At 60.6% G+C, this 57,671-nt stretch carries 54 protein-coding genes (2 of these 54 only partly in view); 15 read left to right on the top strand and 39 right to left on the bottom strand.

Annotated features, from left to right (window positions below):
• Window positions 1-243, bottom strand: partial view of a cobalamin-independent methionine synthase II family protein gene (locus tag QP941_RS00570; RefSeq protein ID WP_284867639.1) — the 5' end (the start) only. Its footprint begins 948 nt before the window's first position; only the first 243 of its 1,191 coding nucleotides appear in the window; the start codon lies at window positions 241-243; its stop codon lies beyond the left edge, outside the window.
• A gap of 72 nt (window positions 244-315) precedes the next feature.
• Window positions 316-3,888, bottom strand: a complete 3,573-nt coding sequence (dnaE, locus tag QP941_RS00565) for a DNA polymerase III subunit alpha (RefSeq protein ID WP_284867638.1) — start codon at window positions 3,886-3,888, stop codon at window positions 316-318.
• 45 nt (window positions 3,889-3,933) lie between these two features.
• On the opposite strand from dnaE, the gene rarD reads away from it, so the two are divergent.
• Complete coding sequence (gene rarD, locus QP941_RS00560) at window positions 3,934-4,785, top strand: EamA family transporter RarD (RefSeq protein WP_284867718.1); 852 nt, start codon at window positions 3,934-3,936, stop codon at window positions 4,783-4,785.
• Here the strand turns inward: rarD and QP941_RS00555 are convergent.
• From QP941_RS00555 to lspA, 5 genes are read right to left on the bottom strand one after another with little or no spacing between them, the layout of a single operon-like run.
• The gene (locus QP941_RS00555; protein WP_284765782.1) at window positions 4,772-5,041 is read right to left on the bottom strand and encodes a permease; all 270 of its coding nucleotides are present in this window, start codon (window positions 5,039-5,041) and stop codon (window positions 4,772-4,774) included. The genes rarD and QP941_RS00555 overlap by 14 nt on opposite strands.
• Before the next feature lie 9 nt (window positions 5,042-5,050).
• The gene (locus tag QP941_RS00550; RefSeq protein ID WP_284867637.1) at window positions 5,051-6,094 is read right to left on the bottom strand and encodes an HNH endonuclease signature motif containing protein; all 1,044 of its coding nucleotides are present in this window, start codon (window positions 6,092-6,094) and stop codon (window positions 5,051-5,053) included.
• 60 nt (window positions 6,095-6,154) lie between these two features.
• On the bottom strand, window positions 6,155-6,691 hold the full coding sequence (locus QP941_RS00545; RefSeq protein WP_284867636.1) for a hypothetical protein: 537 nt from the start codon (window positions 6,689-6,691) through the stop codon (window positions 6,155-6,157).
• Window positions 6,688-7,614, bottom strand: coding sequence for an RluA family pseudouridine synthase (locus tag QP941_RS00540; protein ID WP_284867635.1), 927 nt, complete (start codon window positions 7,612-7,614; stop codon window positions 6,688-6,690). Before QP941_RS00540 ends, QP941_RS00545 begins: the two co-directional genes overlap by 4 nt.
• On the bottom strand, window positions 7,607-8,098 hold the full coding sequence (gene lspA / locus QP941_RS00535; protein WP_502869184.1) for a signal peptidase II: 492 nt from the start codon (window positions 8,096-8,098) through the stop codon (window positions 7,607-7,609). The genes QP941_RS00540 and lspA overlap by 8 nt, the downstream gene beginning before the upstream one ends.
• Window positions 8,099-8,139: 41 nt before the next feature.
• Here lspA and QP941_RS00530 point away from each other — a divergent pair, with 41 nt between their 5' ends.
• On the top strand, window positions 8,140-9,081 hold the full coding sequence (locus QP941_RS00530; RefSeq protein ID WP_284867634.1) for a hypothetical protein: 942 nt from the start codon (window positions 8,140-8,142) through the stop codon (window positions 9,079-9,081).
• On the opposite strand, the gene QP941_RS00525 is transcribed toward QP941_RS00530, so the two are convergent.
• Window positions 9,082-9,732, bottom strand: a complete 651-nt coding sequence (locus QP941_RS00525; protein WP_225746737.1) for a WKL family lipoprotein — start codon at window positions 9,730-9,732, stop codon at window positions 9,082-9,084.
• 108 nt (window positions 9,733-9,840) lie between these two features.
• On the opposite strand from QP941_RS00525, the gene QP941_RS00520 reads away from it, so the two are divergent.
• Window positions 9,841-10,734, top strand: a complete 894-nt coding sequence (locus tag QP941_RS00520) for an asparaginase (RefSeq protein ID WP_284867633.1) — start codon at window positions 9,841-9,843, stop codon at window positions 10,732-10,734.
• Here QP941_RS00520 and QP941_RS00515 read toward each other — a convergent pair.
• Window positions 10,731-12,119: a DNA polymerase IV gene (locus tag QP941_RS00515; RefSeq protein ID WP_284867632.1), complete on the bottom strand. Its 1,389-nt coding sequence runs from the start codon at window positions 12,117-12,119 to the stop codon at window positions 10,731-10,733. The two genes, QP941_RS00520 and QP941_RS00515, sit on opposite strands and share 4 nt — an antisense overlap.
• 158 nt (window positions 12,120-12,277) lie before the next feature.
• Here QP941_RS00515 and QP941_RS00510 point away from each other — a divergent pair, with 158 nt between their 5' ends.
• The 6 genes from QP941_RS00510 (at window position 12,278) to QP941_RS00485 (ending at window position 18,549) form a co-directional block, all read left to right on the top strand.
• Entirely contained in the window at window positions 12,278-13,258 is a 981-nt protein-coding gene (locus QP941_RS00510) for an ABC transporter ATP-binding protein (RefSeq protein WP_204608385.1), read from the top strand.
• Window positions 13,259-13,267: 9 nt separating this feature from the next.
• Window positions 13,268-14,329: an ABC transporter substrate-binding protein gene (locus tag QP941_RS00505; RefSeq protein ID WP_150851776.1), complete on the top strand. Its 1,062-nt coding sequence runs from the start codon at window positions 13,268-13,270 to the stop codon at window positions 14,327-14,329.
• 3 nt (window positions 14,330-14,332) lie between these two features.
• A complete protein-coding gene (locus QP941_RS00500; protein WP_284765774.1) occupies window positions 14,333-15,997 on the top strand; it encodes an ABC transporter permease in 1,665 nt (554 codons plus the stop codon).
• Window positions 15,987-16,610, top strand: a complete 624-nt coding sequence (locus QP941_RS00495; protein WP_284867631.1) for a metallophosphoesterase — start codon at window positions 15,987-15,989, stop codon at window positions 16,608-16,610. The genes QP941_RS00500 and QP941_RS00495 overlap by 11 nt, the downstream gene beginning before the upstream one ends.
• Before the next feature lie 65 nt (window positions 16,611-16,675).
• A complete protein-coding gene (locus QP941_RS00490; protein WP_239278939.1) occupies window positions 16,676-17,320 on the top strand; it encodes a GntR family transcriptional regulator in 645 nt (214 codons plus the stop codon).
• Window positions 17,317-18,549 carry an MFS transporter gene (locus tag QP941_RS00485; RefSeq protein WP_239278940.1) on the top strand — a complete coding sequence of 411 codons (1,233 nt, stop codon included), beginning with the start codon at window positions 17,317-17,319 and terminating at the stop codon, window positions 18,547-18,549. Before QP941_RS00490 ends, QP941_RS00485 begins: the two co-directional genes overlap by 4 nt.
• 71 nt (window positions 18,550-18,620) lie before the next feature.
• On the opposite strand, the gene ileS is transcribed toward QP941_RS00485, so the two are convergent.
• Entirely contained in the window at window positions 18,621-21,791 is a 3,171-nt protein-coding gene (gene ileS, locus QP941_RS00480) for an isoleucine--tRNA ligase (RefSeq protein WP_284867630.1), read from the bottom strand.
• A gap of 288 nt (window positions 21,792-22,079) precedes the next feature.
• Between ileS and QP941_RS00475 the strand changes: the two genes are divergently transcribed.
• On the top strand, window positions 22,080-23,081 hold the full coding sequence (locus QP941_RS00475; protein WP_284867629.1) for an HNH endonuclease signature motif containing protein: 1,002 nt from the start codon (window positions 22,080-22,082) through the stop codon (window positions 23,079-23,081).
• Between the two features lie 75 nt (window positions 23,082-23,156).
• Here the strand turns inward: QP941_RS00475 and QP941_RS00470 are convergent, their stop codons facing one another.
• The 21 genes from QP941_RS00470 to QP941_RS00370 form a co-directional block, all read right to left on the bottom strand.
• Entirely contained in the window at window positions 23,157-23,378 is a 222-nt protein-coding gene (locus tag QP941_RS00470) for a zinc-binding dehydrogenase (RefSeq protein WP_284867628.1), read from the bottom strand.
• 99 nt (window positions 23,379-23,477) lie between these two features.
• Entirely contained in the window at window positions 23,478-24,653 is a 1,176-nt protein-coding gene (locus tag QP941_RS00465; protein WP_239278942.1) for a DivIVA domain-containing protein, read from the bottom strand.
• A 203-nt stretch (window positions 24,654-24,856) separates the two neighbouring features.
• Window positions 24,857-25,150, bottom strand: coding sequence for a YggT family protein (locus tag QP941_RS00460; RefSeq protein ID WP_150850916.1), 294 nt, complete (start codon window positions 25,148-25,150; stop codon window positions 24,857-24,859).
• A gap of 76 nt (window positions 25,151-25,226) precedes the next feature.
• Complete coding sequence (locus tag QP941_RS00455; RefSeq protein WP_005328906.1) at window positions 25,227-25,679, bottom strand: cell division protein SepF; 453 nt, start codon at window positions 25,677-25,679, stop codon at window positions 25,227-25,229.
• Between the two features lie 104 nt (window positions 25,680-25,783).
• A complete protein-coding gene (locus tag QP941_RS00450; protein ID WP_284867627.1) occupies window positions 25,784-26,482 on the bottom strand; it encodes a YggS family pyridoxal phosphate-dependent enzyme in 699 nt (232 codons plus the stop codon).
• Window positions 26,482-27,213, bottom strand: coding sequence for a peptidoglycan editing factor PgeF (gene pgeF, locus QP941_RS00445; protein ID WP_284867626.1), 732 nt, complete (start codon window positions 27,211-27,213; stop codon window positions 26,482-26,484). The genes QP941_RS00450 and pgeF overlap by 1 nt, the downstream gene beginning before the upstream one ends.
• A 24-nt stretch (window positions 27,214-27,237) precedes the next feature.
• The gene (gene ftsZ / locus QP941_RS00440) at window positions 27,238-28,548 is read right to left on the bottom strand and encodes a cell division protein FtsZ (protein ID WP_284867625.1); all 1,311 of its coding nucleotides are present in this window, start codon (window positions 28,546-28,548) and stop codon (window positions 27,238-27,240) included.
• 312 nt (window positions 28,549-28,860) lie between these two features.
• Window positions 28,861-29,532, bottom strand: a complete 672-nt coding sequence (locus QP941_RS00435; protein WP_284867624.1) for a cell division protein FtsQ/DivIB — start codon at window positions 29,530-29,532, stop codon at window positions 28,861-28,863.
• Window positions 29,532-30,995, bottom strand: a complete 1,464-nt coding sequence (gene murC / locus QP941_RS00430) for a UDP-N-acetylmuramate--L-alanine ligase (RefSeq protein WP_284867623.1) — start codon at window positions 30,993-30,995, stop codon at window positions 29,532-29,534. Before murC ends, QP941_RS00435 begins: the two co-directional genes overlap by 1 nt.
• Window positions 30,996-32,096 (bottom strand): undecaprenyldiphospho-muramoylpentapeptide beta-N-acetylglucosaminyltransferase, encoded by a 1,101-nt coding sequence (gene murG, locus QP941_RS00425; RefSeq protein WP_284867622.1) that lies wholly within the window; start codon window positions 32,094-32,096, stop codon window positions 30,996-30,998.
• Window positions 32,097-32,119: 23 nt separating this feature from the next.
• A complete protein-coding gene (locus tag QP941_RS00420) occupies window positions 32,120-33,514 on the bottom strand; it encodes an FtsW/RodA/SpoVE family cell cycle protein (RefSeq protein WP_284765762.1) in 1,395 nt (464 codons plus the stop codon).
• Between the two features lie 29 nt (window positions 33,515-33,543).
• Window positions 33,544-34,935 carry a UDP-N-acetylmuramoyl-L-alanine--D-glutamate ligase gene (gene murD, locus QP941_RS00415; RefSeq protein ID WP_284867621.1) on the bottom strand — a complete coding sequence of 464 codons (1,392 nt, stop codon included), beginning with the start codon at window positions 34,933-34,935 and terminating at the stop codon, window positions 33,544-33,546.
• 42 nt (window positions 34,936-34,977) lie between these two features.
• Window positions 34,978-36,084 (bottom strand): phospho-N-acetylmuramoyl-pentapeptide-transferase, encoded by a 1,107-nt coding sequence (mraY, locus tag QP941_RS00410; RefSeq protein WP_284867620.1) that lies wholly within the window; start codon window positions 36,082-36,084, stop codon window positions 34,978-34,980.
• Between the two features lie 30 nt (window positions 36,085-36,114).
• Complete coding sequence (locus QP941_RS00405) at window positions 36,115-37,644, bottom strand: UDP-N-acetylmuramoyl-tripeptide--D-alanyl-D-alanine ligase (protein ID WP_284867619.1); 1,530 nt, start codon at window positions 37,642-37,644, stop codon at window positions 36,115-36,117.
• Between the two features lie 2 nt (window positions 37,645-37,646).
• Window positions 37,647-39,182, bottom strand: a complete 1,536-nt coding sequence (locus tag QP941_RS00400) for a UDP-N-acetylmuramoyl-L-alanyl-D-glutamate--2,6-diaminopimelate ligase (RefSeq protein ID WP_284867618.1) — start codon at window positions 39,180-39,182, stop codon at window positions 37,647-37,649.
• A gap of 9 nt (window positions 39,183-39,191) precedes the next feature.
• Window positions 39,192-41,063, bottom strand: a complete 1,872-nt coding sequence (locus QP941_RS00395; protein ID WP_370658848.1) for a peptidoglycan D,D-transpeptidase FtsI family protein — start codon at window positions 41,061-41,063, stop codon at window positions 39,192-39,194.
• A 195-nt stretch (window positions 41,064-41,258) separates the two neighbouring features.
• A complete protein-coding gene (ftsL, locus tag QP941_RS00390; protein WP_284768531.1) occupies window positions 41,259-42,053 on the bottom strand; it encodes a cell division protein FtsL in 795 nt (264 codons plus the stop codon).
• Window positions 42,050-43,090: a 16S rRNA (cytosine(1402)-N(4))-methyltransferase RsmH gene (rsmH, locus tag QP941_RS00385; RefSeq protein ID WP_284768530.1), complete on the bottom strand. Its 1,041-nt coding sequence runs from the start codon at window positions 43,088-43,090 to the stop codon at window positions 42,050-42,052. Before rsmH ends, ftsL begins: the two co-directional genes overlap by 4 nt.
• Before the next feature lie 158 nt (window positions 43,091-43,248).
• Complete coding sequence (mraZ, locus tag QP941_RS00380) at window positions 43,249-43,683, bottom strand: division/cell wall cluster transcriptional repressor MraZ (RefSeq protein WP_005324499.1); 435 nt, start codon at window positions 43,681-43,683, stop codon at window positions 43,249-43,251.
• 450 nt (window positions 43,684-44,133) lie between these two features.
• The gene (locus QP941_RS00375) at window positions 44,134-44,532 is read right to left on the bottom strand and encodes a DUF3040 domain-containing protein (RefSeq protein WP_239278959.1); all 399 of its coding nucleotides are present in this window, start codon (window positions 44,530-44,532) and stop codon (window positions 44,134-44,136) included.
• A gap of 109 nt (window positions 44,533-44,641) precedes the next feature.
• Window positions 44,642-45,073, bottom strand: a complete 432-nt coding sequence (locus QP941_RS00370) for an SAV_6107 family HEPN domain-containing protein (RefSeq protein ID WP_239278961.1) — start codon at window positions 45,071-45,073, stop codon at window positions 44,642-44,644.
• Window positions 45,074-45,300: 227 nt separating this feature from the next.
• Between QP941_RS00370 and QP941_RS00365 the strand changes: the two genes are divergently transcribed.
• Genes QP941_RS00365 through QP941_RS00355 form a run of 3 tightly spaced genes read left to right on the top strand, consistent with a single transcriptional unit; the run spans window position 45,301 to window position 48,484 of the window.
• Window positions 45,301-45,855: a GNAT family N-acetyltransferase gene (locus QP941_RS00365; RefSeq protein ID WP_239278962.1), complete on the top strand. Its 555-nt coding sequence runs from the start codon at window positions 45,301-45,303 to the stop codon at window positions 45,853-45,855.
• Window positions 45,856-45,905: 50 nt separating this feature from the next.
• Complete coding sequence (locus QP941_RS00360; RefSeq protein ID WP_239278979.1) at window positions 45,906-46,985, top strand: polyprenyl synthetase family protein; 1,080 nt, start codon at window positions 45,906-45,908, stop codon at window positions 46,983-46,985.
• Between the two features lie 8 nt (window positions 46,986-46,993).
• Window positions 46,994-48,484 (top strand): alpha-(1->6)-mannopyranosyltransferase A, encoded by a 1,491-nt coding sequence (locus QP941_RS00355; RefSeq protein ID WP_284768527.1) that lies wholly within the window; start codon window positions 46,994-46,996, stop codon window positions 48,482-48,484.
• Here the strand turns inward: QP941_RS00355 and QP941_RS00350 are convergent.
• Window positions 48,453-48,857, bottom strand: coding sequence for an Rv2175c family DNA-binding protein (locus QP941_RS00350; RefSeq protein WP_080970387.1), 405 nt, complete (start codon window positions 48,855-48,857; stop codon window positions 48,453-48,455). The two genes, QP941_RS00355 and QP941_RS00350, sit on opposite strands and share 32 nt — an antisense overlap.
• 10 nt (window positions 48,858-48,867) lie before the next feature.
• Between QP941_RS00350 and QP941_RS00345 the strand changes: the two genes are divergently transcribed.
• Complete coding sequence (locus QP941_RS00345) at window positions 48,868-50,220, top strand: protein kinase domain-containing protein (RefSeq protein ID WP_239278965.1); 1,353 nt, start codon at window positions 48,868-48,870, stop codon at window positions 50,218-50,220.
• On the opposite strand, the gene QP941_RS00340 is transcribed toward QP941_RS00345, so the two are convergent.
• A complete protein-coding gene (locus QP941_RS00340) occupies window positions 50,217-51,605 on the bottom strand; it encodes a class II 3-deoxy-7-phosphoheptulonate synthase (protein ID WP_225746712.1) in 1,389 nt (462 codons plus the stop codon). The two genes, QP941_RS00345 and QP941_RS00340, sit on opposite strands and share 4 nt — an antisense overlap.
• Window positions 51,606-51,649: 44 nt before the next feature.
• The gene (locus tag QP941_RS00335) at window positions 51,650-52,159 is read right to left on the bottom strand and encodes a polyadenylate-specific 3'-exoribonuclease AS (protein WP_284867617.1); all 510 of its coding nucleotides are present in this window, start codon (window positions 52,157-52,159) and stop codon (window positions 51,650-51,652) included.
• Window positions 52,160-52,233: 74 nt separating this feature from the next.
• Here QP941_RS00335 and QP941_RS00330 point away from each other — a divergent pair, with 74 nt between their 5' ends.
• Window positions 52,234-53,415 carry a glycosyltransferase 87 family protein gene (locus QP941_RS00330; protein ID WP_284867616.1) on the top strand — a complete coding sequence of 394 codons (1,182 nt, stop codon included), beginning with the start codon at window positions 52,234-52,236 and terminating at the stop codon, window positions 53,413-53,415.
• Here QP941_RS00330 and QP941_RS00325 read toward each other — a convergent pair.
• From QP941_RS00325 to QP941_RS00305, 5 genes are all read right to left on the bottom strand, one after another.
• Window positions 53,321-54,415, bottom strand: coding sequence for an acyltransferase family protein (locus QP941_RS00325; RefSeq protein WP_284867615.1), 1,095 nt, complete (start codon window positions 54,413-54,415; stop codon window positions 53,321-53,323). The two genes, QP941_RS00330 and QP941_RS00325, sit on opposite strands and share 95 nt — an antisense overlap.
• A gap of 62 nt (window positions 54,416-54,477) precedes the next feature.
• Window positions 54,478-55,218 (bottom strand): lysophospholipid acyltransferase family protein, encoded by a 741-nt coding sequence (locus QP941_RS00320; RefSeq protein WP_284765750.1) that lies wholly within the window; start codon window positions 55,216-55,218, stop codon window positions 54,478-54,480.
• Between the two features lie 23 nt (window positions 55,219-55,241).
• Window positions 55,242-56,174, bottom strand: a complete 933-nt coding sequence (locus tag QP941_RS00315) for an ROK family protein (protein WP_284867614.1) — start codon at window positions 56,172-56,174, stop codon at window positions 55,242-55,244.
• 38 nt (window positions 56,175-56,212) lie between these two features.
• Window positions 56,213-57,316: a glycosyltransferase family 4 protein gene (locus QP941_RS00310; RefSeq protein ID WP_284867613.1), complete on the bottom strand. Its 1,104-nt coding sequence runs from the start codon at window positions 57,314-57,316 to the stop codon at window positions 56,213-56,215.
• On the bottom strand, window positions 57,317-57,671 hold the 3' portion of the coding sequence (locus QP941_RS00305; RefSeq protein WP_225746705.1) for a C40 family peptidase. The gene runs 689 nt beyond the window's last position; the window shows 355 of its 1,044 coding nt (coding positions 690-1,044); its start codon lies off the right edge, out of view; the stop codon is at window positions 57,317-57,319. It abuts the gene before it with no gap.

Here is a 57,671-nt window from a genome sequence, read left to right as displayed (position 1 = left end):
GCTAAACGAATAGTTCCACCACGCGCCATAATCCACCGCGCCAGAGGTGATATGGCCGTACTCGCCCTCGTTAATGATATCGAGGCCGAGATCGAGCTGCCGCTGGACGACGTCCGCTACCGCAGCCTCCAAAATCCCCTGAAACTCCGCGGCCGGCAGCTCCCCGCGCTGCAGGTTGGCTTCCAACAGCTCCGGGGTGCGCGGCAGCGAGCCGACGTGGGTGGTACGAATCTTGTTAACCATCAGGTTTCCTCCATCAATATAGACTGTGCTGTCTAGATTAGCGGAGGGCGCCTGCCGCCGCCGAGTTTAAATTCAGCCTAAAATGCCCGCGCCCATGGTGGCCTTAAGGTCGCCCATGAGGTTGCCGGATCGCTCCACGCGCAGGTGGTCGCCGAGGATCATGGTGGTGGACTCGGAGCCGTCGACAAGCTCGAGGTACACGTCTGACTCGCCCTGGTTTTTGAGCAGGACCTGCTTGAGACGGGCAATGTTTTCCATGGTGCACTGATCCGTGCGCAAAGTCAGGCGCAGCGGCAGGCCGGCGCCACCGCCAGGACCGAGGTCTGGGACGCGGATATCAGAGCAGAACAGGGAGCGACGCTCATCGCGCACCTTGACGTTCACGCGCGCGAGGATGATATTGTCCTCCACAATCTGCGGGGCGACGAGCGAGTACACCTTGTTGAAGACCAGGATTTCCACCTGCGCGCCGTTGTGGTCTTCCACCGTGACAATGGCCCACGGCGAACCATCGCGCTTAGAGAAGCGGCGGTCCACGCCCGAAATAATGCCACCGATAATGAGCTCTTGGCCGTTATGGACCTCGTCGTTGAGGATCTTGGTCAGTGGGGTATCCGTCTGCGCGGCCAGCGCCTCCTCGAAGCCATCGAGCGGGTGGCCGGAAACGTAAAGGCCCAGCATCTCGCGCTCGAGGGCAAGTTCGTGTTTGCGATCCCAGTTGTCTTCTGGAATATCCAAGGCAAAGGCGCTCGAGGCCGCATCGTCCTCTCCCCCGCCAATTCCAGCGAAGAGATCGAACTGTCCCTTATCCGCGGCCTTCTTGGTGGTCTGCACCGCGTCAACAGCGTCCTCGTGGATGAGCATGAGGCCCTTGCGCGGGTGGTTCAAGTCATCGAAGGCGCCGGCCTTAATGAGCGCTTCTGTCACGCGCTTGGTGCAGGCGGCGAGCTCGATCTTGTCCAGGTAGTCACTAAACGAGGTAAACGCGCCCTTGTCGTGGCGGGATTTGATGATGGATTCCACCACTTCCGAGCCAACGTTGCGGATAGCACCCATGCCGAAGCGGATATCCTCTCCCACCGCCTGGAAGTCCTCTTCGGACTCATTGACGGACGGCGGCAGCACCTTGATGCCCAGGTGGCGGCAGTCCGACAGGTAAATGGCGGACTTATCCTTTTTATCGCCCACCGAGGTCAACAGCGCGGCCATGTACTCCGGTGCATAGTAGGCCTTGAGGTAGGCCGTCCAGAAGGACACCAAGCCGTAGCCCGCGGCGTGGGACTTATTAAACGCGTAGGACGCGAAGGGCTCGATGGTGCCCCACAGCGCATCCATGGCGGACTTGGAGTAGCCGTTTTCTTGCATACCGCCCCAGAACTTGTCGTACTGCTGCGCCAGCACCTCCGGCTTCTTCTTACCCATCGCCTTACGGAAGCCATCTGCCTCGCCGGCCGTGTAGTTGGCGACCTTCTGCGAGATACGCATGATCTGCTCCTGGTAGACGATGAGGCCGTAGGTCTCATCCAGGATTTCCTTGAGCGGCTCTTCCAACTCCGGGTGAATTGGAGTGATTTCCTTACGGCCATTCTTGCGGTCCGCGTAGTCCCAGTGGGCGTTCACGCCCATCGGGCCCGGGCGGTAGAGCGCAAGGGAGGCCACAATATCCTTAAAGCCGGTCGGCTTCATGCGCTTGAGCAGCTCCTGCATTCCGCCGGAGTCGAGCTGGAAGACACCCAGCGTATCGCCGCGCGAGAGCAGGTCATAGACCTTGGAGACCTTGGGGTCGTCAGCATGCAGCTGCTCTAGGTAGATTTCTTCGCCGCGGTTGCGCTTGATGTTTTCAATCGCATCGCCGATAACGGTGAGGTTGCGCAGGCCCAAAAAGTCCATCTTCAGCAGGCCGATGGCCTCGCACGCCGGGTAATCCCAGCCGGTGATATAAGCGCCGTCGGCCGGGCGCTTCCACATAGGGATGTGGTCCATGAGGCGAACCGAAGCCATAATCACCGCACAGGCGTGCACGCCTGCCTGCCTGACGACGCCCTCCAAACCCCGCGCCGTGTCATAAATCTTTTTCACATCCGGGTCGGATTCCACCATCTGGCGGACCTCGGCAGCCTCGGAGTAGCGCTCGTGGTCCGGGTCCGTGATGCCCTTGAGTGGAATGTCCTTGGCCATGATGGCAGGCGGCAGCGCGCCGTTGATGCGGTCGGCCATCTGGAAGCCGGGCTGGCCAAAGTGCACCTTGGCCGAGTCCTTAATGGCCTGCTTGGTCTTCACCGTGCCGAAGGTAATCACCTGCGCCACCTTGTCCTCACCCCAGCGCTCGGCCGCATAGGTAATCATTTCGCCGCGACGGCGGTCATCGAAGTCGATATCGATATCGGGTGCGGACGGGCGCTCTGGGTTCAAGAATCGCTCGAAGAGGAGATCGTGTTCCAGCGGGTCGATATTGGTAATGGTCAGCGCGTAGGCGACGAGCGCGCCGGCCGCCGAGCCACGGCCCGGCCCCACACGAATGCCCACGGAGCGCGCGTGCTTAATGAGCTCGGCCACGATGAGGAAGTAGGACGGGTAGCCTTTCATCTCGATAACAGAGATCTCATACTTGGCGCGCTCGATATACTCCTCCGGAACATCACGGCCGGGGAAGCGCGCTTGCAGGCCCTCCATCACCTCATGGGTGAGCCAGGAAGTTGGGGTGTGGCCCTCAGGGACGTCGGCAATAGGCATGCGATCGTGGGTGTGTTCTTCCCAGATCTCGCCGTAGTCTTGCACGCGCTCGGCAATCCACAGGGTGTTATCGCAGCCGTCTGGAATCATATCATCCCAGGTCTCGCGCATCTGCGCGGCCGACTTAATGTAGTAGCCGGTGCCGCCGAACTTGAAGCGGTCCGGGTCCATGAAAGTTTTGCCAGTCTGCACGCACAGCATCGCCTCGTGCGCAGGCGCCTGGGACTCCAACACGTAATGGCAGTCATTGGTCACCAGCGGCGGCAAGTCCAGCTTGCGTCCGATTTCTAGCAGGCCATCGCGCGTGCGCTTTTCGATGTCCAGCCCATGGTCCATCAACTCCAAAAAGAAGTTGTCCTTGCCGTAGATGTCCTGCCACATGGCCGCGGCCTCCAGCGCCTCGTTGAACTGGCCGAGCCGCAGACGGGTCTGGACGTCGCCAGAGGGGCAACCGGTGGTGGCGATGATGCCGTCGGCATGTTCGGCGATGAGCTCGGCGTCCATGCGCGGCCACTTGCCCAACTGACCCTCATAGGAAGCAAGCGAGGACAAGGTAAAGAGATTGCGCAGGCCGGTGGCATTCTCCGCAATCATAGTTTGGTGGAGGTAGGCACCGGACGCGGAGACGTCATCGCGCTTTTGATCCGGCGTGCCCCACAGCACGCGCTTTTTGTTGAAGCGGGATTCGGGCGCCATATACGCCTCGATGCCGATGATGGGCTTGACACCGGCGCCGGTCATGCGGCGGTAGAAGGCATCAGAGCCATACATATTGCCGTGGTCGGTCATACCGACGGCCGGCATTTCTTGGCGGACCACCTCGTCTGCCAACATATCGACCTTGGCCATGCCGTCCAGCATGGAAAACTCGGTGTGGTTGTGCAGGTGGACGAAGGAGGAGTTTTTGGCCATGCGGCTCATCATAGCGGGGCGGTCAAAATGGGCTATTATTTTGTGATGCTCTACACGCTCGCCGCCTACATCATGTGGGGATTTTTCCCCGCGTTCTTCCCTCTGTTGCTGCCGGCATCGCCGCTGGAAATCTTGGCTCACCGCGTGTTGTGGACCGCGGTGCTAGTCACGGGATTTTTGCTGCTCGGCGGCCGGTGGCGCGAAATGGCGCGCATGGACAAGCGCACGTGGGGTTGGCTTGCGGCCGCAGGTGTATTCATCACGGTCAATTGGGGCACCTACGTGGTGGCGATTAATAGCAACCACGTGGCCGATGCGGCGCTGGGGTATTTCATCAATCCCTTGGTGTCGGTCGCCCTCGGCATGGTGTTTTTGAAAGAGCGGCTGCGGCCGTGGCAAGCCGGCGCGGTGGGCGTTGCGGCCATCGCGGTGCTGTATTTGACGTTCTTTACCGGCAAGGCGCCGTACATTTCGCTGCTATTGGCCTTCAGCTTCGGCTTTTATGGGCTGCTCAAAAAGCAGGTTCGGGTGTCCTCGGCCGTCTCGGTCGCAGCGGAGGCGCTCGTGATGTCACCGCTGGCGGTGGGATACATCCTGTGGCTAGAAACAAGCGGCCAAGGCACGTTCGCCAGCGAGGGCGTCGGCCACGCGCTGCTTTTGGTCAGCGCCGGCTTGATTACCGCGCTGCCGCTACTCTGCTTTGCGGAGGGCGCACGGACGCTGCGCTTATCGACGATCGGCATGCTCCAATACCTCACCCCCATCATGCAAATGCTGTGGGCGCTCTTTGTCACCCACGAGCACTTTTCGACGCACCGCTGGATCGGCTTCGGCATCATCGGCGTGGCGGTGGCGATTTACGTCGCCGACTTGGTGCGCATGGCTAGGAGCGCTTAAGTTCCTCGCGGGCAGCGCGGGCCCGGCGACGCGCCGCCTGTTCCTCTTCTGCCCGCAGCGCCCAGCGCGGCATCACCACGACGAGAAAGATGCCATAGGCACATACGATCCCGGAAAACACCAGCGTCATCGAGGTGCCGCCGGTGACAAGGCTGATAAGAAGCGCGATGCCGGAAACCACCACCGCGACCCACGCGGCGATATAGCCAAATTTGTAGTTGGGCATCCACTGCGAAAAGGGCTGATGTGAGGACATAGGTCTAGCCTACGCGGTAGTCGTATTCGCAGGCCCGGTATCGACGAGGTCCGGTGGGGGCGGATCCCAAGGGTTGACCCAGCGCACGCCGCGGGCGGTGCGCTCGAAGCGGCCGTTGCGCGGCGGGCCGGTGCGATGGTCATCATTGCGGCCATTGTGGTAAGCACAGGCGGTGGTGAGGTTCTTCGCATTGGTCCATCCCCCGCCGGCCCAACTGAAAATGTGGTGGATCTGGCACTCATCGGCAGGCTTATGGCAGCCCTTGACCGGGCAGGTGGGATTTTCCGCCGCGGCCATCATGAACTGCTTCCAGGTGGCCCCACGGCGCATGCGGTACAGGTTCACTGGGCCCTCTACGGGGTGGAGCAGGGTAACAAACCCCTCCTCGGCAAGCGCGCGCTGGGCCAATTCGGAGCCCGTAATCTGCGCGCCATTGGTCATGGTCAGCACCACATCGTCGCTGCCATGGGCCACGCCAACCAACTTATCCAGTGGCACCACAACGTTGGTGCGCACGGTGGAGGAGGCGGCACTGGTGCTGGTGCGGAAGAAGGAGGCGACGTCGGCAAGCGAGCCGGCATGCTGGTGAAGTTCTGCAATCAGCGCAGAAGGGCCAGTGATAGACAGAGTCCACGGCTTTCCGGCGGCGCGGCGCCGCAGCCGCACCCCCGGCTTAGGTTCGCGCGGCGCGCGCATCTCACGCAGCTTCTTGCGGGCGCGCCGGTCCATCTCCCGCGTATCGCACGCAATATGGGTGAGCTCGGCGCGCAGGGCCCAGGCGCGGGCTTGCGTGGGCGCGCGCCGGGCATGCTTTTCGATGACCTCCAGCGTCGGCAGCGAATGCCGGTTGCGGCGGGCCCCGTCCACCGCGCGGCGTTGGCGGCGGCGAAAGTTGGTGGTCCCGAAGTAGACCTGCGCGAGCTGCTCTACAGATTCCGCTACAGCATCGGGCATGCCGGCGGCGGTAAGGTCCGCGGCGGAGGCATCGGCAGCCTCGGCGAGGATGTCCATCGCCGAGTTGAGTGCCGCTATATAGGCCCGAATGTGTTCCATGCCCTAGATGCTAAAAGCGCTGGGCGGCCACCGCGCGCCATAGGGCCCAGGAGGGCGATATTAGCTGGGAGGGCGGATGGCGAAGCTGCCCCAGGCGGCGTCCGCGGGTGCGGGTTCGACGGCGGCGACGGAGGGGGTGGAGGCGACGTCGGCAAGCTGGGCGCCCGACCCCCACACCACTGCCGCGCTCACCGCGGTGGGACGCTGGCCATAGGAGGCATCGATGCGGTCGAAAGCGCGTTGGATGACCGCGGCCCGGTCCTCGCCGGCGGTGGGTTCGGGGACGTCGATGGGGGCGGTGGAGCCGATAAGGATGGCGTCCATGCGCGGGGCTGCGGCAACGGCGGCCGCGGCGGCTACGGGCGGCAGGTCCTCGTCAAAGGTGACTAGAGCGTAGGCAGGCGCGTCTGGAATGTCGCTGCCGGACACGCGCGCAATATACTCCGCGCGCGATTCGCCATCCGGGCCGAGCTGGTCTCCTTGTACCTGCGAAGAAGCCTGGGTCCCTAGGGCGCCCAAAAGCGCGAGCGCGGCCAGGAAAACCACCGCAAGCACCGCCAAGGCCGCTAGCCGACGCCGCCGGTAGACCTTCCTCATCCCCGCAGAACCTCCAAGGCGTGCTCGAGATCGGCCGGGTACGGCGCCTTAATCTCGAACCACTTGCCGGTGCCGGGGTGAGTAAAGCCGAGCTTTACCGCGTGCAGCCACTGGCGCTTAAGCCCAAGGCGCTTAGCCAGGTTGGGATCCGAGCCGTACATCGGATCGCCCACGCACGGGTGGCCGGTGGCGGACATGTGCACGCGGATCTGGTGGGTGCGGCCGGTCTCTAGGTGCACCTCGATGAGGCTGGCCTCGCGGAAGGCCTCGATGAGGCTGTAATGGGTGACGGCCGCTTTGCCGTCGTCAAGCACGGCGAATTTCCAGCCCGACTTGGGGTGACGGCCGATAGGCGCATCGACGGTACCCTCGATGGGATCCGGCAGGCCCTGCACCACGGCGTGGTAGGTCTTTTTTACGCTGCGGTACTTAAAAGCATGCTTGAGCGCGGAATAAGCGTGCTCCGAGGAAGCCACGACCATCACGCCAGACGTGCCCACATCGAGGCGGTGCACGATGCCCTGGCGCTCGGTGGGCCCGGACGAAGCCACGGTATAACCGGCCGCGCGCAGCCCGCCAATCACCGTCGGTCCGTCCCAGCCCACACTGGGGTGCGCGGCCACACCCACCGGCTTATGCACGCAGATGATATCGGCATCGCTGTAGAGCACGTCCATGCCCTCGACCAGCTCTTCGCGCGGCAGCAACGGCTTTTCTGGCTCCGGCAAAAGCACCGAGACCACGTTGCCGGAGGTCAACCGCTCGGACTTGCCCAGCTCCTGGGAATCGATGGTCACGTTGCCCTCGGCGCACAGCTGCGCGGTGGCGCTGCGGGAAAGGCCAAGGAGCTTGGCCAGGGCGGCGTCGGCACGCATGCCTTCTAGGCCTTCAGGAATGGGGAAGCTGCGCATCTGCCTATTCATGCTCGGCCTTCCTTTCCTCCAGCACCATGGCGATGATGAAGATCACCACGCCGCAGGTAATGGCCGCGTCCGCAATATTGAACACGGCGAAAGAGCCGACCGAAATATAGTCCACCACGTGCCCAAACCAGAAGCCGGGGGCACGGAAGATGCGGTCAGCGAAATTACCCAACGCGCCACCGGCGATAAGCGCAAGGCCCACCGCCTGGCCGGAGTGGGTAATGCGCGGGGCGGCAATGGCCACGCCGAGCACAAAGACCAGCTGGATAGTGGTAAAAAGCCACGTCGATCCCTCCCCGCCCATGGAAAAGGCGGCGCCAGGGTTAAAAAGCAGGGTAAACCGGAACCAATCCCCAATGACCGGCAGGGGCTCGCCCTCCGTAAGGATGGAGAGCATTAGTTGTTTCACGGCTTGGTCCACCAGCGCCACGGCAATGACCACCGCGGCGATAAGTCCTGTCTTGCTCCTTCGTTTTTGACTCACCCGCTCTATTCTAAACGGGAGCGTCCGGTATTTTGGTAAGCGTGTTTCGAGTCAAAGTTTTTGCAGCCCTGACCACAGCCGCCGTAGCGCTTACGGCGTGTTCCTATGAAAAGCCGGGACCCGCGGTAGAACAGCCCGTGGGCCTGACTATCGACGCCCCACGCATCACCGTGGACAATCCCGGCACCGGGGAGAAAAAGCTCCTGGAATACCGCGATATCGACTCCACGCAGGACGTGAACTACCGCGTTACCGAGGGTTTTTCGCAGGACCTGCTCAAAAAGTCCGCGGCCGAGAAGTTTCAGGCCTCCGACGTCGAATCCACCACCACTACCCTGCCGCTATCGGCCAAGGTAGATAAGGCCAGCGAGGATGTCGAAGATCAGCTGCCCGCCACCCGCAATGCCTTTGTCACGGCCGGTGCGCCGGAAACTTCTGGCGACACCGACGTCTCCTCGGCCGAGGGATTCCAATTTGGCTGGCGTGGCCAAGACAATGGCCAGATGAATTCGCTGCGCTTGGCCGCACCCCAAGACGCCACGGATGAAGCCCGTGGCTCCGTGGAACAGGCGATTATGAAGCTGACGGCCCTACCCGTGGTTTTCCCCACCGAGGAGGTAGGCAAGGGAGCGAGCTGGACGGTGGATTCGCGCGTTACCGGCGAGTCCACCCTGCTGCAGACCACGCGCTATACGGTCGCTTCCATCGAAGGCGACCAGGTCAAGCTCAACGTGGAGGTAGAGCAGCGGCCGTCGCTAGGCGCACTGTCCTTTGAGGGTCAGGCCCAGGGCACGGAGTTGGAGGACAAGGAGCTCAAGGTTGTGGACTCCAGCACCCAGTCCAAGGGCAACATCACGGTAGACCTGAGCAAGCCGCTGCCCGTGGGCGGTAACGTGTCTTTCGACACGAAGGTCATTTATGGCGCCGCCGGCTCGGAGCTGCACGTGGTGCAGTCGAGCCTGACGGAGCTGAACTTTTCCTAGTTACTCGGCCGGGGCTTCTACTGGGGCCTCAGCTGGGGCCTGCTCGGCGCCGGCCGCGGGGGCGTCGCCTTCAGCCGGGGCAGCGTCGCCCTCGGCCGGTGCCGGGGCAGGTGCGGAGGCACCGGCGCCGGTATCCGCGCACATCTCCGGAACCTGCTCCGGCGGCACGGTGTTTTGGATGAGCGTGCAAGCCCAGGCTTTGGAAAGCTTCCAGGTGCCGTCTTCGTAGACGAATTCCACCTGGTCAGCGGTCTGCTGCTGGCCGTCAGCGGTGGTGAAGTTCACGGTGGTCAGCACGGACTGCGGGTCATAGCCCGGAAGCACAGGATCAACGACCTCGAACTCGGCGCCGGATTCCTGCTTGGACTGTGCCATGGTGTCAAAGATTTCCGGTGCGGTCTCGCCGCCCTGCACGGTGGCGGTCTTTTCCTGCTCAGAAGCGTTCGGATCCGTGGCCTTGGCCAAGATGGCGTTGAGATCCGCCGGGGACGGCAGCGCTGGGGCAGCGGAATCGCCGTCAGAAGAGGCAGATTCCTGCGCCTCGGTGTTGGCGGCGGCGGTATCGTCCTGCTCGTCATCGGAAGAGCAGGCGGCCAGGGCGGTGGCCGCGGTCAGTGCGAGGCACGCGGCGCTAAACTTGCGGAATTTCACTTCTAACTCCTCACGTCTGGGTTCTAAACTCCCATCAGTTTACAGCTGCACCAGCTTTTTCCGGGCTGCGCCCGCCGCGTGGGCGGAGATTTCTTTAACCTTGAGTACATGACCCGACTTGCTTTGATAGCCACCGGCGGCACGATCGCGTGCACCACCGTGGCCGATGGTTCCCTGGTTCCCACCATCTCCGGCGCAGACCTTGCCGCTGAAATCGACGCCGAGGTAGTGGAGTTTCGCCAGCTCGACTCCTCCTCTATTACTTTGGCGGACCTCGATGAGCTCATTGCGGTGGTCAATGAGCACACCGCGCACGAGGACATCGGTGGCGTGATCATCACCCATGGCACCGACTCCATGGAGGAAACCGCGTTGGCGTTGGAGATTTTCTGTGGAGGGGCAAAACCCATCGTGCTTACGGGCGCGCAGCGCGCTTACGATCACCCCGCGGCCGACGGCCCCACCAATCTGCGCGCTGCCCGCGAGCTTGCGGCCAGCGGGCGCCCTGGGGTTTTCCTCTGCTTTGGCGGGGAGACCATCCCGGCGCGCGGTGCGCGCAAGCGACACACCAGTGACCTGCGCGGGTTTGAGTCGCTGCCCGTTCCTGGCACCACCCCGCGTTTGAATCCTGCCCCGCTGGCGCCGCAGCATATCGAGATCATCCCCGCCTATCCGGGAGCGGGGCGCCTGCTGGTCGACGCCGCCGTAAACTCCCCCACCTCTGGCCTCATTGTGGAGGCCATGGGCTCGGGCAATATGGGCGAGGAGATGGGCCGCGCGCTTGCCGACGCCCTCCACGCCGGCCTCCCCGTCATCATTTCTACCCGCACACCCTATGGCCCGACGGCGCTGGCTTACGGTGGCGACGGCGGTGGCGCGAGCCTGGGGAAGCGTGGCGCCATCAACGCCGGATGGTTCCGCCCGAGCCAAGCCCGAATCCTGCTCGCGGCGGCGCTAGCCACCGGCACCGATCCGGCAGAGCTTTTTGCTCAGGAGGGCTAGTCCTCGCTGGTCAGCCAGTCCTGCCAATCCAGTGAGTCGAGCGGGTCTGCTGGCACGAGCGCGGGATCATTAGCCGCGAAGGATTTGGTGCGCCCGGGACCCGTGGCGCGGGTTTCAAAGCGCACGCTCACCACCCCGTGGCCGGCGCCTTGAATCCAGCCGTGTCCGTAATCGGCGTGGAAAACATCCTGCGTGGCGTGCCACTGGTTATCGGTTTCTTCTTCCACCGTCACCGTAGGCGCTGGAATGGTCGGCGTTGCGTCGTCGCTCACCCCAGTCTCATAGTCCGTATCTGCCGGTGCAGGGCGCACGATCTCGCGGTCGAGCTCCGGAAAAAGCACGTCTTGGCGAGCGGCCTCTAGCCCGGAATAGCTCACCCCCACCAAGCGGATGGGCCCCAGCTCATCGGGGTAGCGGGCAAGCTTGAAGGCGGCAGCGGTGAGCACGGCGGCGTCGTCAGTCGCGTAGGGCAAGGTGGTCGAACGCGATTCGATATGAAAATCCGCCATGCGCAGCTTCACCGTTACGGTGCGCGCGCCGCGGCCATCCTTAAGCAGCCGGCGGTGAGCGCCCTCCGCCGCGCGAGTGATGGCTGCATCGACCTCAGGGGCGGTCTGCAGGTCTTTCGGGTAGGTGTGCTCGGTAGAAATCTGCTTAGAGATAGCACGCGGCGCCACCTCGCGGTCATCAATGCCGCGGGCCAGCTGCCACAGCTGCAGCCCCACCACACTGCCGATAGAAATCTCTACTTCCTTGCGCGTCATCGCCGCCAGCTGCCCAATGGTCTCGACGCCGATGGACTTGAGCTTCGCACCAGTCACCGGGCCGACTCCCCACAGCTTGTTCACCGCAAGGGGGTGCAGCATATCTAGCTGGCGCTCCGCCGGAATAACAAAGGTGCCATCAGGCTTCGCTTCGCCCGATCCAATCTTGGCAAATTGTTTGCCCGATCCCGCCCCAATGGAGCACGGCAGCCCCGTCTCCTCCCGAATGAGCGCGCGCAGCTCATTCGCCCAGCGCTTGACCTCCTCCGCGGTCGCTCCTTCGAGGGCGGCGGGTTCCATAAAAGCCTCATCGATGGAAAGCTGCTCGATAACCTCCACGTGTTGCGCGATGATGCCGAAGACGCGCCGCGAGGCCGCCGCATACACCGCCCGGCGCGGCTGCACTACCACCGCGCGAAGTCCAACAAGCTGCTGCGCGCGATACATCGGCATGGCCGAATGCGCGCCGTACTCGCGCGCCTCATAGGAGGCGCCGGCCACCACGCCGCGCCCACTGGTGCCTCCCACCAAAACGGGACGCCCCTGCAGCGTAGGCCGGGTCAGCTGCTCGACGGAGGCGAAAAACGCGTCCATGTCGATATGTAAAACCCAGCGTTGCATGCGGCCCAGTCTAATAGGCGCACCTCCACATGCACTCCTGGGTGTTTGCGTGCCGTTAATTAAAGCTTTTATTTCTTTCCATCTTCACGTCACCCACATGCAATATTGCGACCTTATCTTTTTCAAGGTTATTTCTTGAAGAAAGTATTTCGCTGATTATGAACTCACCCCACGTCATCTTGCGCGGCGTTAAGCGCGAATTCGCCGATAATACGGGCCTCCACGAGACCGATCTAAGCATCAACCGCGGTGAATTCATCTCTATTCTGGGCCCCTCCGGCTGCGGTAAGTCCACCCTGTTGCGCTGCATCGCCGGGTTGGAAACTCCTGATGCGGGCACCATTGCCATTGGTGAGAGAGAGGTTTATGGTCCGCGGACCAATGTGGCCGTCAACAAGCGCCGGCTGTCTATGGTCTTCCAAGACCTCGCACTGTGGCCGCACATGACGGTGGAAAAGAACATCGAGTTTCCGCTGACAACCCCAGGCAATAAGGTGGCGGCAGGCCAGCGGTCCGAGAAGGTGCGCGCCTGCATGGACATGGTGGGCATCACCAGCAAAGCGAAGGCGCGGCCAAACCAGCTCTCCGGCGGCCAACAGCAACGCGTCGCCATCGCCCGTGCGTTGGTTTCGAATCCGGACCTCCTGCTCATGGATGAGCCACTGTCCGCCCTCGACGCCGCGCTGCGCGTGCAAATCCGCGCCGAGCTCACCCAGCTGGCACAGGAGCTGGGGCTGACGGTCATCTACGTCACGCACGACCAAGCCGAGGCACTTGCCATGTCGGATCGCGTCGTGGTTATGAATCAAGGCCACATCGAACAATTCGCGGATCCGGTCACCCTTTATGAACAGCCGGCCACCGATTTCATCGCTGGCTTTGTAGGCACCATGAACCGCCACCCACGGCTGCCCAGCGTACGTCCAGAAAATCTCACCGTCACCACTGCGGAGGAGGACACCGGCGCCTCCCCGCGCCGGGTCGAGGCGCAGGTTCTTGGCGCTCACTACATCGGTGGGCGCTACGAGTTGCGCTGCGACGTCCCCGGGGCGGAGGAACCCTGGGTGACGTATTCACCGCATCGCTTCACTCGCGGCGAGACCGTCTACCTCAACTATCCATCTTCTCTTTCTGCATAGGAGCCACACATGTTTACCAAGAAGTTCACCGCCACCATCGCCACCACTGCTGCTGGTGCGCTCGCCTTGACCGGTTGCGGATCCGTCGAGGACAGCGCCGATACCGCCACCGACCAGTCCACCTCTTCTGCCGAAAAGTGGCAGGCACCTGAAGGCCTGTCCGGCGAGGTGGATTACTACTCGGCTAACCCGCAGGGGCTTACCGACGCCCTCGTGGAGGCCTTCGAAGAAAAGACCGACGTCCACGTCAACGTCTTTGCCGATACCACCGGCAAGATCACCGCCAAGCTCAAGGCCGAGGAAGCCAACCCGCAGGCTGACGTGGTCTACCTCGCCTCCTGGGCGGCAGCTAGCAAGCAGGAAAAGTCCGGCGCCCTTGAAAAGTACACGCCGGAGGGAGCGGACAAGATTGAGTCCAAGTGGGCGTCGGAAAGCGGGGCGTTTACCGGCCGCGATGGTTCGGCCCTAGCGCTGGTAACCAACACCAACGTCGTCGACGAGGCCCCGAAGGACTGGGAAGATCTCACCGATGAAAAGTACAAGGACCAAATCATCATGCCGGACCCGCGCGAATCCGGTACCGCTGCCGACCTCATCGCGGCCATGGTGGACCAATGGGGCGAGGAGAAGACCTGGGATCTCTTTGACAAGCTCTTTGACAACGGCATGATCGTCCAAGGCGCCAATGGCCCAGCGCTGGACCAGGTCACCTCCGGCTCGCGCGGCATTGTCCTCGGCGGCGTTGACTACTCCGCATACTCCGCGCAGAAGAAGGGCGAGCCGCTCGAGGTTGCTATCCCAACCTCCGGCACCACGGTTACCCCGCGCCCAGTCATGATCCTCAAGTCCTCCGATAACAAGGAAGCCGCAGAGGCATTCGTGGACTTCATGTTCTCCGATGAGGCACAGGAGATCTCGGCCTCCAAGAACATGATCCCGGCCAATAAGGACATCGCTCCAAAGAATGGCCCGAAGCTGGATGAGATTAAGACCCTCAACGATGACCTCGATGGCCTGGTTTCTCAGTCCAAGGACATCAAGGAAACCTTTGCCAAGCGCTACCTGAAGTAACCAATGAGCTCCACCACCACTCCCCAACGTCGCCTTGGGATCTACGGGGTCCTTCTCATCTTGCTCGCCCTCGTCGCCGCGCCGCTAGCCTCCGTGCTGGTCAACGCGGCCGTGGGCTACCACGATGAGCCCTCAGCCCTAGGCAGCATTGTCCAACCGGGCATGCTGCACATCCTTGGCAATACCGTCCTGCTCTCCGTGCTGGTCGTGGCTTTTGCCACGCTCATGGCCGCGCCGCTCGCCTTCCTCCGTTCGTGGACGCGGTTTAGCAGGGCCAATTGGATCGAGATCGTCATCATGATCCCGTTTATGACCCCACCCTTTGCGGCAGCGATGGCGTGGATGGATTTCACCCGCCGCGGTGGTGTGGCCGAGATGCTGCTCGGCCACGGCGCCGGCAAGCTCGCCCACGATGCCATCTACTCGGTGTGGGGAATGGCCTTCATCATGGCCGCGGAGCTCTTTCCATTCTTGTACCTCATCCTGCGCACCTGCCTGAATTCCATTCCGGCGTCCACGCTGGAGATGGCACAGATAGCCGGCGCGAGCCGCTGGCAACAAGCCGTGCGCATCATCGCTCCGAACATAATCGGCCCCTTTTCCCTCGGCGCGCTGATTATCTTCATTAAGGCCGCCGGCGAGTTTGGCACCCCAGTCACGCTTGGCAACGCCATTGGCTACAAGGTGCTCGTCTCCTCCATCTATGAAGACGTCACCATCGACCCCCTCGATTTTTCCAGCGCCGCTGCCTCCTCGTCGGTGCTCTTTGCCATCGGCGTGGCCGCCTGGGCTTTCCAACAATGGATTTCACGCCGCGACCTCTCCGGCGGTGGCCGAGTAAGCCGCCCCGTACGTATCCGCCTCGGCTCGGTCGGCACCATCTTCGGCGCTGTGGTGACCGCAACAATCTTCATGGCCGCGGTGGTCATCCCCTACCTTTCCATCACCTTGGCCGCGATGACCATTCTGCGCTCGGCCCCGCCTACGCCTAATAACCTGACCTTCGATTACTTTTCCATCGTTTTGCAGATGCCCACCGCTCAAGAGGCACTTGTTCGCTCCATCGGACTAGGCGCCCTTGGCGCGACCACCGCGGTTGCTCTCGGCGTCCTCGTCACGGTGCTCACCCGCCGCCAAAGCACCATTGCCGCAAAATTCAGCGATTTCTTGGCCATCGCCCCCGACACCGTTCCCGGAATTGTCCTGGCCATTGGATTTATTTTGCTGTGGAACTCTCCCTGGCTGCCATGGTCGCCCTACGGCACTATGGGCATGCTAGTTATGGCCTTCACCGTGCTCTTTTTGCCCATGGCCATCCAAAACATCAAGGCTTCAGCAGAGTCCGTCTCCCCTACCGTCTACGAGGCCGCTGCAATTTCCGGCTCCTCCACTCTGCATACCTTTGGGCGCATCACCCTGCCCCTGCTTGCCCCTGGCATCTTCGCTGGCTGGCTCCTCGCCTTCTTCGTAGGCATCCGCGAGCTGGTCATGTCCTCACTCATTCGCCCGAGCCAAGTCAACCTCTTGGCTCCGTGGATCATGAACCAATTCGATCAAGGCCACCGTGCCGAGGCCATGGCTATGACGCTCATCGGCGTCGGAACCTCCACCGTTGTCTTGGTAGCTATCACCTGGTGGCAAAACCGGAAGGCCGCACATGCCCGCTAGCATTTTTGTCTTTGCCGATCTGCACCTAGGCCGCCCGGGCGCCCCTGGGCTGGACTGGGCCCTGCAAGAACTCGAAGTTGCCGCCAATAGTGGAGCCACGGCGTGCGTGTGCTTGGGCGATATCATCGACCGCAACGCTGAGGCGTCCGAATTCGTGCCCCAGGCCCGCGCCGTAATGGCCCACGCTTCCACACTGTTCGGCGAGGTCCACTTCATTTCTGGCAACCACGATACCCACCACAACCTGGACTTCCCGCCCGAGGTCACGGTCCACGGCACGCAGGTGCATACCTTTCATATAGGAAACACCACGGTTCTAACCGCAGCGGTGGCCACCGATCCGGACCCGCGCCGCCTCCAGCTTCCTCCCCGCCGCTGCGACGGGCCCCTCCTCGGCCTCCTACACTCTTCCGTCACCGGTGAGTTTTCTAAAGGCACCTGCCTGCCGCTGTCCGTGGCTGAGCTACAGGCCTGCGAGGCCGATGCCTGGATCCTCGGGCACGTCCACACCCCGCACACGCTTGCCGACGCCCCCTTCATCGGCTGGGTCGGCATGGGCCACGGCTTACTCTTCGACCCCGATACGTGCCACGTCACACGTTTGCCTAGCTAGATCCGTTCCCCACAAATCCCCCTCATATTCTTGCTTGCATGCAAGCTTGTATGCAAGATGGATGCATGTCCAATGAACGAATGCAGCCCGCCGCGGAGCGCGCCTATGACTTCGTCAAAGAGAAGATCATTGACGGCTCCTTCGAGCCCTCGCAGATGCTTTCCGAGGCCTCCCTGGCTACCGAAATGGGAATTAGCCGCACCCCAATGCACGAGGCTTTCCTGCGCCTAGAGGTCGAAGGCTTTCTACAGCTCTACCCCAGGCGGGGTGCGCTCATCGTGCCGATCAGCCCGCAAGAAATCCGCGAGGTCTATGAGGCACGCTTGCTTGTAGATAGGCACTGCGCTGAAAAGATCTGCGCAATGTCTGATGCCGAGCGCGCGGACATCGCTGATCAGCTAGATGCGACCATCGCGGAGCAAGATACTGCGTTGGATAGCGCGGACCTGCATACCTATACACATCTTGATGCGCGTTTCCACCAGATCATCATGGATGGCGGTGCCAATACCCTGCTGGCCGGGCTGGGACACCAGCTGCGCGAACGCCAGCAGCGTTTTACCGCCACGGCCATTGGCCGCAACGTAGCCCGCGCCCGCACCTTCGTAGATCAGCACCGCACGCTTGCCGATGCCCTCCGCACCGGCGACCTCGACGCCTACCTTTCCGCATTGGACACCCACCTAACCAACTCGAGGAATCAACTATGACCGAAAAGTTTGCCAAACACTCATGGTTTCCCGTCGCTGGCAGCATGGTCGCTGTCGCGTGGGGCGGCAATGAGTTCACCCCTCTCCTAGTGATGTACCGCGAGGAGTCGCACTTCTCGCAGGTTACCGTCAATGGTCTCTTGGCCGCCTATGTGCTCGGCATCGTTCCGGCGTTGCTCATTTCTGGCCCGCTTTCGGACTACATTGGCCGCCGCCCCACTATGCTGCCTGCCGCACCGCTGTCACTGTTGGGTTCTTTCCTCTTATCCATCGCGCCGAACGAGCCGCTCGTCATCGCCGTGGGCCGCATCATGTGTGGCTTGGCATTGGGCATCGTCATGGCGGTCGGCTCCACGTGGGTGGCAGAGCTCATTACCCGCGCTGGCGGTGATCCTGCTGCCGGCCCACGCCACGCCTCCCTGTGCCTGACCTTAGGCTTCCTCATCGGTGCCGGCCTCGCATCGGTGCTGGCCCAATGGGGTCCGTGGCCGACCCACTTGGCGTATATCCTGCACATCCTCCTCACCGTCGCCACCGCTATCTGGCTGATGAAGACCCCGGAAACCCGCCCACCGCGGGGCGCTACGGTAAAGGACACCTTCCTTGACTTGAGCATCCGCGACATGCTGCGCATGCTGCACATTCCCTCCGCAGCGCACCGCCGCTTCGTGCGCATTGTCCTGCCGGTCGCACCGTGGGTCTTCGGCTGCGCTGGCGCCGCCTATGCCCTCCTGCCCCAGCTTTTGTCCAAGTCCGCCGGCGATGCCCCCATCGCTTTCTCGGGCCTCATGACCGTTATCACCTTGGGCTGCGGCGTTGGCATCCAGATGCTCGGCAAGGTCATCGATACCAGCCGCTCCGCCCGCGCTTCCGCAGTTGCCATGGGCGTTATCACTGTGGGCACCATCCTCGGCGCGGTTGCCTCCCATACTCGCTCCCTGCCGCTCGGAATCGCCGGCGCAGCGGTCATGGGCGCAGGCTACGGCCTCGCCCTTGTCGCCGGTCTCTCCGAAGTCCAGCGCATCGCCCGTGCTGAAGAACTCGCCGGCCTCACCGCCGTCTACTACTCAGTCTCCTATACCGGCTTCTTTATCCCCATGGCCTTCAGCGCACTCGCGCCGCTGCTCGGCTTTACCACCCTATTCCTCATTGGCGCCGTGCTCGCACTGTGCTGCCTCGTTAACGTGGTCCTTGGTTGGCGCTCTCACCTGCCCGGCCCGGTCCGTTAAGTCCTATCACTCATAAAAAATTGCCCAGCCGCACTGGCTGGGCAATTATTTTTTAGGTGGCAACGTACGCGCTACTGCTTAACGACAGTAGCGCTAACCCCCTTCACCACCTCGTGCACATCCGCACCATCGAGCGCCTCGGTGGTCACCTGGAAATCGGTGGCGAGCACTTCACCGGCGATGTGGTCGGCGTGACGCTCCGCCCAGGCCTTCTTCTCCTCGGGAACAGAGAGTACGGCCGCGATGCGGTCCGAGACCTCGAACCCAGAAGCCTTGCGGGCATCCTGAAGGCCGCGGATAACGTCCGCCGCCCAACCTTCGGCCTCGAGTTCTTCGGTCACCTCGGTATCGAGTACTACCAGGCCGTCAAGGCCTTCGATACGCGCGGTCGACTTCGGATTCGCTGCCTGCAGGCGCTCGGTGTACTCATCCGGGCCAAGCACAATATCGCCGTCCACTACAACCTCTTCCCCGCGGCGCTCATAGTTGCCAGCCTTGAGGTTCTTGATGGCGCGCTGCACGTCCTTGCCCAAGCGCGGGCCGGCGACCTTCGCGTTGCAGACCACCTGGAAGGTACCTACCGAATCGACGTCGTCAGTAAGCTCTACTTCCTTGACATTGACCTCGTCGCGGATGATATCGGCAAAGTCCGCCAGGCGCTGCGCCCCATCGAGGGCCACCGTCAGCTTCGGCAGCGGCAAGCGGTTGCGCAGCTTATTGGACTTGCGCACCGAAGACGCTGCCGAGGCCACCGCGCGAGTCGCATCCATCGCAGAGACGAGACCTGCATCAGACGGGTAATCCGCGGCCTGCGGGTAGTCTGCCAGGTGCACCGAACGCTCACCGGTAAGCCCGCGGTAGATTACCTCCGCCACGTGCGGTAGCAGCGGTGCCACCACGCGAGTCACGGTCTCCAGCACGGTGTACAAGGTATTAAACGCCTCAGGATGGGCGTCCTCGCCCTCCCAGAAACGATCGCGTGAGCGACGGACGTACCAGTTGGTCAGGACGTCGGCAAACAGGCGCACCTCTTCGGTTGCCGTGGCGATATCGGTATCGGCAAGCGCCGCGTTGACATTGGCCACCACATCGTGGGTCTTGGCCAAGATATAGCGGTCCAGAACATGCGTGGAGCTGGTGTCGAACGTTGCTTCCTTTTCTGCGTAGAGCTGCAGGAAGGTATAGGCATTCCAGATAGGCAGGATAGCCTGGCGCACGCCCTCGCGAATGCCCTGCTCGGTCACGATGAGGTTGCCTCCGCGCAGGATAGGCGAAGACATCAGGAACCAGCGCATGGCATCCGAACCATCGCGATCAAAGACCTCGTTGACGTTTGGATAGTTGCCCTTGGACTTAGACATCTTAAGGCCATCGTTGCCCAGCACGATGCCATGGGCCACGACCTTCTTATACGCCGGGCGATCAAAAAGCGCGGTGGACAGTGCGTGCATCACATAGAACCAACCACGCGTCTGACCGGAGTACTCCACAATGAAGTCGGACGGCGAATGGGTTTCAAACCATTCCTTATTCTCGAATGGGTAGTGCTTTTGCGCAAACGGCATCGAGCCGGACTCAAACCAGCAATCCAGCACGTCTGGCACGCGGCGCATCATCGACTTACCAGTCGGATCATCCGGGTTCGGGCGCACCAACTCGTCGATGTGCGGACGGTGCAGCGACTCCGGACGAACTCCGAAATCGCGCTCCAGCTCATCCAAGGAGCCGTAGACATCCATGCGCGGGTAATTGTCATCATCAGACATCCACACCGGGATAGGCGCACCCCAGTAGCGGGTACGAGAGATATTCCAATCGCGTGCACCCTCGAGCCACTTGCCAAACTGGCCATCCCGGATATGCTCCGGCAGCCACTCAATCTCCTTGTGGTTAAGCTCCACCATGCGATCGCGGAACTCGGTTACCTTCACAAACCAGGCCGGCAGTGCCATGTAGATAAGTGGCTCGCCCGAGCGCCATGAGTGCGGATAAGAGTGCTCGATGGTTACGTGGCGCACCACTCGCCCAGCAGACTTCAGGTCCTTGATGATGTCCTTATTCGCATCGAAGACCAGCTGGCCCTCATAAGGCGGAACCTGCGAGGTGAACTTGCCATCCTCATCCACCGGGATAACCAGCTCGATGTCGTACTGGTTGGTGGTATTCATATCGTCTTCACCAAACGCAGGAGCCTGGTGTACCACACCGGTGCCGTCCTCTGTGGTGACGTAATCAGCGATCAAGACCTGGTAGGCATTGCGCAGATCCGGGAAGAAGCCGAAGATAGGCTCATAGGTAAAGCCCTCGAGTTGCGCGCCGGTAAAGGACTCCAGTACCTCGGCCTCACCCAGTTCCTTCTCCAAGGTGGACAGCAGGTTTTCCGCCATGATGAAGGTACGGCCAGCGAAATCACCCTCCGTAGCTTTAAAGAGCACGTAAGAAACCTCGGGGTGAACCGCCAGAGCCTCGTTCGAAGGCAAGGTCCAGGGGGTGGTGGTCCAGGCGAGGAAGGAGGCGTCGGCAAGCGCAGGGTGCTCCGCCAACGTCTTTTCTGCCGCGCTTCCCTCGCGCGCGCCCTTCACGGGGAAGGTAACCGTCAGGGTCGGATCCTGGCGCATCTTATAAGAATCATCCAGGCGGGTCTCCTGGTTGGACAAAGAAGTGTGCTCCGCCCAGGAGTACGGAAGAACTCGGAAGCCCTTGTAGATGAGGCCCTTGTCATAAAGCTCCTTGAACGCCCACATGACCGATTCCATGTAGTTGATATCCATGGTCTTGTAGCCGTTTTCAAAGTCCACCCAGCGTGCCTGGCGGTTGACGTACTCTTCCCACTCGTCGGTGTACTCCAGCACGGATTTAGCGCAGTATTCATTGAACTTTTCCAAGCCCATGTCCTCGATCTGCGCCTTTTCAGTGATACCCAGCTGCTTTTCCGCCTCCAGCTCGGCGGGCAAGCCATGGGTATCCCAGCCGAAGACGCGAGGAACGAAATTGCCAGCCATCGTGCGGTAGCGCGGGACGATATCCTTCACATAACCGGTCAACAGGTGGCCATAGTGCGGCAAACCATTGGCAAATGGAGGACCATCATAGAAGATGTACTCTGGGCAGTCCTTGGTCTTTTCTAGCGAAGCCTGGAAGGTATCATCCTGCTTCCAGTACTTCTGGACTTCCTCTTCCATATCTGGGAAGCGGCTGGAGCCGCCCGTCATGTCGACCTTGGGGTAAATCTTTTTCGCCATAATTATCCTTCACTCTTAACACGGTGCAGGGACGCGCCAATAAGGCTCGCGGTACCACCCTGCTTGAGCCCGCAGGCTCCGCTTCGTTTCGGTGAAGGAGTTGACGGTCCCACCCGTTCAGTTCTACTGGGCCACACTGGCTGTTCTTCTGAATTGCTCCCCGGTGATGGCCGGATCACTGCGTGTAGGCCACAGTATAGCGCCCCAGAATCTTCGTGCACAAGAAGTTATCCACAGGCTAAAAATTTTCCCTTGTGGGGGCTTGCGCGGGGAAATAAATTGTGAGTCGTGAACGCGCTAGATACCTACCTCGCAGCCATGGCACCCGGGATGGACATCGTCCTCGGGTGCGCAGGCATGTCCGAGGAGGACCTCTGCGCGCGAGGTGCCGCTGAAAAGACGGCCCGCGAGTTGGCATTGCTAAAAGAGGCGTACTGCGGCACGACCAAGTTCACGAGGAAGCGTCGTCGTGCTATCGAAGGTGCTCAGCACAACGGGCATTCCATTGTTGCTCTATCCATCATTGAAAAGTATGCACGCAAGATGCCCACGCTTTTCGACGCCTGGGTACTCCGCGAACAACTGTGCACCACCAAGGCCACAGCAGCGGCACTGGAAAAGCTGGCCCAATCCAAGGTCCCGAAGAAAAAGCGCAAGGTGAAGCCTGGTGTACGCATCATCAGACGCAAGGATGCGCCGTGGACGCTAGCGATCGACGGCTCGTCTTCGTTAATTGCGGATCTCCACGCGGCGGTGGAAAACCAGGATAGGAAGCCGTTAGATGTAGTGGAAGATACGTTTTTCGGAGGAGATACGGCGCAACGAAGCACGGTGGTAACCAATGTCATCGTGCGGCTGGAAGATTACGTACGCATCGTCAACGGTGATGGTGAAGAAATCACTTTGCAGATGACCAACGGAGCGACGCTTACGGGTACGCAGTATGTGCGCCGCACCTTGAAGGAACATGGGCTCATTACCCTAGTAAGCCCCTATGAAGGTGCGGTAAACCTGTACCGCACGGAGCGCTTCGCCAATGCCAAGCAGCGGTTGATGGCGGGCGCGGAAAATCCGGTATGCCCATGGCCGCGGTGCGCTAAGCCTGCCGATGAATGCCAAATTCACCATCTGGAGCCGTGGTTGCACGGTGGATTGACCAATATCGCAAACTTATCCACAGCTTGCGCGTACCACAATGGCGCCAACGATGACGATCCCAACGCCCCTCCGCTGCGCGGGCGACTTGCCCGGACCAACGGGCAGATTCGGTGGCAACCGCCCGACTGCTAGAACCCGACCGCGGAATAAGGCGCCTCGTGCGCCTTATTGGCATGCCTGCAACCGAAAGCTTGGGGTCTCGCGGCGTTAGTCCTCGCGAAAGGCTGCGCGCACAGCCTCCTCCTCGGGGGATTCAGTTGCCTGGGCTTTGTCAGCGCGATGCTTATGCGCCCAGTCCAGGATGAAACACACAAGTCCGAGTCCAGCAGCGGCAAAAACGATATACAACGACCAATCGGCTCCCGAGATAACGAAGTTGACCAAGGCCACGAATGCCACGAGGGCGAGAACTAAAGCGGCAACGAGCACAATGGTTCCTTTCGGTAGGAGCGGGCTAAAACACGACGGTCTAAAACAACAATAGCGCCCCCGCCGCGGTGGCGGGGGCGCTAAGAAGAACGGGGTGGCTTAGTTGTTGCCAGCCTCGCCGTTCGGTGCGGCGGTGCCGCGGGTAGCCAGCTCTTCCAGCTGAGACTCCAGCAGGGTCTTCAGGCGGGTGCGGTACTCACGCTCGAAGGTGCGCAGCTCGGAGATGCGAGCCTCCAGTGCGGTCTGCTGCTGCTTGACGGTGTTCATAACCTCGGTGTGCTTGCGCTCGGCATCGGCCTGCAGCGAAGCAGCCTTCTCCTCGGCCTGACGGATTTGTGCTTCGGCACGGGAAGAAGCATCGGACTCGGTCTGCTTTGCCTTAGCCTCAGCGTCAGATACCAGCTTCTTGGAGCGGGAATCTGCATCCTGCAGCTGGGCGTCGTACTTCTTCTGGGCGTCGGCAAGCTGCGCCTTGGAGCGAGAATCAGCATCGGTCAGCTGCTTCTCGGCGGCAGTGCGTGCCTCGGACAGCATGGACTCGGACTCCGCACGAGCCTCAGAGGTCAGGCGATCTGCCATCTCCTGTGCCAGACCCAGAACGCGGGCAGCCTGCATGTGGGTTTCTGGGGTAGCCAGGCCATCGGCGGTCTGAGCAGCACCAGCGCCTGCGATACCCGCAGCCGCTGCACCAGCCTTGGAAGAACCAGCTGCAGAAGCGGACTTCTTCAGCTCGTCGTTTTCCTTCTTGGAGGCCTCGAGTTCCTTCTTAGCCTGTGCTGCCTCCGCGCGGGCTGCCTCTGCATCCTTCTTCGCCTGAGCAGCCTCCTCGCGGGCTGCCTTCAGGTCTGCAGAAGAGGAAGCAGCAGCGGAGCCAGACGCCTGCGCCTTAGAAGCCTCAGCCTGAGCAGCCTTAACCTGCTCCTGTGCCTTCTTGGTTTCTTCCTTGGCACGGGAAACCTCGGACTTGGAGTCCGCCAGCTTGGTTTCGTACTCGGCGCGCAGCTTGGCCTCAATCTCCTTGCGCAGCGCAGCCTCATCGGTACGGGTGGAAGCCGCAGTTGCGGTACCAGCAGCACCGGCGCCAGCACCCGCCTTGGCCTGGGAGTTCAGATCGCTAACCTGCGCCTGCAGGTCTTCGTTCTCATCCTGCAGCTGGGCAAGGGCGTCCTCTACGAGGTCGAGGAACTGATCCACCTCGTCTTCGTTGTAGCCGCGCTTGCCAATTGGCGGCTTGCTGAACGCGACGTTGTGAACATCAGCTGGTGACAGTGGCATGTCTTCTCTTCCCCTTCAGGTTGGTACAACCCCGGAGCTTCCAGGGCCTTAGGAGTGCGGTTCAGGTCTAACTAAACCTTCCCCACAAAGGTACATGTGGTTCATAATACGGGTTATCGCGATTTATCGTAACCAAACGCCCACAATAATCGACGCCCCGCCGAGTCTCAACGTTTACCACAGGTTTCGAGGCGACGGGGGTGCTAAGTCAGGAAAATTATCCGCAAAATCATTGTGAGTATCGAGAGTAAGACGAACAGCACAAGCACCGATACATCAAGCGCTACGCCACCCATTTGCAGTGGCGGGATCAGGCGGCGCAACGCCTTGACCGGCGGATCCGTAATTACAAACAGAGGCTCCGCTACAACCATGAACCAGCGTGGAGGGTTGAACTGCCGCGAGAAGGACTGGATCATCTCAATAATGATGCGGGCGATAAGCACCCACGTGTAGATCCGCACGAGCAGGATAAGAATAATTCCGAGTTGTGTCACAATAACCGAGCCTATCGAATAAACCCCCGCAGATGCCCAACCGGCACCCCACGGGGGCTAAGTGAGACCTGCTGCTTTAGCGCAGGCCTGCGGCGCGCTCGAGCTCGTGCTTTGCAATGTCCGCAGACTTAGGCACGATGGAAAAGACCTTGCGCTCGGTGTCCATACCCTTGGTGAGGTTGAGCATACGACCCTCCAGGCCGAAGCAGAGGCCGGCAGCGAAGTCGATGAAGCGCTTGGCGGTGGCCTTTTCTGCGTCAGTCAGCTCGAAGACAACGGCATCACCGTCACGGAAAGGTTCGCCCACCTTGGCTGCATCATTGAAAGACGTCAGCGAAATAGCCACGATGGTCGGAACGAATTCCTCCTGCGCCGGGGCCGGCTCATAGGACTGCGGGGCGCGGCGAGGCGCGTAGGCCGAGGAGCTATTTTCGGAGTAACGCGGCTCCTCGTTGTAGTAGGCATCGTCCTCTTCGATGTCCACCGGGCCCAGCCCGAAGAAATCCTTCGTCTTATCAATGAATGACATTTTTGGGTCTCCCTCTGACCTAAATTTGTACAAGTCTAAACGCGTAAAATGTGTCTGGTGTGACTCATGTGATTTACGCTGTGAAATGCGTTTTTGCGATATTTTTAACCTACTGGTCGCGGTCCCATGATACTGGTTCCGACACGCACGATATCGCTGCCCGCAACAATTGCCTCGGCCATGTCCGCGCTCATTCCAGCAGACATTTTCAGCGGTCGGTTAAGCTCAGACGATAGACGATCTACCTCTCCGCGGACTTTCCGGAATACCTCACCTGCATCGGCGTCGAGAGGCGGAACGACCATGAGTCCCGCAAGTTCTAGGTGCTGCGCGTCTTCTACGGCACGCACGAGCTCATCGAGCGCCTCAGGAGAAACACCGCCGCGAGCACCATCACCGTCGGCGGAGACTTGGATAAATACCGGCAAATTGCTTTCACGCTCGCCTCGTTCCTTGGCTAAGGAAAGTCCCCGCTCCAGCGCGTGGGCGAGCTTGAGGGAATCAAGCGAATGGACGCTGGCCGCCCATCGGGCTACATGGTTGGCTTTCTTGGTCTGGATTTGGCCAATCATGTGGAAACGCAGCTGCGGCAGCTCAGCGGCCTTGGCACGGGCCTCTTGTTCCCGGTTTTCGGCGACATCGGTAACCCCTAAATCTGCCAGCAGGGCAATATCCGCAGCTGGGTGAAATTTCGTCACCGGCAACAGCTGCGGTGGTTTTCGCCCTGACTGCGCTGCTAGCCGTTCAATCTCGGCACGGGTAGCCGCTAGGTTTTGGTCTAGCTGTGCCTTTCGGTCTGACATTACTTAGCCTCCAACCAAATTAGTCCAGCCTGGCGGCCGGTGACGCCTTCGCGTCGATAGGAAAAGAAGTCTTCGTCTTCGATGGTGCAGCGCGGGTCGGATTCAATCGCGGTGATACCTAGTCCCATAAGCTGGCGAATCAGCCCTGCGCGCACATCGATGCCCCACGTGCCCTTCGACGTCCGTGTCTTGGAGCCGGGCAAGCGACGCTCGACGTCAGTGGCCATTTCCTCGGGCACTTCATAGTTCTTTCCCGAAGCAGCCGGCCCCATAACCACCTGAATGCGCTCGGGCTGTGCGCCAAGCTTCTGCATTTCGCGCACGGTATTGACCACAATGCCGTTGCGGGCGCCAAGGCGGCCGGCGTGGGCGGCGGCGATGACGCCAGCGGCGACGTCGACAAGCAGTACCGGCGTGCAATCCGCAACAAGGACGCCCAAGCCCAAGCGGCGCTGGGTGGTGACAATTGCGTCTGTGGCTGGCACGGGCTCGTCCTGTGGACCATCGACGACGGTGACGGTATTGGTGTGAAGCTGTTCCATCCACACGATGTCGTCCAGACCGGTCACGCGCTTCAGGCGCTCGCGGTTAGCGGCAACCGCGGCGGGGTCATCGCCGACGTGGTGCCCCAAGTTAAAGGAATCGTATGGAATAGCAGACGCCCCGCCAGCACGGCTAGTAAAAACCATGCGGACGGGGCGGGTGGTGCGATGTTCCTCGTTTACTGGCATGCACACCAGCGTAGCGCTTTGCGCTTAGCGCATGAAGGAAGGCACGTCCAGATCGTCGTCACCGTCATCGTCACGACGCTGGGACGGGCGGGACAAACGGTAGTCATCGCGGCGCTCCTCGCGGGAGAAACGGTCAGAGTTGGTAAACAGACCGCTAGATTCTGGGCGACGCTCCTCCGCAGGACGCTGCGGGGTGTAGCGCTCTCGCTCCTGGCCGGCGCGCGGCTCGTAGGAGTGGCGCGGGGAGTAGTCATCCTGTACCGGCTGAGCGGCAGCAGGCTGCGCCGGTGCCGGGGTGACCGGCTCTGCGGTCTCACGCTGGCGATTGTCAAAAAGGGAACCCGGCTTGCGCTGTTCCTGCTGCTGCGCTGCAGCCTGGGTCATATTGGCCTCGGCATCGAAGCCGGTGGCGATGATGGTGATGCGGATTTCATCGCCCAGGGTGTCATCGATGATGGTACCGAAGATGAGGTTGACGTCTTCGTCAGCACGCTCTTCCACCATGGAGGCAGCGGCGTTTACTTCGTGCAGGCCAAGATCGGAGCCGCCGGCGATGGACAGCAGCACACCCTTGGCGCCTTCCATCGTGGATTCCAACAGCGGGGAGTTAATGGCTTGCTCAGCAGCGGTCATGGCGCGGTTATCACCGCGGGCGGAACCGATGCCCATCAGCGCGGAGCCAGCGTCAGACATAACGGAGCGGACGTCCGCAAAGTCGACGTTGATCATGCCCGGGATGGTGATCAGGTTGGTAATACCCTGCACACCATTGTGCAGCACCTCATCGGCAGCACGGAAAGCCTCAACGATGGAGAGCTCTTCCCCACCGAGCTGCATCAGGCGGTCATTCGGGATGACGATGAGGGTATCGCAGACCTCGCGCAGCTCCTCAATGCCGGCCATGGCCTGGCGGGTACGGCGAGCGCCTTCGAACTTGAACGGGCGGGTGACAACACCGACGGTCAGCGCACCCATTTTCTTCGCGATAGACGCCACGACCGGAGCAGCACCGGTGCCGGTGCCGCCACCCTCGCCGGCAGTCACGAAGACCATGTCGGAGCCCTCGAGGGCGTCTTCAATTTCGGACTTGTGGTCTTCTGCGGAGGTCTTTCCTACCTCAGGGTTAGCGCCGGCGCCGAGGCCACGGGTGGCCTCACGGCCAATGTCGAGCTTGGTGTCTGCATCGGAGAAAATGAGGGCCTGGGAGTCGGTGTTGATGGCGACGAACTGAACACCCTTGAGGCCTTCTTCGATCATGCGGTTGACGGCGTTGACGCCGCCGCCGCCGACGCCGACGACCTTGATATCCGCGAGATTGTTATTGGAAGAGATCATGTGAGTAGGTCTCACCTTTCGCTACTTTAAGTCTGCACGTGCATTAAACGAGGAATGTAATGCGCTCCGCCGAAGGCGAATCGCGTTCCTTTCCATCTTTAACGACAGCGGTGTAATTTTCACGCACATTTTCCGCGTGTCGAGACCCTCAAGTTCCACTTTAGGGTTGCTCACCTGCGGTTTTATAAGTCACACCCGCATCATCCGCCCCACGGTTCAGGCACTAAAAAGAGCCCGTGCAGCGCACACGCCTAAGCGGTGCTGCACGGGCCCACAAGAGCGATAAAGGCACCTGCGGGGGCACCCGTCGCCCTATCCGCGGGTGGTGACCAACTCAGGGTTGGAAATATTCCACTCGCGGCCTTCCATCTTCAACACTGTGGCAAAAGCATGCGCCTTGTCCTCATCGTTAGAATCGCTGGCACCCCAGAAGATGCGCCGGTCATCTTTGGTGGTAAAAGTCAGCGAATATTCGCCCGCCACTTCCAGCTTTGCTACTTGGTTACGGACGTCGTCGGAAAGCGCTGCAATCGCTCGCACGGCATCCTGGATTTGCGGCGAGCCGCTATCGACGGAGCCCGTCACCTCAACCGCGCCCGCGGGAGGCTCAGCGGAGGTAAATTCCTCGCCCTTATCATCGATCAGGAAGGGCTTATTATCGCGCTTTACAAACGCCACGGCCTTGTGCTCGGACACGTTGATGGTCAAGGTCGAAGGGAAATCGCGGGAGACTGTCGCCGAATCGACCCAGTCCAATCCAGCAACACCGGAAGCTGCCTCACGCGCGTTAACGCGTAGCAAATTTTCGCCCTTGGGAACCCCAGAGGCCTCCTCCACCTGTGCGGGATCAAGCTGGTGGACACCTTCCACCTGAAAATTGCGTACCTTCAGGACTGGAACTGTCCACATCACGGCGGCCGCTATGAGGGCCACAGCGACAATTGCGGCGATGACCCCAGCGATGAGCTTTGCGGATACACGCACTAGCTTGCCCGCAATTCATCGAGGATTTCTGCTGCCACCATGGTTACCGAGCCAGCACCAATGGTCAGCACCACATCGCCCGGCTCCACCACCGACACGACGTCGCGGGCAGCGGCGGAAAAATCCGGCTCGAAGATGACCTGCATATCAGCGGGCATCTTATCGGTAATGATGCGAGAGGTAATTCCCTCCACGGGCTGTTCGCGAGCGCCGTAGATGTCGAGTACCACGGCGGCGTCGGCAAGCGAGAGTGCCTGGGCAAACTCGGCGTCGAATTCCATGGTGCGCGAGTACAGGTGCGGCTGGAAGCAGGCAATGACGCGCCCGCCGTGGCCTTCCGCCTCAACCTTGGCGCGCGCGGCCCGCAGCACCGCCGCAACCTCGGTGGGATGGTGGGCATAATCATCAAAGACGCGCACGGGTTTGCCCTGCTTGTCGACGCTCCCCCGGTACTCAAAGCGCCGGCGCACACCGCCAAAATCAGCCAATCCCTCGGCGATAGCGGCCGGGGTGCCGCCGGAGAGCACGCCAGCGACCAAAGCGCCCATGGAATTGAGCACCATGTGGTGGCCTGGGATCTGCAGCTCGTAGCGCACGGTTTCAGAAACGCCAGGAAGGTTGACTTTGACCGTGGTGTCCATGCCTTCCGCGGTGGTCTCTTCGCGGACCAGCTCGGCGGCCAGTGGCACGGTAGAGGTAAAAGACTTCTCCGGCGAGCCGTAGGCCACGACGTTGATGCCGCGCTCCAGCGCCCGCTCGCCAGCGCGGGCAGCGTGCTCGTCTTCGGCGCAGACAACGAGGTAGCCGGTCTCCGGGGTGACCAAGTCAGCAAAGTCATCGAAGACTTGGAAATAGGCTTCCTCGCTGTGGAAGAAGTCGAGGTGATCAGGCTCGATAGTCGTGAGCACCGCGACGTCCGGGCTATAGCGCAGCAGCGAGGCATCAGATTCATCGGCCTCGGCAACGAATGCCTCTCCGGTGCCACCGTGGGCATTGGTGCCCGCGCGATTGAGCTGGCCGCCGATGGCGAAGGAAGGATCGAGACCCGCGTGTTGCATCGCGCTCACGGTCATCGACGTGGTGGAGGTTTTGCCATGGGTGCCAGCCAGCAGCACCTGCTTGTGGCCCTCCATCAACGCGGCAAGCAGATCGGAGCGGCGAATTACCGGGATATCGTTATCCTTTGCGGCTACTAGCTCCGGATTGTCTTGGGGAATGGCGGCGAAAGAAGTAACGACGACGGTGGGCAGTTCGCCAGACAGTCGCAGGTTTTCCGCGGCATGGCCGATGGCGACCTTGGCGCCCATGGTGCGCAGCACCTCAACCGGGGTGGAGTCTTTGACATCGGAACCTGTGACCACTCCGCCGCGAGCAGCGAGGATTCGCGCGAGCCCCGACATGCCAGAACCACCAATGCCGATGAGATGGACGCGGCGCAGATCGTAGTGTGCGGGATCGGTCATTTACTTATCCTTCCTTCCAGCGGCGTCTTCGGCCTCGGATACGCGGGCGGCGATGCGGTCTGCGATGGAATTTGCCACGTCTCCGGCGCTGGCATGGGCGGCGGCGTGCGTCATCGACTCGAGGCGTTGCGGGTCATCGAGAATGCCGCGTACCTCGGAGATGAGTCGCTCTGGGGTCAGCTCCGCGTCCGGAATCTGGATGGCGGCGCCTGCCTCGACCACTTCGCGGGAATTGAGCGCCTGTTCGCCATTGCCGTGCGGCAGCGGAACGTAAATGGCCGGCAGGCCTGCGGCGGATACTTCGGCAACGGTCATCGCGCCGGAGCGGCACACGACGAGGTCAGCTACCGCAAGGGCGGAGCCCATGTCCTCGATATACGGCAGTGCGGCGTAGTTCGGGTGTTCCGCGGGCGGGTCATTCTTCTTGCCATAGGCGTGCAGGAGCTGGAAGTCCTGTGCCAGGTCCTCCACCGCTCCAGCAACGGCGCGGTTGATGCTGGCCGCACCTTGGGACCCGCCGGTGATGAGAATGGTGGGAAGCTCGGCCAGGTTCCACTTGGTGCGCGCGTCTGCGGCCAGGTTGCCATTCGGGTCGTCTGCCAGGCTCGGGCGTACGGGAATGCCAACGACCTCGCCCGGCATGCCAGAATCCGGGTGGGCGTTGAGTCCAATGCCGCCCATCTTCACGCCAAGCTTATTGGCCATGCCAGCCAAAGCATTGGTCTCGAGAACATAAAAGGGGATGCCGAGGGATCGCGCAGCGATATAAGCCGGCCCGGCCACGTAGCCGCCGGTGCCAAAGACGACATCCGCCTCGACATCCTTGAGTACCTGCTTGGCCTCCCCCACCGCGCGGGAGAGGTTGAACGGTAGCTTGAAGAGCTGTGCGTTGACCTTGCGCGGGATTGGCACGGGGGTAATCAGGCTAAGGTCCACGCCGCGGGCGGGAATGATATCGCGCTCGAGGCCCTTTTCGGTACCGAGAGCGGTGATACGTGCGCCGTGGCGCTCGCGCAAAGCTTCCCCCACGGCGAGGGCGGGTTCAATGTGTCCGGCGGTGCCGCCACCTGCGATGACGACGGAAATAGGCGTGGAATTCATAGCCTAAAGGCTACCAGCGCCACCTACCGATAGCGGCGCTCGGCGCGCGGATAGCGGCGGCCGCTTCCGGTCACGGGGCGGCCAAAGCGCTCCTCGCGCACGCGGGACCGCGGCTCCTGCGGACGAGCGTGACGGCCCTTCTTCTTCGGCTTCGGCACCGGTTGCGGCTCGCCGATGAAAAGGAGGCGGTCGAACAGCGGGCGGCCAAAGTTCTGCATGGCGGAAATCTGCATCGGCTCATGACGCGCCACATTGCACAGAATGCCCATCGAGCCAATCGTGATGATCGCCGCGGTACCGCCGGCAGAAATCATGGGCAGCTGAATACCGGTCACCGGCAGCAGGCCAATGACATAGCCAATATTCACGAAGGCCTGCGTGACCACACCGATAGTCAGCGTGGCAGCGAGCAGGGACTGGAACTGGTTCTGCGCGCGCATCGCGGTGCGCAGGCCGACATAGCCCAACGCGGCGAATAGCACGATGACGAGCGCACCGCCCCACCAGCCGAGTTCCTCACCTACGATGGCGAAAATAAAGTCATTTTTCGCCTCAGGCAGGTAGAACCACTTGGCACGGGATTGGCCAATGCCAACGCCCCAGAAGCCGCCGTCGGCAAGCGAGAGAAAGCCCTGATAGGACTGGAAACCAGTACCTTGAGTATCGGAGATATTGCCCACTAGGGCGTCGAAATAGGTGTGGAAGCGGTTGGAGCGGAAGCCGCCAGAAAGGAAGATAAACAGCAAACCACACACGGCTGCGACGCCGATGGTCGCCGGAACGCGCCAGTCGACACCCGCGAAAATCAGGGTGAAGACAACCACGAGGGCAAAGGACAAAGCCATACCCAAGTCGCCCTGAAAGACGATGAGCAAGAACATAACGCCGGCAATGAGGGAGTACATCATGAAGGGATCTGTCACCTTCATGGATTTGTGCTCCTTATCCGCCAATACGGTCGCACCAAACATGCCTACGGCGATGCGGGCAAGCTCCGAGGGCTGCAGGGAGAACGGACCCAAGTAAATCCAGGACTGGGAACCTACCTCTTCACGGCCGGTACCCACGCCGGGGATCAGCACCGCAATGAGCAAAATGATGGACAAACCCACAATCCACGGCACGCATTTGCGCAGGGTATGCGGCGACACCTTGAGACCAAACCAAAAGGCAACGAGGCCTAAGAACACCATCACGCACTGGCGCAATGCCTGATTCCATACTCCGCCGTCTTCGGTCAGGGAAGTGGCCATGGAGGAAGAAAAGACCATGAGCACGCCGATGCCCACGAGGAAAAAGATGATTAGGCGCAGCAGCTGATAATCAAGGCCTGCTTCCTGGCGGGCTCGCTCGCGCAGCTCGCGAACGCGGTCGCCAAAACTCTTGGAGCGCGGGCGCTGCTGGGAAGTGGCCGTCATGTGTTCTCCTGATCCTTAAATCTATAGCTCTAGTTACGGGTAAGCTCCCGCGCGGCCGCGGCGAATACATCACCGCGTTGAGCCATGCCGGTATACATATCCAACGATGCCGCAGCCGGCGCCAAAAGAACGGTATCCCCGGCGTCGGCGTGTTGCAGTGCAGCCTCCACCGCAGCATTCATGGCTGCGAAAGGCTCCTGCGTTTCGATGACGTCCACTGGGGCATGCGGCGCGTGGGCGGCGAGGGCCCGGGCAACCGCTTCCCTATCCACGCCCAGGACTACCGCGGCTTTGATGTGGGCGGCGTGCTTGGCGACGAGCCCGTCTACCTCCGCGCCCTTCAACTGCCCGCCGGCAATCCAGACCACGGAGTTGAGCCCCTTGAGCGCCGCATCCGCCGCGTGCGGGTTGGTGGCTTTGGAATTATCGATGAACGTGATGCCGGAATGCTCATGGACCACAGCGCCGCGGTGCCCGGCGACGGTATATGCGGCCAGCCCCTGCGCAATGGCCTCCGGGGTGGCGCCTGCCAGACGCGCGACGCTGGCTGCGGCCGCAGCGTCTAGGACTCCTGCCAGGCCGGCGGGCTCAATGCCCTCTGCGGACGCGAGATCCTCGCGCTGCTCGTTAAGCCGCGAGACAAGACGGCCGGCGCTTACGCCCACCTCTCCCTGTGTAGGTTCAGAGGCAGTAAAGCCGTAGAGGGCTGCGGTATCTGCGGCGTAGCGGACCGCCTCGGAGTCATCCTTGCCCACCACAGCGACGTCACCGGAGAGCACCTTGGCCTTCGCGCGGGCATAGGCATCGAACGAACCGTGCCAATCCAGGTGGTCATCAGCCAAATTCAGTAGCACGCCCACATCCGGGCGCAAATGGCTCGACCAATGCAACTGGAAAGAAGATAGTTCGGCGCAGAGAACGTCGACGCGAGGGGTGGCCGTGAGGGCGTCGAAAAGCGACACGCCGATATTGCCCACCGCCAGTGCGCGCTTGCCGGTGCGCTGGGCATCTGCCTGCATGATCTGGGCCAACATACCGGTAGTGGTGGTTTTGCCGTTGGTTCCGGTAACTACCAGCCAGGTGCGCGGCGCGCCGAAGACGCCCGCGCGATCCAGGCGATACGCGAGCTCCACGTCGCCGATAACCTCTACCCCAGCGTCCTGGAGGGCGACCAACAAGGGCGAATCGGGACGCCAGCCCGGCGAAGTAACCACAAGGTCAAAATCGCCTTGGGCGGCGGAATCGACGGAGATGGTTGCTACCCCGTACTCCTCCGCCAATTCCGCCAGCGCGGTCTGGTTGGAATCTGCCACGGTGGTTTCCACCCCGAGGCTTGCCAGCATAGCGACGCAACCGCGCCCCGATACTCCCGCCCCGGCCACGAGCACTCGCCCGCGCAACGAGGATGGCAACTCGGTCATCTCAATTCCTCTTTCCTCGATAAAGCTAAAAAGGCGTGAGTCTTAGGAAGCAAAGCCGACGGCAGACAGCCAGTCGCCGTAGAAGATGCATACGCCGGCAATAGCAGCCATGGCGCTCAGCAGCCAGAAGCGGGTGACCACGGCGGTCTCGGCCCAGCCACCATTTTCAAAGTGGTGGTGGATGGGCGCCATGCGGAAAAAGCGCTTTCCGGTGCTGCGGAAGACGATGATCTGGATAACTACGGAGACCGTCTCAATCACGAAGATGGCGCCGATGATGATCATGAGCAGCTCGGTGCGAGTGGTCACCGATAGGCCGGCGACGAGGCCGCCGAGCGCAAGCGAACCGGTATCGCCCATGAAGATCTTTGCCGGTGCGGCATTCCACCACAAAAAGCCCAAGCAACCACCCAGGCCAGCTGCAGCCAGCACGGCCAAGTCGAGCGGATCGCGAACTTCATAGCACCCTGCCGCTGGCGACACGGCGCAAGAGTTGCGGAACTGCCAGAAGGAAATCAGTGCATAGGCACCCATCACCATCGCGGTGGTGCCTGCGGCCAAGCCGTCGAGTCCGTCGGTGAGGTTCACGGCGTTCGACCACGCAGCAATGAGTAGGTAAAGAAAGACTAGGAAAACGATGGTACCAATGACGGCACCGCCCACGGCGATGTCGAAGGTTTCAAAATCGCGAACGAAAGAAAGGTTGGTAGACGCTGGCGTCAATCCGTGCTCGTCTGGGAACTGCAGCGCCAAAATGCCGAAGATGAGCGCCACAGCCAGCTGCCCTCCCAGCTTGGCGGTCTTGTTCAGGCCAAGGTTGCGCTTTTTAAATAGCTTGATGAAGTCATCGGCAAAGCCCAACCCGCCAAGGCCCATCGTGAGGAAATAAACCAAGAGACCAGAGGGGCTAAAACCAACGTTGCCAGTCACGCGGGCATAAATTCCCACTACGAGGTAGGCCACGGTGATGGCCAGCAAAATCGCCAGACCGCCCATGGTGGGCGTGCCGCGCTTGCGCAAGTGCAGCTGCGGCCCGTCCTCGCGAATTTCTTGCCCCTTGCCTACCCCGGAAAAGTAGCGCACCAACATGGGAGTGGTAAAGATCGCGACGAGGAAGCTGAGGATGCCCGCGATAATGATCTGAGTCATTGCTAGAGGTCTTTCTCCTTGTACTGAGGACTAACGGCGATTGAGCTGTTCTGCCACGCGCCACAGGCGCTGGGCATTCGACGACTTGATGAGGACTACATCTTTGGCCTCGCGCCCGGTCCAATCTTCGATGCCGGCAGGCACTACCCTGATGATGTCTTCGACCGCCGCCGCAGCGGCGTCAACATCCGGGCTGATAGTAGTATTTATACCCCGCGCCTGTGCGGCCTCAACCATGGCCCTCATATTATCGTTGTCTCCCACGGCCACGAGGTGATCAACGTGGTACTTGGAAAGCACCTCTCCCAATGCGCGGTGGGCGGCCACCGCTTCTCCGCCGAGCTCGCCCATCTCACCGAGCACGGCGATGGCGCGGGCATCCGGTCGGGCGGCCGAGGTATAGGCCAGCGCGGCAATGGCCGCATGCATGGAATCGGGGTTGGCGTTATAGGAATCGTCGATGGTGGTTACTCCATCGCGGCGGGTACGCACGTCCATGCGGTGTTCCGAGGCATTCTGGTGCCCGGATAGCGCATTAGCTACCACCTGCGGGTCCATGCCCGATTCAATAGCCGCGGCGGCCGCTGCCAAAGCGTTAGAGACCTGGTGTTTGCCAAAGACCTGCAGCTTCACCGGAAGTGGGTCCGTTCCCGGCGCATGCAGCACAAACGAGGGGCGGGCGACGTCATCGAGCTGGATATCGCTGGCGTAGTACTGGGCGTCGGAAGCCGGCGGCTTATTGGCCGAGTAGTAGACGACCTTGGCTGAGGTGCGCGGCGCCATGCCCGCGACGAAGGGATCATCAGCATTGAGCACGGCGACGCCGCCCTCAGCGGCCGAGGGCAAGGCTTCCACGAGCTCACCTTTGGCCTGGGCAATATTCTCGCGTGAGCCAAACTCACCCAAGTGCGCGGTACCAACGTTGAGTACCACGCCGACAGTAGGCGCGGTGATGGTGGTCAGGTGGCGGATATGACCGATGCCGCGGGCAGACATTTCGGCAACCAGGAAACGGGTGTGCTCATCGCAGCGCAAAGCGGTATACGGCAGGCCGACCTCGTTATTGAACGAGCCGGGAGGGGCGACGGTGTCGCCCTCAGCGCGGAAAATCGTGGCGAGCAGGTCCTTGGTGGAGGTTTTACCTGCCGAGCCGGTTACGCCCACGATGTCTAGGCCTTGCTCGGCGGTCAGGCGGCGGGTGACCTCCCGCGCGATATCGGAAAGCGCCTGCACCACCGCGGCGGCCGAGCCGTCCTCGTCGTGGGCATAGATATCCGCGTTGGCGGCATCACCGGTAACGCGGCCTTGGGGCTTGACGACGACCGCCGGAACCCCCACCGGCCGCGCCGCCAGCACCGCCACTGCGCCCTGCTCGATGGCCTTTTCTGCATAATCGTGGCCATCCACGCGGGCACCGGGCAAGGCAAGGAAAAGCCCGCCCTTTGTCACCTTGCGGGAATCGAATTCGATGAACCCAGTAACGCGCTGGTCCGGGTCAGGCACGCAATCGAGGCTGCCCCCGGTAATTTCGGCAATATCGGCAATAGAAAGTGGAATCATGTCTACTCCTTCGCATCCCCAAGGGTATCGCGGTGCGGGGTTCCGGCCAGCTTTTCCTCGATGGCGCGGGCCATTTCCTCGCGGTCATCAAAGTGCAAGGTCTTTCCGTTCACGAGCTGTCCCACCTCGTGGCCCTTGCCCACGACGATGACGGCATCGCCCGGCTCGGCCCAATCGACGACCTCATCGATGGCACGGGCGCGGGAGCCGACCTCGCGGATATCGCCCTGCGGGGCGGCTTCCCGTGCGCCCGCCATCACCGCCGCGCGAATGGTGGCGGGGTCCTCGGAGCGCGGGTTGTCATCGGTAACCACGGTAAGGTCAGCGCGGCTGGCTGCGGCTGCGCCCATGATGGGGCGCTTAGAACTATCGCGGTCTCCGCCGGCGCCGACGACGATGCCGACGCGGCCCGTGGTTCCCTCCAGCTGGCCGCGCAGGGTATCGAGCACCGCAGCGATGGCCGCTGGCTTATGCGCGTAGTCCACCACGGCCACAAAGTCTTGGCCGCGGTCGATGCGCTCCATACGGCCGGGGACTGCGACCTTTTCCACTCCCGCCAGAAACTCCGCCGGGTCCTCTCCTACCGCGGTGGCCATGCCGAGTGCCAAGCACGCATTGGCGATATTGAACTCGCCAGGCAGCGGCAGCCGGAAGGTGAAATCAGCGCCGTCATAATTCAGGGCTACCTCTTGGGCACCGGTGGCCTCGGTGGCGGTTTGGCGCGCGCTAATCGTGGCCGAAGCGCCCTGGGTGGCAACCGTAGTAACTGGGTGGCCGGCGCTCTTGGCGACGCCGCGCATGCGCTCGCCCCACTCATCATCGATGCAGAGGACAGCTCGCTCGGCCGCCTGCTCCCCAGCGAAAAGCTTCGCCTTAGCCTGGAAGTAGTCCTCCATGGTGGGGTGAAAATCGAGGTGGTCCTGGCTCAGGTTCGTAAACCCGCCTACCGCAAACCGAGTTCCGCGCACGCGTCCCAGCTCCAGCGCATGCGAAGACACTTCCATCACCACGTGGGTAACGCCCTCGTCCTTCATGCGCGCGAAAAGCTCTTGCAGGGTCGGCGCCTCTGGCGTGGTCAGCGAGGTGGGAACCGGCGTGCGGTTAATACGGGTACCGGTGGTCCCGATTAGGCCCACGGAATGCCCGGCGTGAAGCAGTCCGGCCTCCAGCAGGTAGCTGGTGGTGGTCTTGCCGGAGGTGCCGGTAACGCCGATGACCGTCAGGTCACGGGTCGGGTGGCCATATATCTCAGCGGAGATTGGACCGAGCACGGCTCGAATATCCTCCACCACCAAGATGGGGCGGGTCTCTTGGGCCTTGGTAAGCAGGTCGAGCCCGGCGGCGTCGGTAAGCACAGCTCCAGCCTTGGTATCGCGAGCGAACTGCGCGCCGTGTACGCGCGTGCCCGGCAGGGCGGCAAAGAGCGCGCCTTCCGGCAAACGGGAAGAATCCAGCCCGCACGCGGAGACCTCCACGGAGGCATCACCAATGACGCGCCCACCAGAAAGCTGGGCGAGAGTATCCAAAGAAACGGTCATACTAAGCTCCTATTGTGCCCGCAGGGTCAGCCGCGGTGCTGGTTTCGAAGTTGGAATATTGTCACGATTAAGTAGCCACGAGGCGATATCGCGGAAGATAGGTGCCGCCGACTGGCCGCCGCCTCCATTGTCCTCCACGCCGGACTTGGGTTCATCCAGCATGACGGCGACAACGAAGCGCGGATCATCGGCCGGTGCAATGCCGGCGAAGGTGATCCAATAGGCGGAATTCGAATACGCCCCGGTATTTGGGTCCACCTTCTGGGCCGTACCGGTCTTACCGGAAAGCTGATAGCCCTTTAGCTGCGCATTGCCGGCCGTACCGTTTTGCAGGCCTGCATCATCGTCTTGGAAGACGGCGCGGAACATATCCACCGTAGTCTTGGCGGTCTCCGGGCTTACCACCTGGTTCTTTTCCGGTTCCTCTAGCTTTTCGTCCTTGCCATCCGGCCCCTTGACCGAGTCAATGATGCGCGGCTCGATACGCTCGCCACCATTGGCCAACGCTTGATACACGCTGGCCATCTGCAAGGTGGTCCACGACTGGCCCTGACCAATAGGCAGGTTAGCGAAGGTGCCGCCGGACCATTGCTCCAAGTCCGGCACGCTACCGGCCGATTCATTCGGCAGCTCAACGCCGGTGGTATTGCCCAACCCAAACTTCTTGAGGTACTCGGCGTACTTTTCCTGGCCCAATTTATCGGCGATCATCAAGGTGCCGACGTTGGAGGATTTACCAAAGATGCCGGTGGTCGTATACGGCTCGGTGCCGTGCTCCCATGCATCGTTGACCGTCACGCCCGCCATATCGATGGAGCCGGGGACCTGATGCACCTCATCCGGGGTGGTCACACCCTCCTGCAGTGCAGCAGCCGCGGTAACCACCTTGGCTACAGAACCCGGCTCATAAGGATGGGAGACGCTGCGGTTTTCAAAGTCCTTGCCTTCATCGAGCTGATCCTCAACATTCTTATTGGGATCCACGGTATCGGTATTGGCCATGGCAAGCACCTGGCCGGTGGCAGCATCGAGGACCACTGCTTCCGCACCAGAAGCCTTGGAGTTGGCCTTAGCCTTCTCCAACTTTTGCTGAACGTAAGTCTGCAGGTCCAGATCCAAAGTGAGGGTGACGTCGCGACCATCAACGGTATCCACGACGTCGCGCAGCGTGCCTGGAATTACCTGGCCATCCGCGGATACGTCCTCGGTGGACTGGCCGTCAATGCCGGTAAGTTCCGTATCGCGCGCGGCCTCGAAACCGAACTGTCCATGGCCATCCATCGACACCTTGCCCACAACGTTTTCACCAATGGCACCGTTGGGATATTGGCGGATGTCTTGGCGGTCCGCTGCCACTCCGTGGTACTTATTGGCGATCTCTACGGCAACATCCGGATCGACATTGCGCACCAGTACCTCATACTGGGTATCGGCTTTGAGCTTATTGAGGATGTCGTCCTTATCCACCTTGGAGGTCGAGGCGCCGGAATCCTCAATCAGCTTCGGGATTCCCTCAGACATGTCCTTGAGGGTCTCCTCCATCTTCTTGGTGAGGAAGCTATCCAGCTTTTTATCATCCATGCCCTCGGTCGAGCCATCTTTTTGGGCCTCGATCTCGGCCTTGTCTTTTAGCTCATCGCGCAGGCGGGTCGGCGAGACGGTCAAGGAACGAGACTTCATCGTGTAGGCCAAGCGCTGGCCATCGCGGTCTAAGATCTCTCCCCTCCGGGCCGGCTCAATATAGACGCGCTCACGCTGGGTGACGGCTTTGGCGGAAAGATCCGGGCCCCACACAAGCTGCACCCACGCCAAGCGGCCAGCGAGGACGACCATCGCCACGAGCACCACGGATACGATGATGCGCAGGCGTTTGCGCATCATTTTCTTTTGCGGCACCGCGGAGCTGGCAGAGCGGCGCGGGCGGCGCCTAGCCTTACTTGGCGTAGTCACAGTCCAGTGTCACCTTCCCTATTTCCGCCACAATTTCTTGCGTGTATTGATTGTGCCCTACAAAAGTGAGAATGCCCGCGCCACCACGCGCGAGCATCATCTTTTTCACCGATTATTCTTCCCTAGCTACTCGGCGCGGCTGGCATACGGCGCACGGGCCGGAAGGTTGGGTCGCGCATTGTTCTGGGCGGCATCAGCTTCGCCGGCCTCACGATCGGAATTACGGTCGGCATCGCCACCATTGCTGGTGCGCTGCTGTCCCTGTGGCACGGCATTGAGGGAATCCGACATCCCCTCCGTATCCTTTGGGTCGCTGGAAGCCTGGCCCGGGCGGATTGGTTCACCGTTGACATCAATGAGCTTTTCGGTATCCGGGGTGCCTTCGCGCTTGTCGACGATCTTTCCATCGCCGCCAACTTCCGCAATACCCGGCTGCTTAGGAATAGCCATTCCCATTTCATCCGCGCGGCGCGCAATATCAGCAGAAGAGCTGAGATTTTCCGCATCGCGGTTGAGGGTCTCAATCTGGTTATCCAGTTGGGAATCCTGCACGGTGAGCTGCTGGATGGCAAAGGTTTGCTTGGTAGACAGACCAGACAGCCACATGGCCAAGGCCACACCGACGATAAGCAGGGTGAGGGAAATGACGCCCAACCGGGTAAGGAGCCCGTTCTTCTTCGTTTGCGGCTGCAGCTGGCGTCCGCGGAAGCTCACTACTTGCTTCGAACCTAGGCGCTTCGTGCTGCGGTGCGGCACGCGAGTGCGGCTCGGAGCACGCTTAGTGCTGGGACGCTCGCGCAGCGCCGTCGGGGCTCCGGTATCGATTCCGGTGGTGAAGTCTCGGCTGGCGCCCATGGTGCGAGTGGCCTCTCTGTCGCGGCTGTCAGTCTTTAGGTGGTTGCGGCGTGGGATGGTGCTCATTGCCTGCCTCCCGGCGGTAGAAATTCTGGCATTCCCTCGAGTCTTTCGATGGCACGAACACGCACCGACGCAGCTCGCGAATTTTCCACAATTTCCTCTTCAGAGGCCTTTTCCGCCCCGCGCGTAACGATCTTGAACTTCGGCGCGGTGCCCGGAAGATCCATCGGCAACCCAGCCGGCGTCTTGGAAGTGGTCAGTTCTTTGAAGGCTGCTTTAACGATGCGGTCTTCCAAAGATTGGTAGCTCATGAATACGGCACGGCCACCTTCTGAAAGCGCCTGGGTTATGACCGGCAGGACATTTTCGATAGCCTCCAACTCGCGATTGACCTCAACCCGCAGCGCCTGAAAGGTGCGCTTGGCGGGGTGCCCTCCGGTACGGCGGGTCGCAGCGGGAATGACATCATATAGCAGCTCAACGAGCCGCGCGGAGTTCTCGAAAGGCTCCTTGTCGCGCTCTTTCAACACGGCGGAGGCAATTTTTCCCGCGAAACGCTCATCACCGTAGGTTTTGAGGACGCGAGCCAAATCGCCGTGCGAATAGGTATTGAGTACATCTGCCGCAGTAATCCCTTGCGAAGGGTCCATGCGCATATCCAGCGGTGCATCCGCCTTATAAGCGAATCCGCGGTCAGCCTGGTCTAGCTGCATGGAGGAAACACCAAGGTCAAAAAGAGCGCCGGCAATGCCTACGGTGCGGGCCGAATCAAAGATATCGCCCTCCCCTTCCGCGATGGCGCTGCCCAGCTCATCGAATCGTGCATTAACACCAACGAAGCGATCGCCGTAGGGCGCAAGACGTTCGGTGGCATTGCGCAGCGCCTGCTTATCGCGGTCAACGCCAATGACTCGAGCTTTGGGGAAAGATTCCAGGAAGTAGCGAGTGTGACCGCCGGCGCCCAAGGTGGCGTCGACAAGCACGGCCTTATCCCCCGCCGCCTCTACCTGGGGGCGCAGGAGATCGGCCATGCGCTCGCGCATGACTGGCACGTGGCCGTGGTTATCCGCCACGTCATAATTAAGGTCTTTAGTAGCCATGTCTCCCCGCAACCCCCTTTCTCAAATTCCCTGACTTCCAGTGGTGGAAAGCATGCGAGTGCGTATAGGGCCCTGTCCGAGGCAGGTTTCTGATATCGGGGAAGTACACCAGAATCATCCGCCTCGGACAGAGTCCTTACACGCACTCTTGTGCAGGCTTAGAGCAAGCCCGCCAGTACGTCATCGGCATCTGCTGCCGAATAAGCATCTTCAGTTTGCGACTGGTACTCAGCCCACGCGGCTGCGTCCCAAATTTCGAGAAAGTCCACAGAGCCAACCACAACGCACTCCTTAGACAAGTTCGCATATTCCCGATGCCCCGCGGACAACGTAATGCGCCCATGCCCGTCCGGCCGCTGTTCGTCCGCACTTGCTGCCAAGTTACGGATGAAAGCACGTGCTTCTGGGTTGGTTCGAGAAACTGCCGCAGCCTTCCGCGCGCGTGCCGCAAATTCCTCCCGCGGGTACACGGCCAGCGAGTGGTCCTGCCCCTTGGTGACCATGAGGCCACCCGCGAGTTCATCGCGAAACTTTGCCGGAAGCGTAAGACGTCCCTTGTCATCGAGCTTCGGAGTGTAGGTTCCGAGAAACATCCCGGCGTCCACCTTCCTTACTCGAAAACTCCGGATTCTCTTACTTCAGAATCGAGGCCCTTAAGCCCCTCTTTCCTCCGCTGCGCCCCACTCTACCCCACTTTCCCCCACCTAACCCACTTAAAGCGGCGTGTCCCTCAGATAGCTCTCGATTACGTGCAGCTAGATAATGGTTTTTCCAGTGGGAAGAAATCCCGCGAAAGGCCTTGACAGCTCACTACAATCACCCCACTCACCCCACCCGTAACACCAATATAATGCGCCCCACTCCACCCACCGACCCCATATGCTGTGTTATCGAGGACTTTTACCTAAGCCCATGGGGCAACTACCCCACGATTGCCCACCCAGCGCCTCATCCGTGGGGCAAAGTGGGGAATTTTGGCGAGATACAAAAGTGCCCCGGTTGACCCTCACTGGGTCAACCGGGGCGAACTAAATTAAAAAGCGCTAACGCTCCTCAAAGCGGCGACGGAAGTTTTCCTCCAACTTGCCACTGACTCCACCACTGCGGGACGCGGATTTCTTTGCACGAGCGCTGGAATAATGGCCCTGGGCGGAATGCCCAGATCCATCTCCGCGCAGCATCCACACACCTGCGGCAAACATCACCAAAAAGCCCGCGATAGAAAGCACGATAAACCACAGGCTTTGCTGCGCGAGAGCAACACCGCCGACAAGCATGCAAAGGCCAACCACAACGAGCGCTACACCTCGGAGGGTTACCGCACCGCCGGATCCGCCGAACGACGTAGGCTCAGAAACGGAAGCGCCAAACTTAGGATCGTCAGCAAGTAACGATTCCTCAATTTCACGGAGCGTACGCTGCTCCTGCTCAGAAAGGGACACTGTTCCTCCAACTAGGGATTGAGCTTCGGGCGGTAATGGTTCTACCTATACTAACGCCCAGAATAATCAGTATGTTCCCCAAAAGGTAGTGAGCGCCCCCACGGAGTGACTACGCAGCAAAAGCGCCGAAAGTAGTCCCTGTCTCACTTTCATCCAAAAATTGTGCGGCATGCTGCATGAGACCATAAACATATTCCTCGCTCGGCGCTTCATCCAGCCCCGAAGACACGCGCGCACGAGTCCGCGAATATCCCTTAAAGGATTCAGCCCACCGTTTGCCTTCCACACCGACGAGCGCTAACCGATCCCATGCACTGGAGGGAAGGCGGCGGCGCCGAGCCACGACAGATGCAGCTACTCGTGCGCCAGCAGTACGTAAAGCCGATTGGTACGCCACCTCTAAAGCTTGATCGAATCGTCCCTCAGCCGCATAACCGCGCGCAGCGTCTAATAATTCTCGCGCCTGGAAGAGAAAACGTGCCCGCTTGCCACCTTCTCGCCCAAGAGAATGGGTACGCGTTGCCGAAATAATCTGTGCCATTGCCTCTGTCCTTAACTAAATAAATAACGTCGTTGAACTGCCCCTGACCCTAAGCAAGCCGCTAGACATTTCACCCCCGAGCATAGTTCACCTGTTCGATTTAAGCAACGTTAATAGCTGGCCACACGCTTTTTCCAGACTTCTTGTTCGATTCAATTTTGTGAATTTCGAAGAACATAGCGAGCCCTGCTTTCCCTCCGCCACAGACTTCTGGTGTCATAGGAAGAGTGAGCTTTGAAATTCGCCGCCTAACCCCGCCAGAATTCTCCCTGCTAGCCCCACAGTTGGTTGAGATTTACATCGAGGCAATGCACTACAATCCCGCAATCTTGCATAGCCGCATTTCAAGCTGGCGAAATGACGTGACCCGCCCCGGATTCGGCGCGCAGATTGTCACCCATGAAAATGGCATCGTCGGCGTGGCCTATGGGTTCTTAGGCTCCCCAGATAGCTGGTGGGACGCTGAACTTCGCCGCGGGCTCCGCCTACAAGGCGGGCCCACCGAAGAGCAGTGGGACATTGTGCGCAACTACTTTGAGCTGGCTGAGATCCACGTCTTGCCGCAGTACCAGGGGCACGGCCTAGGCAGAAAGCTCTTGGAAGGATTGCTGTGGAATGCCCCGGCGCGCTATGCGCTGTTGTCCACACCCGAGGTGCCGAACGAGGATAACGGTGCCTTCCGTCTTTATAGAGCCGTCGGCTTCTTCGATGTCCTCCGTGATCATCTCTACCCCGCCGATGCTCGCCCCTTTGCCATATTGGGCGCAAGCCTGCCGCTGTAAACCTCTGTTATTTCTTGCGCAGCCTAGCCGGTATCGTGTGGGGTGTGACTATGCAGAATATTCCTGAGCTTGCGGACATCCCCGGTGCGGTGCGCGAGGAACTCGCCACCTTTCTCGATCAACGCCGAGAGCAGGTGGCCGAAATCGGCGCCCCTGTGACCAAGGCCGTGAGCTTTTTGGAATCCTTCGTGCTTGACGGTGGCAAGCGAGTACGACCTACCTATGCCTGGGCGGGCTACCTCGCCGCAGGTCGAGGAGAAGAAGATCCCGCGGCCATGCTCCGCGCGGCCGCCTCTTTGGAATTTATCCAGGCCTGCGCCCTTATCCACGATGACATTATCGATGCTTCCAATACCCGTCGCGGCAATCCTACGGTGCACCGGGGCGTCGAAAAGCTGCACCGCGAATCGGAGTACCTAGGGGATCCAGAGTTCTTCGGCACCTCCGTGGCAATCTTGGTAGGCGATTTAGCACTGGTGTATGCAGAGGACATGTTCCAAGATTCCGGCCTGAGTGCGGCCGCTTTGCACCGTGCTCGCGGCCCCTGGCGCGGCATGCGCACTGAGGTTATCGGCGGGCAGCTCTTGGATATCTCTTTGGAGGCGGCAGGTTCCGAATCGGTAGAGCTTGCCAATTCGGTCAACCGTTATAAGACGGCCGCTTATACCATTGAACGCCCGCTGCACTTGGGCGCCGCTATCGCCGGTGCAAGCGAGGAACTTATCGCTGCCTTCCGCGGCTATGGGCACGATATTGGCATTGCCTACCAGTTGCGTGACGATCAGCTGGGTGTTTTTGGCGATCCCGCGGTGACCGGCAAACCTGCCGGTGATGACCTGCGCGAAGGCAAGCGAACCGAACTTCTAGCGCTAGCGCTCCAGCGCGCGGATGAGTCTGATCCACAAGCTGCTGCTACCTTGCGCAAGCTCATTGGCCGCACCTCAGATCCCCAGGAGCTATCGCGCTTGGCCCAGATCATCGCTGATTCGGGCGCACCAGAAGAAATTGAGCGCCGCATCGATTCCCTAACACAATCGGGACTGCAACACCTGCACTCCGCACAGGTAGATCCCGCGGTCACCGAAACCCTAGAGCAGTTGGCTATCAAGGCTACTGCTCGCCGCAAGTAGGTTGTGCCGTGGCAAAGACGTACTCTTTTCCCATTCCGCGCGCGCTGCCGCTAGGGCTATCTGCCTCCTGCATTTTACTGCTCGCGTCCTTCTCTGGCGGTGCCACCCGCAACCGTGGAGGACTCCTCGAAGCATTAAATATCGGCTTCTTGTCCTATGGACACGGGCGCAATCTCGGCCTCGCGCTGTACTGGGTGGGTATTTTCCTCTTAGCCGCAGCGTGGGTGCTAGCTGGGCGCACCATCATTCGCCCGCAGCTCAAAAATCCTCTCCCCGAGGGCGGCTTGCGCGACATCCAGCGCATCCTCATCGCCTGGGTAGCTCCCCTTTTATTAGCCGGGCCATTGGCCTCACGCGATGTGTATTCCTACCTCATGCAAGGTGCTATGGTTCGCGATGGCTTCGACCCGTATACCGAAGGTGCCGCCGTTAACCCCGGACCCTTCCTCCTTGAGGTATCTCAAGATTGGCGCAATACCACCACGCCTTATGGTCCCCTTCACCTGTGGATAGGAGAACTGGTCACCAGCCTGGTAGGCGATAACGTCACTGCAGGCGTGGTGATCTATAAGATTCTTTCTCTGCTCGGGTTTGTTACCATCGCCTGGTCAATCCCCCGCATCGCCCGCAAACTCGGCGCGGATCCTGCGGTAGCACTGTGGCTTGGTGTAGCTAATCCAGTCATTATCTTGCACCTTATCGGCGGCATGCATAATGAGTCACTCATGGTGGGGATCGTGTCTATCGGCCTGCTAGCGGCATTGCATAAGCGCTTCCACGCCGCCCTCATCCTCGTGGGCACGGCCGTGGCTATGAAGGCAACTGCGGTTATTGCGGCACCGTTTATCGTATGGATGATGCTCCACCACTACGCTCCCAAGGGCTCCAGTAAGTGGCGACAACTTGCTGTCTTTGTGCTATCTGGCATCGCCGCAGTGGCAGAAATCATCGCCGCAGTGGCCCTCATCACGTGGGTTTCCGGCACGTCGTGGGGCTGGCTATCGCAGGTAAGCGGCAATTCCAAGGTGATTAACCCGCTGGCAGGTCCCACCTTGGCCACCGATATTATCTTCCCAGCGGTACAAATATTTATGCCGGATGCGTCCTATAACGCCATCCTGGCCGTCCTGCGCAGCATCGCCATGGCTTGCATGCTCATTGGGCTGGTGGCGGTGTGGTGGCTTTGCCGCAAGGACAACCGCGACGCCATTATGGGCACCGCGGCCGCGTACCAAGTTGCCTTTGTTTTCAATGCCGTGACTCTGCCGTGGTACTACGCCTCAATCTTCACCCTGATGGGCACCTTCCGGCCGCCGCTCTGGCTTATCAAATTCACGACCGGCGTGGCCCTGTTTATCGGCGTCTCGTTCTCTGGCGATGGCAATCACCAGCTCTACAACTGGTTCTGGGTCATCGGCATGATTGTGGTGGCATGGTTTGCCACCCAGTGGATCTTTGAAGACGTGCCTAAAAAGCGGCAGCCTGCGCGCGCCGAATAACCTCGCGGGCAAGGTGACCGTGCAGGGCATCGATCGGGCGGCCCGGCAGCGAGTCATCCTCGGTGAAGAGATGCTTGAAGATTTCGTCGTCCTTATAGCCGCCGTCTGTCAACACGGTAATTGCCGCAGTTACGTGCTTGGCAATAACGCCCTTGTCGTTGAAGAAGGCTAGCGGCACGCGCTTTCCTTCTGGGGAATCCCAGGCAATAAACTTTCGGTCCTGCAGCAGGTCATAAGCGCGGGTGATGGGCAGGTCTAGCTTTTCTGCCACCTGCTGCATGCTGAGCAGTTCTTCGTTTGCGAGCAAGGAATCGAGGGATTTTTCTTGGTTAGTCACGTTCTCTACTTTAACGCGGGCTAGATGATCAGCCATACTGGGAAGCATGACTAGGTTGGAAATTGGTGACGTTCTGGAGAACCGTTACCGGATCGATCGCCCCATTGCCCGCGGTGGCATGTCTACCGTCTATCGCTGCGTGGACATGCGGCTGGGGCGAGCGGTCGCGGCCAAGGTCATGGACGAGCGCTATTCCGATGACCCGGTCTTTATCAAGCGTTTTTCTCGCGAGGCTCGCGCCATGGCCCGCCTGCAGCATCCCAATCTCGTAGCTATTCACGATTTTTCCGCTGACGGCGAGCCCATTTATCTCATCATGGAGCTCATCGATGGCGGTACGCTGCGCGAGCTATTGGCTGAGGGTGGCCCCTTTCCAGTGCAGGCGGCCGCCTCTACCCTGCGCAATGTTCTGCGCGGCTTGGAAGAGGTGCATTCAACCGGGCTCATCCACCGCGACATCAAGCCCGATAATGTGCTTATTACCTCCCACCACCGGGTAAAGGTGGGCGATTTTGGGCTGGTGCGTGCCACCAATGCCGAGGCTACCTCGGACATGATTGTGGGCACCGTGTCCTATCTCGCGCCGGAGCAGGTCACAGGCGAAGAAATTACACCGGCCTCGGACGTGTATTCAGCCGGCATTGTCCTCTTCGAGCTTCTTACCGGCACCGTTCCATTCTCGGGGGATACTCCCCTAGCGCATGCCACGGCCCGTTTGGATTCCGACGTCCCCGCGCCGTCCTCGCGGATTTCTGGGGTGCCCAAGCTTGTCGACGCCCTCGTGGCCACCGCCACTGCCCGCGACCCTCGCGAGCGCTTCGCCGACGCCGGAGAATTCCTCGAGGCGCTCGATGATGTTTGCCGAGAGCTCGATCTTCCGGACGTGACCATCCCCGTGCCAAGGAACGCTGCCGCGGCACGCACGGCACAAGCACCCACGGATTTTTCTGGCACTGGAGCCACGGAAATTTTCGAACCCACCCGCAGCATTCCACAGGGTGAAACGGAGCATCTCGACGGTGGCCCGACTGAAGTCATCCCACCGCAGCGCCTTAGCTTTGAGACGAAACTGGATTTGCCGCAGGCCGGGGCCGCTCCAGAACCGGAGCCGCAATCATTGTCACGCCCCCAGGCACAGCCGTATTCCGCGTCCGAGCCCCCACTCAAACCATTTGCGCCGGCAGCTGCCTCTGCGCCTGCACCGGTACCTGCTCCTGCCCCCGAGCAGCCGGTCCAGAGCGCGCATGAAGAACCCGCCGAGCGTCCGCTGACCAACCGCAATCCGCTGTCACTAGTGCTGTACTTAGTAGTGGTCGCGATTGCGGTGGGCGCAGTGGCTATCGGCGGGTGGTGGTTCGGCTCCTCGCTCTACGGCACGACGCCGCACCTGTGGATTTAGTTACGTAGCATCTCCGCGATAAGGAAGGAGAGCTCGAGCGACTGCTGCGTATTAAGGCGCGGATCCACGGCCGACTCGTAGCGGCCCGGCAGATCCACGTCGGTGATATCCTCGGCGCCGCCCAAGCACTCGGTGACGTCTTCACCGGTGAACTCAAGGTGTACGCCACCCGGGTGGGTACCCAGTTCGCGGTGAACCTCAAAGAAGCCTTGGACCTCATCCACGATCTTGTCAAAGTGGCGAGTCTTGTAGCCATTAGAAGCGGTGAAGGTATTGCCGTGCATCGGATCGGACTGCCATACCACCTTGTGGCCGGAGTCTTCCACTGCCTTGACAATGGCAGGCAGAACCGTGCGCACCTTATCGTGTCCCATGCGCGAAATCATGGTCAGGCGGCCTGGCTCGCGATTCGGGTCCAGCCTTTCCGCGTACTCCACGGCCTGCTCCGGGGTGACGCCCGGCCCCAGCTTGATGCCCACTGGGTTACCAATCATCGCCGCAAAGTTCACGTGGAAATCTTCGATGCCACGAGTGCGCTCACCAATCCATACCTGGTGTGCGGAGAGATCGTAGAGCTTGGTATCGCCGTTATTGTCCTGGCCCAAGCGCAGCATGGAGCGCTCATAGTCCTTCAGCAATGCCTCGTGCGAGCAGTAGATATCGGCTGAACGCAGGGTGTCATCGTGCACGCCGCAGGCATTCATGAAGTTCAAACCGTTTTCGATCTCCCGGGCCAAGTCCTGGTAGCGAGCACCAGCGCGGGACTTGCGCACGAACTCGCGGTTCCACTCATGCAGGCGGTAAAGATCCGCAGTGCCGGAAGAGGTCAAAGAACGCACGAGGTTCATTGCCGCCGAAGAGTTCGCGTAAGCGCGGATCATTCGGGCCGGGTCGTGGCGACGAGCCTCATCGGTCGGCTCCACGCCATTGACAATGTCACCGCGGTAATTCAACAAACCATTGGAGTCCGTATCGGAAGAACGTGGCTTGGCGTACTGGCCGGCGATGCGTCCGAGTTTAACCACGGGCACGGATGCGCCGTAGGTCAACACCACGGCCATCTGCAGCAGCGTTTTCACATTGCCACGGATATGCGGCTCAGTATTGGACTCAAAGGTTTCCGCGCAATCGCCACCCTGCAGCAAAAATGCGTTACCCAAGGCAACGTCTGCCAGCTTCTTCTTGAGCGCCTCGATCTCGGGCGCAACCACGATGGGCGGCACGGACTCGAGAATCTTGCGCACGTTATCGGCCTGGGAAGTATCCCAGCTGGGCTGCTGCTTTGCGTCACGCTTGATGACGTCCTGGAAAACCTCTTCGATGCCGGCGGGCAATGGCGGGAGGTCTGGGAGAACGCCTTGCGGAATATCTACTGTCCAACTCACACTGCTATTTAACCATCAAGCGCCTATCGCGCGTTAGTTAAATTCTAGATATTAATTCTATTGCCTTTAGACAGCGGAAGCACCTGGGCGCAGGCACGGAACTTGGCGAGGTTATGGCGGGCGTCGACAAGCGCATCGTGATTGCCCTTAGGGACAGCCGGCAGGCTGGGACGCCCCGCAAACTCCCAGTACTGCTTCAGCTCGCGGGTATAGCGTGGCATGCGTTTAGGCAGTCCGGCCATATCGCCCCACAGCTGCGCCAAAACCACATGATCATAAGCGCCCACCCACGCCCACAGCTCTATTGGAGTTGAGCTCTGGGTCAGGAACTCGAAGACCTCCGTGCGAATGGTCGCCAGAGGTTTCCATACTGGGTCCCGCGGGCTGGGCAACTTGGCCAATACATTGTCTTTGACCCAAGAATTGGCCTTGGACGGATCGAAATCCGTAGACACGGCGTAGTACTCGCTGCCATTCTCACCGACGATGCCGATGGAGACCAATTCAATGGTTTGTCCATCTTCGATAAATTCGGTGTCATAGAAGTAGCGCACGTCTCCCAAGCCTAGCGCCGCCTAGTCTGCGGCGATAAATTGGCCCCTTAAAGAGACGGTTGTAGACTTCTGGCGTGAAGAAATCTTTGTGGTTTACTGCTCTGCCCTTGTGCCTCTCTGCCTTCGTGGCCCTCTGGTGGCTCATTGATATCCCGGCGCTTTTCTCCGGCAATTTCTCCACCTACTACCACATTGACCTCGATGTTTATCGCGAAGGCGGGGCCGGCTTTGGCAGCGACCTCTATGCCAAGGACTACCTCGTTGGCAGCAATCGCGATGTCTCTCTTCCCTTCACCTATCCCCCCTTTGCGGCGCTGCTTTTTGCCCCGCTGAGCTGGATTCCCCTCACCGCCGCGAGCATCCTCGTATCTGTCGCCTCCTTTTTTGCCCTTTGGGTCTGCGTTGCCCTGGTCCTGCGCTCTCTTGGCTGCCCGGGATGGGCAGGCTGGGCGCTTCTAGCGGCGATGCTTACTGAACCGATTACGGAGACCTTCAGCTTCGGGCAGGTCAACATCCTGCTCACCGCACTCGTAGTGGTCGATATTCTCTGGCTGCGCCCCGGACGCGGCAGGGGCGTGCTCACCGGTATCGCTATGGCGATCAAGCTCACCCCTGCGGTATTCCTTGCCGTATTTTTCGTCCGCCGCGAATGGCGCGCATTTTTCAGCGCCCTGGGTTCCTTTCTGGCAGCTGGACTTATCGCCTTCGCCTGTAATCCACATAGCTCCATCCAGTACTGGAGCGAAACACTGCGCGATTCCAACCGCATCGGTGGACTTGCCTATAGCTCCAACCAATCTCTGCGCGGTTTGTTTAGCCGCCTAGTCCCCGAACACGCTGAAAAGCTGTGGCTCGTGGCCGTTGTCCTCGTCGTCGCCATCGTGTGGTTTGCCATGGAGCGCCTCTCTCACGGGAACCAGGCGGTACTCATGCTGCTGGCCGCTTCAGTATCGCTCCTGTGCTCGCCCGTGTCATGGTCACACCACTTCACCTGGCTAGTATTGGCGGGCGTGCTGCTAGTGGCGCAGCGCCACTGGGCGCTCGGTGCGCTGACATGGCTGGCGCTTTTCGCCCGCGGGCATTGGCTTGTCCCCCATGCCAATGACCAAGAGCTGGACTGGGCATGGTGGCAGCACATCGTGGGCAATGACTACGCCATCGTTACCGCTCTGCTGGTTCTTTGCTCGCTACCATTGGCTCTACGACGGGCCGGCGTTTATCAATCCGCGGCGGAACCAGCGTCCAGCCAAGGATAGGAACCTTCCCGAGCGCCCAAAGCGCTACCGATGCCGCAGCGGAGTAGAAGAAGCACATTCCGATCCAGAACCAGGTATTTTCCAGCGGCCACTGGCCAGCAAGGCTCACCACGTAATCGCGGTGGGCCATGAAGAAGCCGTACCCCAGCGTCATGCCGATTGGGTGGGCCAAGTAAATGGGCAGGGTATGCCGGCCCACGAACTTTACAACAGTGGACAGAGCCGAAATATGGCTAATAAGGACAGCACCAACGATGCCCGCTGGGGTTTCAAGCGTCTGCTCCGCAAAGCGAATCAGTAGGTCTAGATCGCCTCGGCCAAGAAAATCCCCGCCTGGCAGTGGCCACTGCACCGCTACCTCGCCTTCGACGGCATTCCAGGTGTGCCGGATGGTAAGTCCCGCGATGTAGCTAATGATTGCCACACCATATGCCCACATAGAGGCCTTGCGGAAGGTGCCTTTGAAGGGTGCTTCGGCGGCGTCGGCAAACCGCGTAATAGGCCCGCGAAGGTAGGCCGCACCGACGAAGATGGGCAAGAACATGATTGCCTTGCCAATAAAGAAGTAATGATCCTGCCAGGCTATAAGCAGCAACGGCGCAAAGCTCAGACTTATACCCGCCCACGAGGGCAACCTGCGCACGGCCCACAAAAATATATTGAAAAAGATGAGCGCGTGAATGAACCACGCCATGGTATGACCCAACAGGAGGTTATAGAGCAGATCAGAAAGCTGCAGATACGGATCACCAAATACCCAGTGATACTCGATGCGCTTAGTCCACAGCTCAACGGTCATCCACACCGTATAGGGCACGAGGAAGAACCACAGGCGGCGTGTAAAAAGCTCGCTGAATGAATAGCGAAAGATCTTGGTAGAGAAATAGCCGGATACGAGGAAAAACAAGGGCAGGCGAAGGGGATCCAGCCACATGTTTAGGTCAGCCAACCACGTTAGCTCACCTTCCGGAACCACCAGCGTGACGTGCAAGAGCACCACGCCGATAATGGATACGCCTTTAGCGGTATCTGGCCAAGCTAAGCGGGCCTTGGGAATAGTGATTACCTCCCCTTGTATTCAGCGCCGGCGGGGTAACCATGGCCGGCTTTGAGCGAAGCCTTCACATCGGAGGCGTACACATCAACATAAGGCTTATCGCTCAGCTCGGCCAAATTGCGCATCACAAAGTCGGTGAAGGCGCGGATAGTCTCATGCTCGGCCGGATTCATCCCGCGCTCCTTGGCCCACTCATGCGGCCAGATGGGGTCTCCTACCCGCACGCCCACCTTGAAGGGGCGGGGAATCCACGAGCCAATGGGATTGGCCTTGCGCGAATTGATCATCGCGATGGGAAATACTGGCTGATTAGTCTCCATGGCGATACGCGCCATGCCGGTGCGTCCCCTGTACACACGGCCATCTGGGGAACGAGTTCCTTCCGGATAGATACCGAAGAGATCGCCACGGGACAAAATGCCTTCTGCGGTTTCCACGATGGCGTCGCCAGCGTCCTCGCTATCGCGCTCGATGGGGACCTGGCCTACCGAGGTAAAGAACCACTTTTGCAGGCTACCAACAAGGCCAGGAGTGGTGAAGTATTCTGACTTAGCCGGAAACGTGATCTGGCGCGGGCACACCAAAGGAAAGAAGAAGGAATCCATAACCGCCTGGTGATTCGACACCAAAATCGCAGGGCCCTCAGCGGGGATTTTCTCGATGCCCTCGGTCCACGGGCGATTCCATACTCGCAGGGCGGGTCCGAAGAAGATGTGCTTAAAAGCCCAGTACCACTTGTTTTTCATCGCCAGGTCGTCCTTTGTTAGTTTTAACGGCCGCTGCGGGCCAAATCGGCTACGCCAATCATACCCGCTGCCGACCCTAATTCTGCGGTGGCAACACGTGCGAGGGGGCGATGCCCTGCCCCGACAATGTCCTGTCCCATGGCTTGGGCAGCGCCCTCGAGGTAGAGGTCCGCATCTTGGGATACGCCGCCGCCGAGCACGATGAGCTCCGGATCCAAAACATCAGCAACAATGGATAGGCCCTGGCCCAGCCACCGACTGAAGTCTTCCATCACCGCGACGGCAAGCGGATCTCCACGCCGCGCGGCCTGGGTAATTTCCTTGCCTGTGGGATCAGCCGGCAGCGAGGTCTCATAGCTTCCACGCAGATCAGCGCAGGTATCCGGCAACGCGGTACCGGAGGCATAGCGTTCCAAGCAGCCTCGCTTGCCGCAGGAGCACTGCCGACCATTGGGGACCACCACGATATGCCCAAATTCTGGGGCGGTACCAAACGCCCCGCGGTAAATAGTGTCATGCGTCATCAACGTCGCGCCAATTCCTGTTCCTACCGCAAAGAAAACCCAATCCTCAGCTCCGCGGCCAGCGCCAAAGCACCACTCACCCCACGCGGCGGAATTGGCATCATGCTCCAAACGCACGTGCATACCGAGTTTATGCGAAAGCGATTCTCGGACGTTGGCGTGCCGCCAAGGAAGGTGCGGGGCGAAGCGCACTACCTCACACGTAGGATCCAAAAAACCCGCCAAGGCGAGGCCGACGGCGTCCACCTCATAGTCAGCGCGTAGCTCATCGACGATGCCCACAATATCCGCTTCCAGCTGCTCGGCGTCCATGGAAGTGGGAACCGTGCGGCTCGCGAGGATCTCACCCTCCCGAGTGATCACTCCGCCGCGCACGTTGGTGCCACCGACGTCGAAGCCGATAGTCAGATCGGCGGAGTTGTTCTTAAGCATGCATAACAGAATATACCGACAACCGGGTTAGGGTCACATCAAGACATCAGCTGCCGCAATCGCTGCCCCATAATCCGCCACGTCCAATTCTCTTCCACATGGCGACGCCCCGCCTGCCCCATGCGAAGCCTACGTTGCGGGTCGGCCAAAAGAGCTTTCAACGCTTCAGCTAGTTCCGGCACAGAGGCGCCCTTGACGACGACTCCCGTCTCCCCCGTCACCGTCTCTGGTGCACCACCGGAGTCTCCGGCGACAACTGGCAAGCCGCACGCCTGCGCCTCCAAATAGACGATGCCCAAGCCCTCGACGTCTAGCCCTCCGCCACGGGTGCGTGCCGGCATGGCAAAAACATCCGCTGCGTGCAATGCAGCCTCAATGCTTTCCGCTTCCTGAATCACTGCGTCTGGACAGTAGATTTCCGCCAATTGTTCCAAAGCCGCGCGGTAGCGTCCGCGCCCAATAAGTAGGAGCTGTGCATCCGGAAATTCTTCACGCACGAGAGGCATAGCGCGTAGAAGCTGATCCTGCCCCTTGCGTGGAACGAACCGCGAAATGCAAACGATGGTCGGCCCGCTGACTCCGAACTCTGCCTTTGCCGCTGCACGTTGCTCCGGCGTGGCTGGAGAAAGGCCCTCCACACTCACTCCGGAAGGCAGGTGCTCCCAGCACGGGTTCGGTCCAAATGGTCGACGCAACCGACGCAGGGTGTAGTCGGAGATATAGGTAATCACATCAGCATAGTCACCAATACGGCGCAGGCACTGCCGCGCCACGGGCACCATTGACCACCCCACTTCGTGCCCGTGCGTCGTAGCTACTACACGGGTCGCCCCCGCCTCTTTTGCAGCCTTGCCCATCAAAGCAAGGGGCGCGGCTGCACCAAACCAGACGATGTCAATATTTTCTGTGCGGATGATCTCCTGCATCCGACGAACCGTGGCAGGCGTCGGCAACATCACGCGGCGAGACCAGCGGATGACCTTGTAGTCCACCGCGGCATCGAATTCCGCCGGCGATTCCTGGGTAGAGACGAAGACCACGACATCGCGCGGATTTAAGGTTGCTACGAAATCGCGCAGGTAAGACTGAATCCCGCCAATCTTGGGCGGGAAGTCATTAGTTACCAGCAGAACGCGGGCCACTTAGTACCGCGCCGTTCCGGTAATCGGCATGGACTTTAGCGGTACCACCTGAACAGGCACGCCATAGGTAGAGGCATGGACTACCTGGCCATTACCGATGTACATGCCCACGTGAGTTACTCCCGGGTAATAGCCCACGATATCGCCCGGCTGTAGGTCTTCCAACGGTACCGATGTGCCACCTGCAATCTGAGCCTGCGATGTACGCGGAATGGACTTACCAATCTGCTGATACGCCCAGAACATCAATCCAGAGCAGTCGAACTGGTCGGGTCCAGCCGCACCCCAGCCATATGGGGCGCCCAGCTTCGACAAGGCAGCCGAGACAGCACCATCAGCTACCTCCCCCAGATCC

The sequence above is a fragment of the Corynebacterium sp. MSK150 genome (assembly GCF_030229215.1).
Lineage (GTDB): Bacteria > Actinomycetota > Actinomycetes > Mycobacteriales > Mycobacteriaceae > Corynebacterium.
This window is presented reverse-complemented; position numbering and strand designations above follow the sequence as displayed.

What these genes read in the sequence shown, in the direction of transcription:
- dnaE (WP_284867638.1), bottom strand. Translation starts at nt 3,888, where the DNA reads ATGGCCAAAAACTCCTCCTTCGTCCACCTGCACAACCACACCGAGTTT.
- rarD (WP_284867718.1), top strand. Translation starts at nt 3,934, where the DNA reads ATGCTCTACACGCTCGCCGCCTACATCATGTGGGGATTTTTCCCCGCG.
- QP941_RS00555 (WP_284765782.1), bottom strand. Translation starts at nt 5,041, where the DNA reads ATGTCCTCACATCAGCCCTTTTCGCAGTGGATGCCCAACTACAAATTT.
- QP941_RS00550 (WP_284867637.1), bottom strand. Translation starts at nt 6,094, where the DNA reads ATGGAACACATTCGGGCCTATATAGCGGCACTCAACTCGGCGATGGAC.
- QP941_RS00545 (WP_284867636.1), bottom strand. Translation starts at nt 6,691, where the DNA reads ATGAGGAAGGTCTACCGGCGGCGTCGGCTAGCGGCCTTGGCGGTGCTT.
- QP941_RS00540 (WP_284867635.1), bottom strand. Translation starts at nt 7,614, where the DNA reads ATGAATAGGCAGATGCGCAGCTTCCCCATTCCTGAAGGCCTAGAAGGC.
- QP941_RS00520 (WP_284867633.1), top strand. Translation starts at nt 9,841, where the DNA reads ATGACCCGACTTGCTTTGATAGCCACCGGCGGCACGATCGCGTGCACC.
- QP941_RS00515 (WP_284867632.1), bottom strand. Translation starts at nt 12,119, where the DNA reads ATGCAACGCTGGGTTTTACATATCGACATGGACGCGTTTTTCGCCTCC.
- QP941_RS00510 (WP_204608385.1), top strand. Translation starts at nt 12,278, where the DNA reads ATGAACTCACCCCACGTCATCTTGCGCGGCGTTAAGCGCGAATTCGCC.
- QP941_RS00505 (WP_150851776.1), top strand. Translation starts at nt 13,268, where the DNA reads ATGTTTACCAAGAAGTTCACCGCCACCATCGCCACCACTGCTGCTGGT.
- QP941_RS00500 (WP_284765774.1), top strand. Translation starts at nt 14,333, where the DNA reads ATGAGCTCCACCACCACTCCCCAACGTCGCCTTGGGATCTACGGGGTC.
- QP941_RS00495 (WP_284867631.1), top strand. Translation starts at nt 15,987, where the DNA reads ATGCCCGCTAGCATTTTTGTCTTTGCCGATCTGCACCTAGGCCGCCCG.
- QP941_RS00490 (WP_239278939.1), top strand. Translation starts at nt 16,676, where the DNA reads ATGTCCAATGAACGAATGCAGCCCGCCGCGGAGCGCGCCTATGACTTC.
- QP941_RS00485 (WP_239278940.1), top strand. Translation starts at nt 17,317, where the DNA reads ATGACCGAAAAGTTTGCCAAACACTCATGGTTTCCCGTCGCTGGCAGC.
- ileS (WP_284867630.1), bottom strand. Translation starts at nt 21,791, where the DNA reads ATGGCGAAAAAGATTTACCCCAAGGTCGACATGACGGGCGGCTCCAGC.
- QP941_RS00465 (WP_239278942.1), bottom strand. Translation starts at nt 24,653, where the DNA reads ATGCCACTGTCACCAGCTGATGTTCACAACGTCGCGTTCAGCAAGCCG.
- QP941_RS00455 (WP_005328906.1), bottom strand. Translation starts at nt 25,679, where the DNA reads ATGTCATTCATTGATAAGACGAAGGATTTCTTCGGGCTGGGCCCGGTG.
- QP941_RS00450 (WP_284867627.1), bottom strand. Translation starts at nt 26,482, where the DNA reads ATGTCAGACCGAAAGGCACAGCTAGACCAAAACCTAGCGGCTACCCGT.
- pgeF (WP_284867626.1), bottom strand. Translation starts at nt 27,213, where the DNA reads ATGCCAGTAAACGAGGAACATCGCACCACCCGCCCCGTCCGCATGGTT.
- ftsZ (WP_284867625.1), bottom strand. Translation starts at nt 28,548, where the DNA reads ATGATCTCTTCCAATAACAATCTCGCGGATATCAAGGTCGTCGGCGTC.
- murC (WP_284867623.1), bottom strand. Translation starts at nt 30,995, where the DNA reads ATGACCGATCCCGCACACTACGATCTGCGCCGCGTCCATCTCATCGGC.
- murG (WP_284867622.1), bottom strand. Translation starts at nt 32,096, where the DNA reads ATGAATTCCACGCCTATTTCCGTCGTCATCGCAGGTGGCGGCACCGCC.
- QP941_RS00420 (WP_284765762.1), bottom strand. Translation starts at nt 33,514, where the DNA reads ATGACGGCCACTTCCCAGCAGCGCCCGCGCTCCAAGAGTTTTGGCGAC.
- murD (WP_284867621.1), bottom strand. Translation starts at nt 34,935, where the DNA reads ATGACCGAGTTGCCATCCTCGTTGCGCGGGCGAGTGCTCGTGGCCGGG.
- mraY (WP_284867620.1), bottom strand. Translation starts at nt 36,084, where the DNA reads ATGACTCAGATCATTATCGCGGGCATCCTCAGCTTCCTCGTCGCGATC.
- QP941_RS00405 (WP_284867619.1), bottom strand. Translation starts at nt 37,644, where the DNA reads ATGATTCCACTTTCTATTGCCGATATTGCCGAAATTACCGGGGGCAGC.
- QP941_RS00400 (WP_284867618.1), bottom strand. Translation starts at nt 39,182, where the DNA reads ATGACCGTTTCTTTGGATACTCTCGCCCAGCTTTCTGGTGGGCGCGTC.
- QP941_RS00395 (WP_370658848.1), bottom strand. Translation starts at nt 41,063, where the DNA reads ATGATGCGCAAACGCCTGCGCATCATCGTATCCGTGGTGCTCGTGGCG.
- ftsL (WP_284768531.1), bottom strand. Translation starts at nt 42,053, where the DNA reads ATGAGCACCATCCCACGCCGCAACCACCTAAAGACTGACAGCCGCGAC.
- rsmH (WP_284768530.1), bottom strand. Translation starts at nt 43,090, where the DNA reads ATGGCTACTAAAGACCTTAATTATGACGTGGCGGATAACCACGGCCAC.
- mraZ (WP_005324499.1), bottom strand. Translation starts at nt 43,683, where the DNA reads ATGTTTCTCGGAACCTACACTCCGAAGCTCGATGACAAGGGACGTCTT.
- QP941_RS00370 (WP_239278961.1), bottom strand. Translation starts at nt 45,073, where the DNA reads ATGGCACAGATTATTTCGGCAACGCGTACCCATTCTCTTGGGCGAGAA.
- QP941_RS00360 (WP_239278979.1), top strand. Translation starts at nt 45,906, where the DNA reads ATGCAGAATATTCCTGAGCTTGCGGACATCCCCGGTGCGGTGCGCGAG.
- QP941_RS00350 (WP_080970387.1), bottom strand. Translation starts at nt 48,857, where the DNA reads ATGGCTGATCATCTAGCCCGCGTTAAAGTAGAGAACGTGACTAACCAA.
- QP941_RS00345 (WP_239278965.1), top strand. Translation starts at nt 48,868, where the DNA reads ATGACTAGGTTGGAAATTGGTGACGTTCTGGAGAACCGTTACCGGATC.
- QP941_RS00320 (WP_284765750.1), bottom strand. Translation starts at nt 55,218, where the DNA reads ATGAAAAACAAGTGGTACTGGGCTTTTAAGCACATCTTCTTCGGACCC.
- QP941_RS00315 (WP_284867614.1), bottom strand. Translation starts at nt 56,174, where the DNA reads ATGCTTAAGAACAACTCCGCCGATCTGACTATCGGCTTCGACGTCGGT.